This is a genomic window from Bacillus sp. EB106-04-04-XG123 (assembly GCF_058791855.1).
The window spans coordinates 1-56,388 of the sequence record NZ_JBYTDZ010000006.1; the positions used below are offsets into that span (position 1 = coordinate 1).

At 41.5% G+C, this 56,388-nt stretch carries 60 protein-coding genes and 1 pseudogene (1 of these 61 only partly in view); 19 read left to right on the forward strand and 42 right to left on the reverse strand.

The window, feature by feature from the left end:
- Positions 1 to 221: 221 nt before the first annotated feature.
- On the reverse strand, positions 222 to 1,100 hold the full coding sequence (locus AC3WTB_RS17000; protein WP_024425790.1) for a nucleotidyltransferase-like protein: 879 nt from the start codon (positions 1,098 to 1,100) through the stop codon (positions 222 to 224).
- 189 nt (positions 1,101 to 1,289) lie between these two features.
- On the opposite strand from AC3WTB_RS17000, the gene AC3WTB_RS17005 reads away from it, so the two are divergent.
- Positions 1,290 to 1,637 (forward strand): YgzB family protein, encoded by a 348-nt coding sequence (locus AC3WTB_RS17005; protein WP_024425201.1) that lies wholly within the window; start codon positions 1,290 to 1,292, stop codon positions 1,635 to 1,637.
- 36 nt (positions 1,638 to 1,673) lie between these two features.
- Here the strand turns inward: AC3WTB_RS17005 and perR are convergent, their stop codons facing one another.
- Positions 1,674 to 2,111 (reverse strand): peroxide-responsive transcriptional repressor PerR, encoded by a 438-nt coding sequence (gene perR, locus AC3WTB_RS17010; protein ID WP_003217782.1) that lies wholly within the window; start codon positions 2,109 to 2,111, stop codon positions 1,674 to 1,676.
- 157 nt (positions 2,112 to 2,268) lie between these two features.
- On the reverse strand, positions 2,269 to 2,736 hold the full coding sequence (bcp, locus tag AC3WTB_RS17015) for a thioredoxin-dependent thiol peroxidase (RefSeq protein WP_024425791.1): 468 nt from the start codon (positions 2,734 to 2,736) through the stop codon (positions 2,269 to 2,271).
- 128 nt (positions 2,737 to 2,864) lie between these two features.
- On the opposite strand from bcp, the gene AC3WTB_RS17020 reads away from it, so the two are divergent.
- Complete coding sequence (locus AC3WTB_RS17020; RefSeq protein WP_064497769.1) at positions 2,865 to 4,160, forward strand: glutamate-1-semialdehyde 2,1-aminomutase; 1,296 nt, start codon at positions 2,865 to 2,867, stop codon at positions 4,158 to 4,160.
- Between the two features lie 247 nt (positions 4,161 to 4,407).
- Positions 4,408 to 5,481 (forward strand): FUSC family protein, encoded by a 1,074-nt coding sequence (locus tag AC3WTB_RS17025; RefSeq protein ID WP_039177329.1) that lies wholly within the window; start codon positions 4,408 to 4,410, stop codon positions 5,479 to 5,481.
- Positions 5,482 to 5,709: 228 nt separating this feature from the next.
- Here AC3WTB_RS17025 and AC3WTB_RS17030 read toward each other — a convergent pair whose 3' ends face one another.
- From AC3WTB_RS17030 to fabL, 10 genes and pseudogenes are all read right to left on the reverse strand, one after another.
- A complete protein-coding gene (locus tag AC3WTB_RS17030) occupies positions 5,710 to 6,606 on the reverse strand; it encodes an ABC transporter permease (RefSeq protein ID WP_048240058.1) in 897 nt (298 codons plus the stop codon).
- Between the two features lie 22 nt (positions 6,607 to 6,628).
- Positions 6,629 to 7,630, reverse strand: a complete 1,002-nt coding sequence (locus AC3WTB_RS17035; RefSeq protein WP_492334080.1) for an ABC transporter permease — start codon at positions 7,628 to 7,630, stop codon at positions 6,629 to 6,631.
- Between the two features lie 61 nt (positions 7,631 to 7,691).
- Positions 7,692 to 9,278, reverse strand: a complete 1,587-nt coding sequence (locus AC3WTB_RS17040; protein ID WP_492334001.1) for an ABC transporter substrate-binding protein — start codon at positions 9,276 to 9,278, stop codon at positions 7,692 to 7,694.
- Positions 9,253 to 10,245 (reverse strand): ABC transporter ATP-binding protein, encoded by a 993-nt coding sequence (locus AC3WTB_RS17045; protein WP_492334081.1) that lies wholly within the window; start codon positions 10,243 to 10,245, stop codon positions 9,253 to 9,255. Before AC3WTB_RS17045 ends, AC3WTB_RS17040 begins: the two co-directional genes overlap by 26 nt.
- Positions 10,199 to 11,221 carry an ABC transporter ATP-binding protein gene (locus tag AC3WTB_RS17050; RefSeq protein ID WP_492334002.1) on the reverse strand — a complete coding sequence of 341 codons (1,023 nt, stop codon included), beginning with the start codon at positions 11,219 to 11,221 and terminating at the stop codon, positions 10,199 to 10,201. Before AC3WTB_RS17050 ends, AC3WTB_RS17045 begins: the two co-directional genes overlap by 47 nt.
- Positions 11,222 to 11,332: 111 nt before the next feature.
- The gene (locus AC3WTB_RS17055) at positions 11,333 to 13,075 is read right to left on the reverse strand and encodes an ABC transporter ATP-binding protein (protein WP_099663068.1); all 1,743 of its coding nucleotides are present in this window, start codon (positions 13,073 to 13,075) and stop codon (positions 11,333 to 11,335) included.
- Between the two features lie 95 nt (positions 13,076 to 13,170).
- Positions 13,171 to 13,701 (reverse strand): nucleoside tri-diphosphate phosphatase, encoded by a 531-nt coding sequence (gene ntdP, locus AC3WTB_RS17060; protein WP_024425209.1) that lies wholly within the window; start codon positions 13,699 to 13,701, stop codon positions 13,171 to 13,173.
- 147 nt (positions 13,702 to 13,848) lie between these two features.
- Positions 13,849 to 14,109, reverse strand: coding sequence for a YgaB family protein (locus tag AC3WTB_RS17065; RefSeq protein ID WP_268475053.1), 261 nt, complete (start codon positions 14,107 to 14,109; stop codon positions 13,849 to 13,851).
- Positions 14,110 to 14,283: 174 nt separating this feature from the next.
- A pseudogene (locus AC3WTB_RS17070) lies at positions 14,284 to 14,433 on the reverse strand (gamma-type small acid-soluble spore protein); the annotation flags it as partial.
- 75 nt (positions 14,434 to 14,508) lie between these two features.
- Entirely contained in the window at positions 14,509 to 15,261 is a 753-nt protein-coding gene (gene fabL, locus AC3WTB_RS17075; protein WP_024425211.1) for an enoyl-[acyl-carrier-protein] reductase FabL, read from the reverse strand.
- An 81-nt stretch (positions 15,262 to 15,342) separates the two neighbouring features.
- Between fabL and yfhS the strand changes: the two genes are divergently transcribed.
- Positions 15,343 to 15,567, forward strand: coding sequence for a mother cell protein YfhS (gene yfhS / locus AC3WTB_RS17080; RefSeq protein ID WP_044139672.1), 225 nt, complete (start codon positions 15,343 to 15,345; stop codon positions 15,565 to 15,567).
- Here yfhS and mutY read toward each other — a convergent pair.
- Positions 15,554 to 16,654 carry an A/G-specific adenine glycosylase gene (gene mutY, locus AC3WTB_RS17085; RefSeq protein ID WP_492334003.1) on the reverse strand — a complete coding sequence of 367 codons (1,101 nt, stop codon included), beginning with the start codon at positions 16,652 to 16,654 and terminating at the stop codon, positions 15,554 to 15,556. The two genes, yfhS and mutY, sit on opposite strands and share 14 nt — an antisense overlap.
- 191 nt (positions 16,655 to 16,845) lie before the next feature.
- On the opposite strand from mutY, the gene AC3WTB_RS17090 reads away from it, so the two are divergent.
- Positions 16,846 to 17,826 (forward strand): metal-dependent hydrolase, encoded by a 981-nt coding sequence (locus AC3WTB_RS17090; RefSeq protein ID WP_034623275.1) that lies wholly within the window; start codon positions 16,846 to 16,848, stop codon positions 17,824 to 17,826.
- 25 nt (positions 17,827 to 17,851) lie between these two features.
- Here the strand turns inward: AC3WTB_RS17090 and rsoA are convergent, their stop codons facing one another.
- Positions 17,852 to 18,073, reverse strand: a complete 222-nt coding sequence (gene rsoA, locus AC3WTB_RS17095) for a sigma-O factor regulator RsoA (RefSeq protein ID WP_029707333.1) — start codon at positions 18,071 to 18,073, stop codon at positions 17,852 to 17,854.
- On the reverse strand, positions 18,021 to 18,623 hold the full coding sequence (locus tag AC3WTB_RS17100; protein WP_107164048.1) for a sigma-70 family RNA polymerase sigma factor: 603 nt from the start codon (positions 18,621 to 18,623) through the stop codon (positions 18,021 to 18,023). Before AC3WTB_RS17100 ends, rsoA begins: the two co-directional genes overlap by 53 nt.
- A 166-nt stretch (positions 18,624 to 18,789) precedes the next feature.
- Here AC3WTB_RS17100 and AC3WTB_RS17105 point away from each other — a divergent pair, with 166 nt between their 5' ends.
- The 3 genes from AC3WTB_RS17105 to AC3WTB_RS17115 all read left to right on the forward strand — a co-directional run bounded on the left by AC3WTB_RS17105 (position 18,790) and on the right by AC3WTB_RS17115 (position 20,702).
- A complete protein-coding gene (locus AC3WTB_RS17105; protein WP_073204399.1) occupies positions 18,790 to 18,954 on the forward strand; it encodes a YvrJ family protein in 165 nt (54 codons plus the stop codon).
- Positions 18,955 to 19,049: 95 nt separating this feature from the next.
- Complete coding sequence (locus tag AC3WTB_RS17110; RefSeq protein WP_061110592.1) at positions 19,050 to 20,213, forward strand: oxalate decarboxylase family bicupin; 1,164 nt, start codon at positions 19,050 to 19,052, stop codon at positions 20,211 to 20,213.
- 69 nt (positions 20,214 to 20,282) lie between these two features.
- Positions 20,283 to 20,702, forward strand: a complete 420-nt coding sequence (locus AC3WTB_RS17115; RefSeq protein WP_151284158.1) for a regulatory YrvL family protein — start codon at positions 20,283 to 20,285, stop codon at positions 20,700 to 20,702.
- A gap of 50 nt (positions 20,703 to 20,752) precedes the next feature.
- On the opposite strand, the gene AC3WTB_RS17120 is transcribed toward AC3WTB_RS17115, so the two are convergent.
- The 3 genes from AC3WTB_RS17120 to AC3WTB_RS17130 form a co-directional block, all read right to left on the reverse strand.
- A complete protein-coding gene (locus AC3WTB_RS17120; RefSeq protein WP_492334004.1) occupies positions 20,753 to 23,347 on the reverse strand; it encodes a YfhO family protein in 2,595 nt (864 codons plus the stop codon).
- 87 nt (positions 23,348 to 23,434) lie between these two features.
- Complete coding sequence (locus AC3WTB_RS17125; RefSeq protein WP_492334005.1) at positions 23,435 to 24,418, reverse strand: glycosyltransferase family 2 protein; 984 nt, start codon at positions 24,416 to 24,418, stop codon at positions 23,435 to 23,437.
- Positions 24,419 to 24,718: 300 nt separating this feature from the next.
- On the reverse strand, positions 24,719 to 24,991 hold the full coding sequence (locus tag AC3WTB_RS17130) for a YfhJ family protein (protein WP_024425219.1): 273 nt from the start codon (positions 24,989 to 24,991) through the stop codon (positions 24,719 to 24,721).
- Between the two features lie 116 nt (positions 24,992 to 25,107).
- Here AC3WTB_RS17130 and AC3WTB_RS17135 point away from each other — a divergent pair, with 116 nt between their 5' ends.
- Positions 25,108 to 25,257: a small, acid-soluble spore protein K gene (locus tag AC3WTB_RS17135; protein WP_003217849.1), complete on the forward strand. Its 150-nt coding sequence runs from the start codon at positions 25,108 to 25,110 to the stop codon at positions 25,255 to 25,257.
- A gap of 25 nt (positions 25,258 to 25,282) precedes the next feature.
- Entirely contained in the window at positions 25,283 to 25,456 is a 174-nt protein-coding gene (locus tag AC3WTB_RS17140; protein WP_008360604.1) for a YpzG family protein, read from the forward strand.
- A 227-nt stretch (positions 25,457 to 25,683) separates the two neighbouring features.
- Here the strand turns inward: AC3WTB_RS17140 and AC3WTB_RS17145 are convergent, their stop codons facing one another.
- Positions 25,684 to 25,998, reverse strand: a complete 315-nt coding sequence (locus AC3WTB_RS17145; protein WP_041087336.1) for a YfhH family protein — start codon at positions 25,996 to 25,998, stop codon at positions 25,684 to 25,686.
- A 3-nt stretch (positions 25,999 to 26,001) separates the two neighbouring features.
- On the reverse strand, positions 26,002 to 26,793 hold the full coding sequence (gene recX, locus AC3WTB_RS17150) for a recombination regulator RecX (RefSeq protein ID WP_492334006.1): 792 nt from the start codon (positions 26,791 to 26,793) through the stop codon (positions 26,002 to 26,004).
- Positions 26,794 to 26,887: 94 nt separating this feature from the next.
- Here recX and AC3WTB_RS17155 point away from each other — a divergent pair, with 94 nt between their 5' ends.
- From AC3WTB_RS17155 to AC3WTB_RS17165, 3 genes are all read left to right on the forward strand, one after another.
- The gene (locus AC3WTB_RS17155; RefSeq protein ID WP_073978525.1) at positions 26,888 to 27,784 is read left to right on the forward strand and encodes a TIGR01777 family oxidoreductase; all 897 of its coding nucleotides are present in this window, start codon (positions 26,888 to 26,890) and stop codon (positions 27,782 to 27,784) included.
- Between the two features lie 52 nt (positions 27,785 to 27,836).
- Positions 27,837 to 27,947 carry a YfhE family protein gene (locus AC3WTB_RS17160; protein WP_017358836.1) on the forward strand — a complete coding sequence of 37 codons (111 nt, stop codon included), beginning with the start codon at positions 27,837 to 27,839 and terminating at the stop codon, positions 27,945 to 27,947.
- Between the two features lie 61 nt (positions 27,948 to 28,008).
- A complete protein-coding gene (locus AC3WTB_RS17165) occupies positions 28,009 to 28,164 on the forward strand; it encodes a YfhD family protein (RefSeq protein ID WP_041087330.1) in 156 nt (51 codons plus the stop codon).
- Positions 28,165 to 28,202: 38 nt separating this feature from the next.
- Here AC3WTB_RS17165 and AC3WTB_RS17170 read toward each other — a convergent pair whose 3' ends face one another.
- Positions 28,203 to 28,790, reverse strand: a complete 588-nt coding sequence (locus AC3WTB_RS17170) for a nitroreductase family protein (RefSeq protein WP_039177261.1) — start codon at positions 28,788 to 28,790, stop codon at positions 28,203 to 28,205.
- Positions 28,791 to 29,065: 275 nt separating this feature from the next.
- On the opposite strand from AC3WTB_RS17170, the gene AC3WTB_RS17175 reads away from it, so the two are divergent.
- The gene (locus tag AC3WTB_RS17175) at positions 29,066 to 30,322 is read left to right on the forward strand and encodes a transcriptional regulator (protein WP_039177258.1); all 1,257 of its coding nucleotides are present in this window, start codon (positions 29,066 to 29,068) and stop codon (positions 30,320 to 30,322) included.
- 36 nt (positions 30,323 to 30,358) lie between these two features.
- Here the strand turns inward: AC3WTB_RS17175 and AC3WTB_RS17180 are convergent, their stop codons facing one another.
- The 3 genes from AC3WTB_RS17180 to mprF all read right to left on the reverse strand — a co-directional run bounded on the left by AC3WTB_RS17180 (position 30,359) and on the right by mprF (position 34,371).
- Positions 30,359 to 30,826 (reverse strand): thiol-disulfide oxidoreductase DCC family protein, encoded by a 468-nt coding sequence (locus AC3WTB_RS17180; RefSeq protein WP_039177256.1) that lies wholly within the window; start codon positions 30,824 to 30,826, stop codon positions 30,359 to 30,361.
- Positions 30,827 to 31,159: 333 nt separating this feature from the next.
- Positions 31,160 to 31,708 (reverse strand): thioredoxin family protein, encoded by a 549-nt coding sequence (locus tag AC3WTB_RS17185; RefSeq protein ID WP_039177253.1) that lies wholly within the window; start codon positions 31,706 to 31,708, stop codon positions 31,160 to 31,162.
- A 92-nt stretch (positions 31,709 to 31,800) separates the two neighbouring features.
- On the reverse strand, positions 31,801 to 34,371 hold the full coding sequence (mprF, locus tag AC3WTB_RS17190; RefSeq protein ID WP_039177250.1) for a bifunctional lysylphosphatidylglycerol flippase/synthetase MprF: 2,571 nt from the start codon (positions 34,369 to 34,371) through the stop codon (positions 31,801 to 31,803).
- A 169-nt stretch (positions 34,372 to 34,540) separates the two neighbouring features.
- Between mprF and AC3WTB_RS17195 the strand changes: the two genes are divergently transcribed.
- Positions 34,541 to 35,020, forward strand: coding sequence for a MarR family transcriptional regulator (locus AC3WTB_RS17195; protein ID WP_024425228.1), 480 nt, complete (start codon positions 34,541 to 34,543; stop codon positions 35,018 to 35,020).
- A gap of 24 nt (positions 35,021 to 35,044) precedes the next feature.
- On the opposite strand, the gene AC3WTB_RS17200 is transcribed toward AC3WTB_RS17195, so the two are convergent.
- The 6 genes from AC3WTB_RS17200 to AC3WTB_RS17225 form a co-directional block, all read right to left on the reverse strand.
- Positions 35,045 to 35,323 carry a hypothetical protein gene (locus AC3WTB_RS17200; protein WP_369879356.1) on the reverse strand — a complete coding sequence of 93 codons (279 nt, stop codon included), beginning with the start codon at positions 35,321 to 35,323 and terminating at the stop codon, positions 35,045 to 35,047.
- 12 nt (positions 35,324 to 35,335) lie between these two features.
- Positions 35,336 to 35,863, reverse strand: coding sequence for a YfiT family bacillithiol transferase (locus AC3WTB_RS17205; RefSeq protein ID WP_369879355.1), 528 nt, complete (start codon positions 35,861 to 35,863; stop codon positions 35,336 to 35,338).
- Positions 35,860 to 36,885: a zinc-binding alcohol dehydrogenase family protein gene (locus tag AC3WTB_RS17210; protein WP_369879353.1), complete on the reverse strand. Its 1,026-nt coding sequence runs from the start codon at positions 36,883 to 36,885 to the stop codon at positions 35,860 to 35,862. Before AC3WTB_RS17210 ends, AC3WTB_RS17205 begins: the two co-directional genes overlap by 4 nt.
- A gap of 90 nt (positions 36,886 to 36,975) precedes the next feature.
- Positions 36,976 to 37,479: a hypothetical protein gene (locus tag AC3WTB_RS17215; protein WP_342503132.1), complete on the reverse strand. Its 504-nt coding sequence runs from the start codon at positions 37,477 to 37,479 to the stop codon at positions 36,976 to 36,978.
- Between the two features lie 100 nt (positions 37,480 to 37,579).
- On the reverse strand, positions 37,580 to 38,326 hold the full coding sequence (locus AC3WTB_RS17220) for an anti-sigma factor (RefSeq protein ID WP_492334007.1): 747 nt from the start codon (positions 38,324 to 38,326) through the stop codon (positions 37,580 to 37,582).
- Complete coding sequence (locus AC3WTB_RS17225) at positions 38,323 to 38,889, reverse strand: RNA polymerase sigma factor (RefSeq protein ID WP_492334008.1); 567 nt, start codon at positions 38,887 to 38,889, stop codon at positions 38,323 to 38,325. Before AC3WTB_RS17225 ends, AC3WTB_RS17220 begins: the two co-directional genes overlap by 4 nt.
- Positions 38,890 to 39,224: 335 nt before the next feature.
- Between AC3WTB_RS17225 and AC3WTB_RS17230 the strand changes: the two genes are divergently transcribed.
- The gene (locus AC3WTB_RS17230) at positions 39,225 to 39,551 is read left to right on the forward strand and encodes a YnfA family protein (protein WP_024425817.1); all 327 of its coding nucleotides are present in this window, start codon (positions 39,225 to 39,227) and stop codon (positions 39,549 to 39,551) included.
- A gap of 62 nt (positions 39,552 to 39,613) precedes the next feature.
- Here AC3WTB_RS17230 and AC3WTB_RS17235 read toward each other — a convergent pair whose 3' ends face one another.
- From AC3WTB_RS17235 to AC3WTB_RS17265, 7 genes are all read right to left on the reverse strand, one after another.
- Positions 39,614 to 41,329 (reverse strand): ABC transporter ATP-binding protein, encoded by a 1,716-nt coding sequence (locus AC3WTB_RS17235; RefSeq protein WP_492334009.1) that lies wholly within the window; start codon positions 41,327 to 41,329, stop codon positions 39,614 to 39,616.
- Positions 41,330 to 41,341: 12 nt separating this feature from the next.
- Positions 41,342 to 42,268, reverse strand: coding sequence for an ABC transporter substrate-binding protein (locus AC3WTB_RS17240; protein WP_492334010.1), 927 nt, complete (start codon positions 42,266 to 42,268; stop codon positions 41,342 to 41,344).
- A 110-nt stretch (positions 42,269 to 42,378) separates the two neighbouring features.
- Positions 42,379 to 43,983, reverse strand: coding sequence for a helix-turn-helix domain-containing protein (locus AC3WTB_RS17245; RefSeq protein ID WP_064497751.1), 1,605 nt, complete (start codon positions 43,981 to 43,983; stop codon positions 42,379 to 42,381).
- 69 nt (positions 43,984 to 44,052) lie between these two features.
- Entirely contained in the window at positions 44,053 to 45,093 is a 1,041-nt protein-coding gene (locus tag AC3WTB_RS17250) for an NAD(P)/FAD-dependent oxidoreductase (protein WP_039177215.1), read from the reverse strand.
- Positions 45,094 to 45,247: 154 nt separating this feature from the next.
- The gene (locus AC3WTB_RS17255; RefSeq protein ID WP_059377652.1) at positions 45,248 to 45,877 is read right to left on the reverse strand and encodes a rhamnogalacturonan acetylesterase; all 630 of its coding nucleotides are present in this window, start codon (positions 45,875 to 45,877) and stop codon (positions 45,248 to 45,250) included.
- A 152-nt stretch (positions 45,878 to 46,029) separates the two neighbouring features.
- Positions 46,030 to 46,494 carry a DUF6884 domain-containing protein gene (locus AC3WTB_RS17260; protein ID WP_041087307.1) on the reverse strand — a complete coding sequence of 155 codons (465 nt, stop codon included), beginning with the start codon at positions 46,492 to 46,494 and terminating at the stop codon, positions 46,030 to 46,032.
- Positions 46,495 to 47,040 carry a VanZ family protein gene (locus AC3WTB_RS17265; RefSeq protein ID WP_059377654.1) on the reverse strand — a complete coding sequence of 182 codons (546 nt, stop codon included), beginning with the start codon at positions 47,038 to 47,040 and terminating at the stop codon, positions 46,495 to 46,497. It abuts the gene before it with no gap.
- A 176-nt stretch (positions 47,041 to 47,216) separates the two neighbouring features.
- On the opposite strand from AC3WTB_RS17265, the gene AC3WTB_RS17270 reads away from it, so the two are divergent.
- From AC3WTB_RS17270 to AC3WTB_RS17280, 3 genes are all read left to right on the forward strand, one after another.
- Positions 47,217 to 47,795, forward strand: a complete 579-nt coding sequence (locus AC3WTB_RS17270) for a TetR/AcrR family transcriptional regulator (protein ID WP_039183028.1) — start codon at positions 47,217 to 47,219, stop codon at positions 47,793 to 47,795.
- 275 nt (positions 47,796 to 48,070) lie between these two features.
- Positions 48,071 to 48,415 (forward strand): DMT family transporter, encoded by a 345-nt coding sequence (locus tag AC3WTB_RS17275; protein ID WP_024425239.1) that lies wholly within the window; start codon positions 48,071 to 48,073, stop codon positions 48,413 to 48,415.
- 1 nt (position 48,416) lies between these two features.
- Positions 48,417 to 48,731 (forward strand): DMT family transporter, encoded by a 315-nt coding sequence (locus tag AC3WTB_RS17280; RefSeq protein WP_003217878.1) that lies wholly within the window; start codon positions 48,417 to 48,419, stop codon positions 48,729 to 48,731.
- A 40-nt stretch (positions 48,732 to 48,771) separates the two neighbouring features.
- Here the strand turns inward: AC3WTB_RS17280 and AC3WTB_RS17285 are convergent, their stop codons facing one another.
- From AC3WTB_RS17285 to AC3WTB_RS17300, 4 genes are all read right to left on the reverse strand, one after another.
- The gene (locus AC3WTB_RS17285) at positions 48,772 to 49,584 is read right to left on the reverse strand and encodes a leucine-rich repeat domain-containing protein (RefSeq protein WP_342503130.1); all 813 of its coding nucleotides are present in this window, start codon (positions 49,582 to 49,584) and stop codon (positions 48,772 to 48,774) included.
- 286 nt (positions 49,585 to 49,870) lie between these two features.
- On the reverse strand, positions 49,871 to 50,197 hold the full coding sequence (locus AC3WTB_RS17290; RefSeq protein WP_342503129.1) for a hypothetical protein: 327 nt from the start codon (positions 50,195 to 50,197) through the stop codon (positions 49,871 to 49,873).
- Positions 50,190 to 50,792 (reverse strand): class D sortase, encoded by a 603-nt coding sequence (locus tag AC3WTB_RS17295; protein ID WP_058837499.1) that lies wholly within the window; start codon positions 50,790 to 50,792, stop codon positions 50,190 to 50,192. Before AC3WTB_RS17295 ends, AC3WTB_RS17290 begins: the two co-directional genes overlap by 8 nt.
- Before the next feature lie 21 nt (positions 50,793 to 50,813).
- On the reverse strand, positions 50,814 to 56,388 hold the 3' portion of the coding sequence (locus tag AC3WTB_RS17300; protein ID WP_492334011.1) for a SpaA isopeptide-forming pilin-related protein. It continues 569 nt past the right edge of the window; only the last 5,575 of its 6,144 coding nucleotides appear in the window; its start codon lies off the right edge, out of view — the gene reads right to left on this strand; its stop codon occupies positions 50,814 to 50,816.

Sequence of the window (56,388 nt, forward strand, 5' to 3'; positions counted from 1 at the left end):
AGTATCATAGGATTTTTTTATAAAAACTCGAATTAACAGGTACGTTTTGTCTTGTTTAGTTTTCAAAGATCATGTTCGTTATCGCTCAGAGGCGACTTTCTTAATATAACATTTGAGCACCGTGTGCGTCAAGCGTTTTTTAGAATTTCTTTTTGTCAGCTTTTCTTTCAAAGCAACTCAGTTGCTCGTTAGCGACGTTTAATAATATACCATCATAATATTCATGCGTCAATATCTTTTTTCACAAAATATCCTCGATGATAGATTTTTTGTCCCTTTGTCTCAATCGGCTCCACTTGAACAATTCCTTTTTCCACAAAGAAATCAATCATCACGCTGAGGTCAGGCGTGAAATACTTTAGATCAGGGTGTGCAAGAAGCTCACCAAAAAGCCATATATCCTTCTGTTCCATGACATGACGCAAATGAGCGGCACCAATTTCTGCTTTTGAATGGATCAAAAAATCATTTGCTAAAAATAAAAGTTCCAAACGCTTATGCAGACTCTCATGGCTTTCAATCAGTTCTGAATAAAGTTTGTATACTTCCGGCTCCATATGACGCACTTGGTTCCAAACGGTCACTTCTGGGTGGAAGCCTTTATCAATTACTTCAATACGTGCTAAGTGATGCAGGGCATGCACAATGGAATTATATGCATCAAGGAATTGATTTGACTCAAAAAATGCTTTTCCTTCTATATATCTGCGAATGAGCTTGCCATATTCTAAACCGATTTTGAGCTTGCGGTTTGAAAACGGGAATGTACTTAGTTCATCAATTAAGTTGAAGATATATTCATTTCGATCAAACAGAACTTTTCCATTCAAAATCCAATCGATGATTCGGCGGTTAGTACCAAGGGTAATCCATTCCTTCAGTTGATCATCTGTGACAACGTTTAAAGAAGCTGTTTGGTGATCGGATTCATAGTGCTTGATAAATAACGGCTCTTCCGCTTCTTTTACGATGACTAAAAGTGCTGCATCAAAGTTATCCGTCTCAGAAGATACTTTATGTCTTCTTTCTACTATAATCACAGCTAATGTATCTGGATGGCTTGCTCTCTCTTGATAAATAGGACGGAGAAGATTTTCCATAGTGATTCCTCCAATACTCGGGTGTAAAGTTCTTCTCTAATGCTATGTATTTCTCCTCATAGAATCAAAATTCCTTCAATACATGAAAAAAGATCATTGAATCATTATAAGCAATTTATTCACAAAACTCTATAACTAATTCAAACGGAAAGGTAAAATGTGCTATATTGGAGATAAGGGGGACTAGGGATGGCGAAATACTCCAGTAAGATTAATAAAATCAGAACATTTGCACTTAGTTTGGTTTTTGTTGGCTTTCTGATCATGTATATCGGTGTGTTCTTCAAGGAATCGATCTGGCTGTCGACTTTCTTTATGCTGCTCGGCGTCTTATCGATTGGATTAAGTACAGCCGTTTACTTTTGGATTGGTATGCTTTCTACGAAGGCAGTACGTGTCGTTTGTCCAGGCTGTGAGAAGGAAACAAAAGTGCTTGGGCGTGTGGACATGTGCATGCATTGCAGGGAGCCGCTTACACTTGATCCAGCATTAGAAGGTAAAGAGTTTGATGAATCCTACAATCGAAAAAAGTCATAAAAATAAGCTGACCATTTAACCGGTCAGCTTTTTTCATTAATGATTTTCTTTTTTCGCACATTCTTGACAAGTTCCATAGATCTCCAAGCGATGATGACTAACTGTAAAGCCCGTCACATGGGATGCAAGCTGTTCAACTTCATCAAGGCCAGGATAGTGAAAGTCCACGATTTTTCCGCAGTTTTCACAAATCGCATGGTAGTGGTCAGATGTCGCAAAATCAAATCGGCTTGAGGAATCACCATACGTTAATTCCTTTACTAATCCAGATTCCCGGAAGACTCGTAAATTGTTGTAAACCGTTGCGACACTCATATTTGGAAATTTTCCTTCAAGTGCTTTATATATATCGTCTGCGGTTGGGTGAGTCATAGAATTTACGAGAAACTCCAAGATGGCATGGCGCTGCGGAGTAATTCGAACACCGGTTTCTTTTAGAGCATCTAAAGCGTCTTTTAGTTCGTGAGCAGCCATTTCATCATGCACCTCTCTTCAAAAATATTCTTATATTGTAATCTTTATAAATAGTGTACCCCCAGAGCCGAAACTTTGTCAATTACAATCCTCTTTTTTACCTATTCTTCTTTACAAAAAAGACCGGCATGACTGCCGATCTCATCCTGTTAGGATATTAAGCGTGAGCTTTCAATTCCTCAAGCGCTTCCTCTACGTGGTCTTTCACCTTTACTTTTCGCCATTCTTTCACAAGCGTGCCTTCTTTATTAATAAGAAACGTTGAACGCTCGATTCCCATATATTCTTTGCCAAAGTTCTTTTTCAGCTTCCATACGCCAAAGGCTTCAGACAATTTCTGTTCATCGTCTACAAGAAGCAGGAACGGCAAATCATGTTTTTCTTTAAACTTTTGGTGCTTGTCCTGACTGTCTGGGCTTACGCCGATAATGACAGCATCTAGTTCTGCAAAGCTTTGATGGCGGTCGCGGAAATCACATGCTTCTGTTGTACAGCCTGGTGTCATATCTTTTGGATAGAAATAAAGAACAATATGTTTTCCTTTAAAATCAGAAAGCTTTACTTTCTCCCCATTGTCACCGGTTAATTCAATGTCAGGTACTTGCTGCCCTACTTCGATTGTCATGACACAATCCCTCCAACCTATTTTTTAATTAGCCTATCCAATTTTGAAAGGATATTCAACTAAGGACGCTTGCATCGGCATGTTAAAATAATGATAGCGACGTGATACGTTGAGATAGGAGGCTATTTATGAAATTCACAGAATCAGAAAAATTACATCAAGAGGCGCTGGAGCACATTGTTGGAGGTGTCAACAGCCCGTCTCGTTCATATAAGGCAGTAGGCGGCGGTTCACCCGTTGCGATGGAAAGAGGAGAAGGCGCTTATTTTTGGGATGTTGACGGAAACCGCTATATCGACTATCTAGCAGCATACGGTCCAATTATTACAGGACACGCCCACCCGCATATTACAAAAGCCATCACGAAAGCGGCTGAAACAGGTGTCCTTTACGGAACACCAACGAAGCATGAAGTCACTTTTGCTAAAATGCTGAAGGAAGCCATGCCTGCTTTGGACAAAGTTCGTTTTGTCAACTCAGGTACAGAAGCGGTGATGACAACGATTCGAGTAGCTCGCGCATATACAGGCAGAACAAAAATTATTAAGTTTGCCGGATGCTATCACGGCCACTCTGATCTTGTACTAGTGGCAGCAGGCTCTGGTCCTTCCACTTTAGGAACACCTGATTCCGCGGGTGTACCAAAGAGTATCGCCAATGAAGTCATTACCGTTCCATTTAATGATATTGACAGCTATAAAGAAGCATTGGATCGCTGGGGCGATGAAGTAGCTGCTGTCCTTGTCGAGCCAATTGTCGGGAACTTCGGCATCGTGGAACCTAAGGACGGTTTCCTGCAGCAGGTCAATGACCTCACACATGAAAAAGGCGCACTGGTGATTTATGATGAAGTCATTACCGCTTTCCGCTTTATGTATGGCGGTGCACAGGACTTGCTTCAAGTAAAACCTGACCTTACTGCATTAGGAAAAATTATTGGCGGCGGACTTCCTATCGGTGCTTACGGCGGTAAAAAAGAAATTATGGAGCAAGTGGCTCCGCTTGGACCAGCCTATCAAGCTGGCACAATGGCAGGAAATCCTGCATCCATTCTTTCAGGTATTGCCTGCTTGGAAGTGTTAAAAGAAGACGGCGTTTACGAACGTCTTGATCAGCTTGGCGCTATGTTAGAAGAAGGCATTTTAACCCATGCCAAAAAGCATCAAGTAGATATTACAGTGAATCGCTTAAAAGGTGCTCTCACAATTTATTTCACAACAGAAACGATTGTGAACTACGAGCAGGCTGAAAATACGGATGGCGAAATGTTTGCCCGCTTCTTCAAATTAATGCTCGCGCAAGGCATTAACCTCGCTCCTTCTAAATATGAAGCTTGGTTCTTAACAATTGCACATACTGAAAAAGATATTTCCGAGACGCTGCAAGCAGTAGATCATGCGTTTGCACAGCTGAAACAATCATAATGAAGTCCAAAACAGGCGTAAAAACATGCGCCTGTTTTTTTATTGACCGGCTCTTGTTTGTCAAAAGCGTGCGAATCTGTTACATTTCTTCTCAATACCTTCTTTTGATGTTTTCATGAACTTTCAAAAATCACTTGAATATTTCGGAAGACCGCTGTATATTACTTAGTTGTTTCATCAAAATATGAATGATAAATGACGAGTGATCATCTATTATCGAAAAGAAAGGAATGCAGGGACAAAACCAATGAAACTTGGAGCCCGTATTTTAAAAACTGGTATTGCCATTGTACTCGCGCTTTACCTGGCAACATGGCTTGGGTTGCCAACGCCCGTCTTCGCGGGAATTGCAGCTGTATTTGCTATCCAGCCATCTATTTATCGATCTTTTTTAACCATTGTTGATCAAGTGCAAGCCAATATTATTGGAGCAGCGCTTGCCATTACGTTCGGTCTGCTTTTTGGCACAGGACCAGTCATTATCGGTTTAACCGCCGTCATGGTTATCGCCATTAATTTAAAGCTGAAGATTGAACACACAATTCCAATTGCACTTGTAACCGTCATCGCGATTTTAGAAAGTGCAGGGGATCATTTCCTTTCCTTTGCCTTAATTAGAACAGCTACTGTGGTGTTAGGAGTTCTTTCTTCATTTTTAGTGAATTTAATCTTCCTGCCGCCAAAGTATGAAACAAAGCTTGTTCATCACATTATGGAAAATACGGAGGAGATTTTAAAATGGATCCGTCTGACCTCCAGACAGTCTACTGATCATTCCACTTTAAAGGATGACATCGATCAAATAAAAGAACGCATGATCAAATTAGATCACATTTACTTGTTATACAAAGAAGAACGAAGCTATTTAAAGAAAACCACCTATGTCAAATCAAGAAAGCTTGTTTTGTTCAGGCAGGCCATTATGGCATCAAATCGCGCGCTATATTTGCTGAAAAAGCTTCATAAATTAGAAAATGAGATTCATTTGATGCCAGAGCATTTCAGGGAAAGCCTAACGGATGAAATTGATTATTTACTGTATTGGCATGAGCGCACCTTGATGAAATTCGTCGGAAAAATGAAGCCGCAGGACGATGAATTTCAAAATGAATGCTCTCTTCGCCTTGAGACGTTAACGAAATCATTTATTCAGCATCAGCAAAACCAAGAAAATGACTTACTCGATTACAACATGCTGAATGTCATGTCCAGCATCATCGAATACCGTGATGAATTAGAGCATTTAGATACATTAATTACAAGCTTCCAGACGTATCACCCAAAAGATAGTGAAATCGAGACAGAAGAAAAAGAAGCATAAACAGAAAAGACCGATTCCTAGAATCGGTCTTAAATTGTTGACAAAGAGCTAAAATGATCTTGATTTTATCTCTTTGTCTTCTTTTCAGCGTGCTCTGAAAACCTTTGCAGTCTAGGAAGAACGAGTACTGGAGCGGAGCGAATTGAGTATTCGTGAGCACCGGCACGCAGGACTGACACCGAATGCGAGGGTTTGTCAGTGCGCTGAGACCGATTCTGAGAATCGGTCTTATTTTATTTTCTTCATTTTAGGATCTAGTGTATCTCTTAATCCATCCCCCATCAGGTTAAAGCCTAGAACCGTCAGCATGATTGCTATCCCTGGGAAGAATAATGTCCAAGGGGCTTGAACGAGATAAGGTCTCGCGTCGGCGAGCATTTTTCCCCATTCTGGACTTGGCGCCTGTGCACCCAATCCTAAAAAGCCTAAAGCCGCTGCCTCAATAATTGCCGTTCCGATCGCTAGCGTCGCCTGTACGATGACCGGCACCATACTATTTGGCAGAATGTGGCGCAGCACGATGCGGCGGTGTGACATCCCAACCGCCTTTGCTGCCAGCACGTATTCTTCTTGTTTAATACTCAGTACTTTTGAACGAACGAGCCGTCCAAAAGTTGGGACATTAATAATCGCAATGGCAATAAGGGCATTTTGTAAGGAGGGGCCTAGGATGGAGACAATAGCAATCGCTAAGAGAATGCTAGGAAAAGCAAGTAAAATATCAAACAATCTTGAGATCACAGCATCTAGCACTCTTCCGCCATAGCCAGCTATCAATCCAAGCAGTGTGCCTAAAATGACAGACCCGAGAACCGAGAAGAAACCGACCCATAAGGAAATCCGTGCTCCATGCACAACTCTTGAAAAGATATCTCTACCGAAATCATCTGTACCAAACCAGTGTGCAGCTGAGGGGGCACTAAATCGCTCACCAAGTGATTGTTCATTGATTCCATAAGGAGCAATGAGCGGTGCAAAGATCGCTAGGATGAGAAATAAAAAGACAATCACACTGCCAATGACCGCCAGCTTGTGCTGAAAGAACTGTTTCATTGATTCAAGAATCAATGATTGAGGGCGTTCATCTTTTGGCTGAGGTGGGTCAAGCTCTTTTTGTGCTTCCATATTGTCACTCTCCTTCCCTAACCTAATATTTAATCCTTGGATCAATAACCGCATACAAGATGTCCACAATGAAATTGATCAGGACAAATATGAGCGCAACGACGAGAATGCCTGTTTGAATGACTGGGTAATCACGATAACTGATGGCGTCATATATATACCGGCCAATTCCCGGCCAAGCAAAAATGGTTTCTGTTAAAATCGCTCCACCAAGTAAGAGGCCTGTCTGAAGACCAATAATCGTCAAGATCGGAATGAGCGCATTTATCAGACCATGCTGATAAATGATGAACAATGAACGTACCCCTTTTGCTTTTGCTGTTCGAATAAAATCTGAATGAAGCACTTCCAGCATACTTGCCCTTGTAATTCTCGCAATAATTGCAGCAGGGATTGTGGCGAGTGCTGTACTTGGTAAGATCAAATGCTTGATACTGTCAGCGAATTGATCAAACCGGCCTTGGAAAAGCGTGTCCAGTGTGTGAATATACGTAATCGACTCGACTGGATTCCTTACGTCTTCTCGACCCGTTGTCGGCAAAATACCTAATTCGATCGAGAACAGCCACTGCCCCATTAAGCCTAACCAGAAAATCGGCATGGACACTCCGATGAGTGCAATAAACATCGCGGCATAATCAAAGAAAGAATGCTTAAACCAGGCACTGATGATTCCGGCATTCACTCCCACAACAATCGCCAGCACCATGGCAAAAAAGGTCAATTCTAACGTCGCAAATAAGTAGGGCTTCATTTCCTGGGCAATAGCCGCTCCTGTTCGAATGGAAGTCCCTAAATCCCCTTTTAAAAGGCCAAGCATATAATGACCATATTGAACGTACCATGGCTGGTCTAAACCGAGCTGGATCGTTAATTGTTCTACTGCCTCTTTCGTTGCCCGCTGTCCTAAGATGACCTGCGCTGGATTTCCAGGTATAAAACGAATAATTGAAAACACGACCAATGTCATTCCGATCAGTACTGGGATGAGCATTCCTGCCCGCTTCATACAATAAGCAAACAAACAGCTTTCACCGCCTTCATCTTTGTTTGAATAAGGGAGATACATGATCTCCCTTATTTGCTTATTCGAAATACACGTCAGTTAAAGCCTCTGAACCAGTTGGATGCGGCTGGTAGCCTTTTAAATCATTAGATGCGGCAAGCATTGGAATTGAATGCACCAATGGAATCCAAGGCGCTTCGTCATGAATGATTTCCTGTGCTTTTTTATACAGCTCATTTCGTTTCTTTTGATCTGTGTCTGTTTGCGCTTCAATGAGGATGTCATGCATTTTATCGTTTTCGAAGAATGTATAGTTGTTACCGCCAATGCTGTCTTTGTCCAGCAGTGTGTAAATAAAATTATCAGGATCACCATTGTCTCCTGTCCAGCCTAATAAGAACACATCTGCTTCCCCTTTACTTGCTTTATCTAAATAGGTCGCCCAGTCATATGTCACAATTTCTGCTTTGACACCGACTTTTTCAAAATTTGACTGAATAACTTCTGCTACCTTCATCCCATCTGGCATGTATGGACGTGGTACAGGCATCGCCCAAAGTTTGATGCGAAAGCCATCAGGGAAGCCCGCTTCTTTTAATAGTTCTTTCGCTTTTTCTGGATCATACGGATATGGCTCAATGTCGTCATTGTAGCCTTCTAAAGCTGGCGGCAATGGATTTTTTGCTGGCTCAGCAAGTCCGCCATAGAATGACTCAATAATCGATTCTTTATCGACCGCATAATTGAGTGCCTGACGAACCAGCTTGTTATCAAGCGGCTTTCTTGTGACGGTCAGACCGATATAGCCTACGTTCATCGATGGTCTTTCAATGAGCTGGAGTGCTTTGTCGGTTTTAATGCCATCTAAATCTGACGGATTCACGCCATCCATTAAGTCGATCTCGCCTGTTTTCAAGGCATTTAAACGAGCAGAGTTTTCTGGAATGGAGCGGAAGATGATTTGATTCAGCTTTGGTTTATCCTTCTCCCAATAATCGTCATTCTTTTCTAACACGATACGGTCGTTTTGCTTCCACTCTTTAAACTTGAATGGTCCTGTCCCCACCGGATTTTCTCTAAATGAATCACCGCTTTTTTCAACGGCCGCTGGACTGGCAATGCCAAATGGTGACATGGCAATGTTTTTGAGGAATGTCGCCTGCGGGCGCTTTAGCTGAAATTCAATTTCATGCTCGCCTTTGACGATGATGTCTTTAATGACATGCCCTTTATCTTTTTTATAGCCACCAAACATGCCATAGTAAGGGAACTTTTCTGCGTCTCCATTCATCCAGCGGTCAAAGTTGAATTTCACTGCTTCTGCGTTAAAGTCTGAGCCATCATGAAATTTCACACCTTCTCTTAAGTAGAACGTGTATGATTTTCCGTCCTTTGCAACATCCCATTCTGTTGCGAGGCCAGGATGGATGGTCGTGTCTTTCTCACCGTAATTCAAAAGCTTTTCAAATATATTCTCTGTGACCTTGAAGGTTTCGCCTTCTGTCGTTGTGATTGGATCTAGTGAAGTGGAATCTCCCCCTCTGCCAAATACGAGGGTATCTTTTGTTGCCTTTTCTTCCGATGTCGGTGAAGACGAGCATCCCCCTAAAAAGAGCGCCAGTGCCAGCACAAAAATGAAACTACTGAATAACCATGTCTTCTTCATTGTATTCCTCCTTTTGATATAAATAACACGCGGCCGCGTGCCCCGGTTCCTCCTCATACAAAGCAGGAACTGCTTTCAAGCATTTCTCCCATCTTTTTGGACACCTTTTGTAGAAAGGACAGCCGCCGCGTTCCGTCATTGTGGTCTCTTCAGCTGCCACGTCTTGCGCCTCTAGTACGTAATCCATATGTGGAATGGATTTCAGAAGCAGCGACGTATAAGGATGGAGCGGGCTGTGAAACACATCTTCGGCAGGCCCCATCTCCACAATGCGCCCAGCATACATGACGGCGATCCGGTCGCTCATATATCTGACAACACCAAGGTCGTGAGAAATAAATAGATACGTCAGAGAAAGCGTCTTTTGTAATTCAAGCATCAAATTCAAAATTTGCGCTTGAACGGATACATCTAAAGCCGAAACTGGTTCATCGGCAATGACAAGACTTGGGTGCGTGATGAGCGCTCTAGCAATGCCAATACGCTGCCTTTGTCCGCCGCTGAATTGGTGCGCATAACGTTCCCCGTAGGAAGGATCAAATCCAACAATGTGCAGCATCTCTTTAACCCGTTTCCGTCTTTCTGCTTTCGTCCCATGATGATGAACAATCAGCGGTTCCTCTAAAATATCTTTGATTTTCATTCTCGGATTTAAAGAAGCATAAGGATCTTGAAAGATCATTTGAATATCTTTTCTTAAGGAACGCATGTCTCGTTCTTTCAGAAGGGTGATCTCCTGCCCTTTTAATTGAATAGAGCCTGACGTCGGTTCAGTCAATCTCATCAAGCTTTTGCCAAGTGTTGATTTCCCGCAGCCTGATTCACCAACAATGCCAAGCGTTTCTCCTTCCTTCACGTGAAAGGAGACTTGATTTAAAGCCAAAGTCGATTGTTTATGTTTAGAAAAAAAAGCAGCTGTGTCATACCGTTTTGTCAGCTGATTCACTTGTAAGAGTGGGTGACTCAGTGTCTTCTCCTCCTTCCATTAGAAAACATGCCACGCGGTGATTCTGTTCAATGGATTGTAAGGCTGGATCTTTTTCAAGACATTGCGCCATTTGATATGGGCAGCGTGGTGCAAATTGACAGCCGGACCGGATGGCCCCTGGCTTAGGCACATGACCTGCAATAGAGATGAGTTTTTCTTTTTTCTCTTTAAACGATGGAACTGAGGCGAAAAGGCCTTTCGTGTAGGGATGCAGAGGTTTTTGAAAAATACGGTCAACGGTTCCTTCTTCTACAATTCGACCGGCATACATAATCATGACTCGCTGGCATATTTGCCGCACGACGCCTAGATCGTGGGTAATAAATAAAATAGCAGTGTCCATCTCTTCGTTCAGCTTTTTGAGCAGACGAAGGATTTGCGCTTGAATGGTCACATCAAGTGCAGTTGTCGGTTCGTCAGCGATCATGAGCTTTGGATGACAAAGCATTGCCATCGCAATCATCACACGCTGGCGCATGCCGCCTGATAATTCGTGTGGATATTTTTTAAGCAGAGATTCCGCTTGCTTCAACCCAACTGTTTGAAGAAGATCAATCGCCTTCGCTTTTGCTTCTTTTTGACCGATTGATTGATGTGTGAAAAGGGCTTCCGTCATTTGTTTGCCGATGGTCATTAATGGATTCAGAGAGGTCATAGGCTCTTGGAAAATCATTGAAATGTCATTTCCTCTTATCTCTCGCCACTGTTTCTCTGAAAGTGACAGCAGATTTTGCCCTTCGAAATGAACCTCGCCCGTTGTATCGGTTTGCTGATTCAGACCCATTAATGACATGCTTGTGATACTTTTCCCGCAGCCAGATTCGCCCACAATCCCTAATGTTTCCCCTTTTTGAATCGAGAACGATATGTGATGGACGATGGGCACTTTTTGCTTTTTTTGCTGAAACGCAATGGACAGCTGTTTGACATCTAGCAGCACGTCTTGTTCTTTCACATATTCACCACCCCGTCATACTTTTTAAAATTGTATTGAGACAAGCTGGGAAATATGTCATGTTTTTGACAACATAAAAAAGCCTATCCGCTAGAATCGGATAGGCTTCTACTAATTTAATGTTTGAATGGTAAATAAATGACGATAGTGGCTGTCTTGGTTCATTAGTTCTTCGTGTGTTCCTTTTTCCACAATTTCGCCTTGTTCCATGACCACAATTTGGTCAGCGTGTGTAATAGTTGATAATCGGTGTGCGACAATAAAGGTTGTGCGATCCTTCGCCAGCTTTTGCATCGCTTCTTGAATGTAATGCTCACTTTCTAAATCAAGTGCAGACGTCGCTTCGTCTAAAATCAACAGCGGTGGATTTTTAAGAAATACCCTTGCAATAGAAATCCGCTGTTTTTGCCCGCCTGACAGCTTCACGCCCCGTTCTCCTACTTTCGTGTCATATCCTTCAGGAAGAGACATAATAAAATCATGCGCATTTGCCGCTTTTGCAGCCGACACGATTTTTTCAAAAGGTGCTTCAGGGTCACCAACCGCAATATTTTCTTTAATCGTGTCACTGAATAGGAATGTATCCTGCAGCACCATTCCGACTTGATTTCGAAGACTTCTTGCTTTGTACTCTTTGATATCAATGCCGTCAATTTCAAGTGACCCGTTTGTGACATCATAAAACCTTGGAATTAAGCTGACGAGTGTCGATTTTCCTCCGCCACTCATTCCTACAAGCGCAACTGTTTGTCCTTTTTCTACTTTTAAGGAGATGTTGTGCAGAATCTCTTCCTGCGTGTGTTCATAACGAAACGACACATTTTTAAACTCGACCTCTCCTTTTAAATGATTGGCTTCTTTTGCATTCGGCCGGTCTGTGACCTCATATGGCTCATCAATAAACTCAAAAATCCGATCCATTGACGCAACGGACTGGGTTAACGTCGTGGATGAGTTAATGAGACGGCGAATCGGATTGTACATCCGGTCAATATAGCCGACAAAGGCGATCATCGTCCCAATCGAAAGCGACCCGTTAATCACAGTGTAGCCAGCAAATGCAATGATTAACAGCGGTGCAATGTCAGTGATGGTATTGACGACGGCAAAGGTTTTGGCGTTCCAATTCGTATGGTTGATTGCTTTGTTTAAGAAATTTTTGTTTTCATCATGAAAATTCTCTTGTTCATATTCTTCAATCGCAAAGCTTCGAATGACCGGCATTCCTTGAACACGCTCGTGCAAATGCCCTTGCACTTCTGCCAGCGCCTGTGACCGCTCTTTTGTCAGCTTGCGCAGCCGTCCGTAAAAATACTTTACTGCAAACGCGTATAGCGGGAAAATAATGACAGACACGATGGTGAGCTTCAGATCCAGTGTACACATAATAGCAATCACAATCAGTACAGTCATCATATCCAGCCAAATGTTCATAAGACCTGTGATGACAAATTCCTTTGTCTGCTCCACATCGTTGATCACTCTTGAAATAATTTCTCCTGTTCTCGTGTTGGCATAATAACGAAGACTTAGCTTTTGAATATGCGAGAACAGCTTCTCCCGAATATCAAACAATACTTTACTGCCTGTCCACTGTGCGTAGTATTGTCTATAGTATTCAACAGGCGGCCTCATCACTAAAAATAATACGAGCATGATTCCCATTATGATCAGTAGAGTTGATGTCTTTTCTTCAGGCGACCCCGAGCCTTGAATGACATCATCAATGACATACTTTAAAAGCAGAGGCAATGTTAACGGAATCGAGAATTTAATCATCCCGATGACCATTGTCAATGCAATCTGTTTTTTATACGGTGTTACAAAAGCCATGTAGCGTTTAATGACCCCCATGTAAATCTCCTTCCCAATCTATCAGTGCCTCTTATCCGTACGCAGTCAAAAACCTGTTAGCCTAAAAAGCCAAACAGGTTTTTTGATGCTCTTGCTTATTTTGTATAATGTAAAAAACGTTCATACCACATATCCACAAATTCAGGAGCAAACGGACCTTTCCGCTGGTGAATCCAATGCAGTAATGTATTCAGATGCTCTCTTAAGATACTATCGATTTCTTTTGGATAATTCATCTGCCTCTTATGATCTGCATATTCGTCCTCATCCAAAATATTGTACGTCATGTCTGGAAAGACTTTGACGTCTAAATCGTAATCAATATACTTAATTGCCTCATCATCTGTCGCAAAAGGAGAGCTGATGTTGCAGTAGTAATATACCCCATCATCTCTAAGCATCCCAATTACATTAAACCATTGTTTTGCATGGAAATAGCAAATAGCCGGTTCTCTCGTCATCCAAGTACGGCCGTCGGATTCAGTCACCATTGTACGGTCGTTTGCACCAATGATACACAATTCCGTTGCTTTCAGAATGGTGGTTTCATTCCAAATCCTGTGGATCAAGCCATTGTGTTTATAGCTTTGAATTTGGATGGTTTCTCCTTCCTTGGGATAGCCCATATTTTCTCCCCTACTTTCTATAACAAACAAACCTAACAGTCCAAAGACCTAATTTCCCAACTAAACATGTCTCTATTATATTATACCGTTACATCATTAAAAAATGAAATGAAAAAGCCATTCAACCCAATTGAACGGCACACTGATTTACATCACGCTAGAACTCTTTTCCATCTGTTTATATGAATTGATGACCTCTTCTGTCTGTTTTGTAAATAAGGTTTGCACTTTTTGCAGTTCCTCACGTTTCTGTTTGATCTGAACACAAAGCCTGTGCCACTCTTCTTTTTTTTCATCCTGCAGCAATTGTTTTTCTGTTTCTAAGCATAGATCGAGTTCTCCCTGCACGTCGAGCAGCTCATCCATGAGCTGCATTTGTTCTTTTACAAGCTGATCAAAATCAGACATCTAACTCCTCCCTTTTCATCGAATCCACTTTTTGTCTGTATACCATTTCTTGAAAGAAGGAGGAAATCCTTTGACTGTTTATGTAGAGGTTTTACAGTTTTTGTCGGATGGTGATGAGAGGCAAAAAGAAAAGCACTTCATTCGTATATGAAGTGCTTTCCTTTGTTTCAGTGATTAGCTGTTTTGTTGTTTGTTTTGCTCAGCTTTTTGGTTGTATTTTTTTACTTGCTGTACGTCAGTCTCACTAGCAAATTCAGTACCAAATTGACCGCCTTGTGCAGAAGCTTGGTTTTGTTTCTTCACTTGTTGTGCGTTTGTTTTGTTTTGTTGTTGATCCATCATTATCACCTCCACGCACATTAATTTGTGCAGAAGGTGTACATCCTATTCATGATTTTTTTAAACAAGCAAAGAACGTCCGCCATCTACAATAATTGTCTGGCCTCTAATCATGTCTGCTTTGCCTGATACAAGGAATTCCACGCTGTCGACCATGTCTTTAATTTCAACCATTCGGCCGGCAGGTGTGTTTTTCTTCGCATCTTCTAAAAGCTCTTCACGGTTTGGGAAGTGCTTAAGTGCATCGGTATCGATCGCGCCGCCTGATACAGCGTTGACGACGATATTTTTTTGTGAAAGCTCAACTGAAAGGTAACGTGTCAAAGCTTCTAGTGCTGCTTTTGATACGCCGACTACTGTGTAATTTTCAAGGTAGCGAATGGAGCCAAGAGAGCTAATGCTGACGATATGTCCGCCGCCGTTTTTCTCCATTAGTTTCGCCGCTTCTTGTCCGCAGAATAACAAGGCTTTCGCATTGATATTCATCGTCCAGTCCCAATGATTTTCTTCAAGGTCCATAATTGGACGCTGAACACCTGATGCCGCATTGTTGACAAATACATCTAAACGGCCAAAGGTTTCATCAATTTGCTGAAACATGTCTTTGATTTTCTCAGGCTGGCCTACATTGGCTTTAACAACCAATGTTTTAACACCCATCGCTTCAATTTCTTCCGCTGTTTCAAGTGCGGCTTTTTTGCTTCTCGCATAGTTAATCACAATGTCATATCCTTTTTCCGCGAGGCGAAGGGCCACTTCTTTCCCTACTCCTCTGCTGCTTCCTGTAATTAATGCACATTTACGTTGACTCATTATGGTTCATCTCCTGATTTGAATAGTTTTCGTTCATTCGCTTCACACTAATAGGAAAGTTCCTATTAGGAGGTTACATTCATGTATGTCGGACGCGATTTAAGCCAGCTTGGCATGATGTCCAAAGATCAATGGAAAGATACTGAGCTTGCTTACTTTCATCATGCTTTCCAACAAATTTTACCTTATTTGAATGAAGAAGGGCAATCTAAGTATCGAGAAATCATTTCTGAAATCGAAAACCGCGGGGGTCTGCACCGAAATGAAGCTGATTATACCCACGGTACAACGGTTAAATACGACTAGGCTGCTCAAGTGCCAGCTTCCAAATTTTTTGGTGTGAGACTGGCAAAGCATATGCCTCAAATTCATCTGTTGTGACTTTTTTCAGCTTCGTGTCATCAGATACAGAGGTAACTCGTCCAAAGAAAACAGAAATATTCCAGATGAGGTGGGTAAATACATGCTGAATGGTGCCTTCTAAATCACCAAGCTCCGCTTGTACACCTGCCTCCTCTTTTAAGAAATCAATCAGCTGCTCTTTTTCCGTTTTTCTTCCCTTTGTTGTTTCCATGTTAGGGAATTCCCATAAATTCGCAAGAAGGCCTGTACTTGGCCGCTTATGAATATATAGGTTGCCTGCGTCATCAAATAACACCGCTGCTGCCATTGATTTTGCAGTCGGTTTTTTCTTTTTGCTTTTCACTGGGAGCTCATGCTGAACGCCTTCCTCAAGTGCCGAGCAATGCATGTTCACAGGGCAAATGAGGCAGGCAGGGGATGTTGGGGTGCAAATGAGCGCACCTAGCTCCATCAGCCCTTGATTAAATTCTGACGGCTTTTCCCGGGAAATGAGCTGATCGACCGCAAATTCGAAAATGTTTCTCGTTTTTGGTTTTGCAATATCATCCCATATGGACAAAATACGAGAAATGACCCTCATGACGTTGCCGTCTACCGCAGGATACGGCTTGTTATAAGCAATACTTAGAACTGCGCCGCTCGTATATGGGCCTACACCTTTGAGCTTTGAAAATTGCTCTTTCGTATCAGGGACAATGCCATCGTAGGATTCATATACTTCTTTCACAGCTGCCTGTAAATTACGCACTCTTGAGTAGTAGCCAAGACCTTCCCATGCTTTCATGACCTTTTCTTCATCAGCTAAAGCGAGATCCTTCACCGTCGGGAATTGCTCCATAAACCGGTTGAAATACGGAATGACTGTATCCACTCTCGTTTGCTGAAGCATCACTTCTGATACCCAGACGCGGTATGGATCTTGATTTTCACGCCATGGCAATGTTCGTTGTTCTTTTTCATACCAATCAATTAAATCATGCTGAAAGCCCGCAATATCTTTGCGGTCCAGCTTTTCTTGAATGTCTTTCATATCTATACTCCTTCTCATTGGACCGAGGGCTAACGTTCTGAATAGAACCTTATTTGTTGTATACTGTTTGTAGATACGTTAACATGTTACATTAAATCGGGATAAAGCAAAAGTGATTTTGCACATAGTCTTGATTGGAGACGTATACTTTGTATGATTGTTCCTAAGCATGACAACTAGGAGGTAATCAATTGGACACTGGTACTCATGTAGTAATGGGCATTTCTCTTGGGGGACTTGCACTTTTAGATCCAGCCGTCAGCGCAGATCCACATATGGCACACGCCGTGATGATCGCGACCATCGCCGGCTCCCAAGCACCAGACATTGATACTGTGTTAAAACTAAAAAATAATGCGGTTTATATAAGAAATCACCGAGGATTTACACATTCCATTCCGGCTGTACTGTTTTGGTCATTGCTGATTCCGGCTGTGATTTTCCCATTTGTGCCGGGGGCGAATTTACTTCACCTTTGGTTATGGACACTATTAGCCGTTGTGCTTCATGTGTTTGTCGATATTTTCAATGCATACGGTACGCAGGCCATTCGTCCATTTTCGAAGAAGTGGGTAGCGCTAGGGATCATTAATACGTTTGATCCGTTTATCTTTTTTACACACCTTGTCGCCATTGTCGTTTGGGCGATTGGCGGCCATCCCGGCTATACGTTTATTACGCTGTATGCCGTGATTTTCTGTTACTATATCGTGAGAGTCATCATGCAGCTTCAGATTAAACGTCAGCTGCGCGCACGATTCGATGAAATTGAAGAGATTATCATTTCGCCTACAATGAAGTTCAGACAATGGCGCATTGCCGTGAAATGTAAATCCTCTTTCCATGTTGGGCGCAGTATGAATGGAGAGGTTGTCATTTTAGACACCTTTAACCGTGTGCCGGTCCCTGACACAGAGATTATGAAAATTGCCAAACAAGATGAAAACATTTCAGCCTTTCTCTCCTTCTCCCCTGTCTATCGGTGGGAAGTGGATAAATACAAGGATCATTACGAGGTGCGGTTCATTGATTTGCGCTACCGAAGCAAAGGTCATTATCCTTTTGTCGCGATCTGCCATATCGACATGGACCACCAAATCAAAAATTCCTATACCGGCTGGATTTTCAGTGAAGAAAAACTGCAAAAAAAATTAAGACTCGGCTCTGTGTGAGCGAGTCTTTTTTTGTGCTTCACTCTTACAACTTCGTCATATATTCCACAATAAACTCCCAAAATCCAGGTCCTTCTTGGTAAATCAGCCGGTCTATTTTTTCGATGAGTTTGATATAGAGTTCTTGTTCGAGGTCTTCTCTTTCTTGATATGCCGTGTTTTGTAGTTTCTTTTTGATCATGGGTGTGAAGGTTTCAATGAGTTCTTCCATTTCTCCATTGGTCATTTTGTCTTCGTGCACGGACATCTCCCCCTGTTTCTTCTTTTAGTTTGTTGAGCGCTTTTTTGTGAATGTTTGAGATGTTTTGTCTTGTTTCGCCTAACTGATCGGCTATTTCTTTCATCGTTTGGCCTTCGACATAGATTTGGGTTAGGACCATTTTTTGTTTGTCTGTCAGCTGCTGGTAGGCCTTGTACAATGTTTGGTCTTGCAGATGCTCTCCTAGGTCTTGCTGGTTGAAGAGCACGGCTTCATACGTCTCTGTTTGAACAGGGTCTTTCACTTCTTGCGTATCAGGATGATCGAGTATGAGCGGAAAACGCTGCTGTTTCTTTTTTACTCGTTTGTCAAAGTCGACTGAAAAGATGCGTATCATTGTGGAGATATACTTGATGATGCGGATTTTCTGATAGAACTGTTTGAACTCGGAATCTAGTTTTTTGGCATTTTCCTCGTTTGGCTCTTCCATAACTTGCCGGAGCAGCTGCTCGTTTTTCGGGTTGCTTAAAAACTGCTGAATGAGCGGGTGATCAATGATTTCCTTCCACTTTGCTTTCAATAACAGCCGATAATCCATGTGCATCCTCCCCTTTGTTCCCTCTACTAGCATTAAGTGGACAAAAGTTAAAAAAAGTAAACTTCGTGAAACGGGTCTAATGGTTCATTTTATCCCCCTCTGCTTTCCTTTTTCTTCTTTCATACCACTTATATAGAAGACGAGCATCCGCTGGGAGGTGAGACAAATGGAGACCTTTTTTTCAGAGGAATGGCTGAAGCAGCTCGGTCAGGCTGGCTTCCCTGCCATTTTGACGGTTTACTTGCTGACACGCTTTGAACGAAAGTTTGATGAATTAAGCAAGCTCATCCAACGATTAGTCGCTGCTCAAAAAAATGATGAATCAGATTGACATCTGCCTGATTCGTTTCACCTTATGAAAACGAGGGCGAAATGAAAGGCCTTTTAGTCACCTCACACAATACGATGTTGAAAGGGGATTTTATCATGAGTGAAAAGCCAAATGGAATACCACAGCCGATTCGAGGAGAAAAAGGAGCAACGGTCAAAATTCCACGTAATCTCGAGCGGGACAGACAAAATCCAGATATGCTCACGCCGCCAGAAACCGATCATGGAACGGTCTCCAACCTGAAATATTCTTTTTCTGATACACACAATCGTTTAGAAAAAGGCGGCTACGCCCGTGAAGTTACGGTCCGTGAACTGCCGATCTCTAAAAGTCTTGCATCTGTTAATATGCGGCTAAAGCCTGGTGCGATTCGTGAGCTTCACTGGCATAAGGAAGCGGAATGGGCGTACATGATTTATGGGGAAGCCCGAATTACATCGGTTGATGCAGAGGGGCGCAATTTTACAGAGGATGTGACAGAGGGTGATTTGTGGTACTTCCCTTCTGGCCTGCCGCACTCTATCCAAGCACTTGAACCGGGAGCTGAATTCTTGCTTGTGTTTGATGATGGGTCATTCTCAGAAAATAGTACGTTCCAAGTAACCGATTGGCTTGCCCATACGCCAGAGGAAGTCGTGCTTAAAAACTTCGGTATGACAAAAGAGCAGTTTGACAAGCTGCCGGAGAAAGAGAAGTATATTTTCCAAAAAGGAATTCCTGGTTCCCTTGAATGTGACAAGGTGAAAACAGAGCAAGGAGAGGTCCCGAATTCCTTTAAATATGAGCTGTTAAAACAAGAGCCGATTACGTCAAGCGGCGGACAAGTGTGGATTGCGGACTCTACCAATTTCAAAGCGTCTAAAACGATTGCATCCGCTCTTGTGAAAGTTGATCCAGGTGCCATTCGCGAGCTGCACTGGCATCCAAATACGGATGAATGGCAATATTTCATTTCTGGAAAAGCACGAATGACGGTATTTGCTTCTGATGGACATGCGAGAACCTTCAACTATCAGGCGGGAGACGTTGGATATGTCCCATTTGCGATGGGGCATTATGTAGAAAATACAGGCGACGAACCGCTTTATTTCTTAGAAATCTTTAAGAGCGATCATTATGCAGATATCTCACTTAATCAGTGGCTTGCGGTCACACCGAAACAGCTTGTTCTTGATCATTTAGATCAAGGCGAAGATTTCTTAAAACTGCTTGATACTGAAAAACATCCTGTGATCGCTGCACCTAAAAAAGAGGATTAACGTTTAACTTCCTGCAAAAAGGCTGTCCTTTTTGCAGGTATCTTCATGTAAGGGAGTGTTTGTTCAACTATGCAGCAATCTGTTCACGCTTTATGGCAAGGGCTGAAATGGTTCATGGCGGCATCGGCTGTCTGTTACATATTTTTGTTGTTTTGTGTACTGTTCTTTCATTTAACGGGTGCTTTTTATCAATCGATTTTATCGATGCTTTTATTTATGGGCATCTATGTGATACTTGGGATATCCTTTGAGCATGTGGAGCATATGCTCATGAGGGTTGTTAGAAAGTGCCGTTCCAAAAAACGCGCCATCGTTTTCTATGCCATTTCCATTCATCTTTTGTTTATTTGGGGTGCTGTCTATTTATCAGATGAATTGGTGGGCGGTATTTTACTGTCTACTTCTGAGGAAATTCTCTTTGCCCTGAGTCTTTGGTTGTTTCATTTTTTGTTTGATTATGCGACGTTTTCGTTTGAGAAAGAAGCTTAGTGATTTGCTTCATATAATCGATCAGCCCTTGGAAGATAAAAAAACACCACTTATGATAAAAAGTGGTGTTTCTTGTGTTGTCTCCGTGCATATAGGATTGCACCAATCAAACTGACGAGTGAAATCAACGCGAGAATTCTGATATAAGGCGGATAGTAGGTTAGCACAATCTCGTTTTTGCCTTTTTCTATTGGAAAACCGATAAAGGCGTAATTGGCTTGTTCAATATCTGTCTGCTGTCCGTTTACTGTGAGCTCCCAGCCTTTTTCATATGGTACTGGCAAGATCATATAATCATCGCCGCGCTTGTTATCATATGAAATCGTAAAGCGGTTGTTTTCAAGCTTTACTTGCTGGCTGCCATTATCCTGTTTTTCTTTTTCATATGCCTTTTCTAGGATGCGGTAAGGCTCTTGATACAGCTTTAGTTGATCGAGTTCATACGTCCCTTTTGGTACTCGAATGGAAAGGATTTTTTCCGCAGGGACTCGAATCGTCACTTCATTGACGCCTGTTTTGTAGATGGATGTATTGCTTTTTCGTGAGGTGACGTAGTTGTCAACGGATAACTGAAATCCTTCGTTCCGGTCTGTCCGCTTCACATAAAAGCTCACATACACATCTCCAGCGCGGGCCATATCATCTGGCAGCGTGATATTCAGGCCGCCTGTTTCTCCGTATACATCAAGCACGCCATGTTCGTATACGGCTTGTTCCGTATGAATCTTTGTATCCTTGACTCGATTTGGCGTAATCTCAATTTCAGCGTTTCCTTTTTTGTCTAAAATCACACCTTGCAGCATTGCATGCTCTCTATCAAGTGCTGAGGCATCCTTTAAGGATTCTTCTGAATAAATCGTGCTTGTTGTTCTTGCAAATGGCAGCGGCCGTGTATTTTCATACACTTTATAATGCTCGCTTTCCAATATTGGCTTAAAATAAGCTGGTGGTGAGTAAGGTATCGTATTGTCTCTCATATAATACTTTCCGTAGGTCAGGCTGTATAAATTCACCCTGTCCCCCATTGTTGCATAACGGCTGACACTTTCACGTCCCATATCGATTTGCAGGTCATTCCAGTAGAAATTGAGCAAATGCTGATTCAATATACTTGAATACGCACTCATGCCTTGAAAGCCTTCAAATAACGGGGTATTGTTGCGCACGCCATTCATCCAATCAATCCGGGCAAGCGGATCTTTTGAGGAGCGGCTTTGAATCTGCTGAATGAGCTTCATTTGCTCATGTCCAGCATATGCCTCACTATTCAGATACGTATCTGATACGCTCTTAATATTGCTTCTTTCAGATAAGTAGCCCTGCTGATACACGCCTGCTGTCAGTAAGCTGACAACGATGAGCACAGCTGAAAAGAGACGAAGGTGCTGGCGTTTTTCCGCATGAATCACAAGGAAAAGCAAGCTGATCACAAGCAGTCCTATGGCTGTAAATACAACAACATCCATATTTCCCTTTGCTCGTTCTGATAAGATGACTGCGAGAAGAAACACGATCCAAGCGCCTAAGACCGCACGCTTTTTCCACTTCCACTCGATTTGCGAGAAATGCTTGATGGTGATGGCTACGACCGCTCCAACTGTAAAGGCAAGAATGTATTCAAACCTGTATTGCGGTGCTGAAAAACCATTAAACACGCTCGCCATCTTTGGACTGTAGTGAAAAACAATGAGCAGAAGGCTGATTGATGTAAACATGAAAAACCACCTGTTCCGGTAAAGCGGAACGAGGAACATACAAATGAGAAAGATCACAGGTAATAAATACACCCTGCTTGTAAACAGCAGATGATCATGTAGCTCGAACCAAGGAATGGCCTGTTCATACGGCGGTCTTATATTATTGAGAAAGCCATAGACAGACGGGACAAAAAAGGCAGCACTGATTCCAAAGGATAACAGTGTAGAGACCGCCAGCATCCAGAATACCTTCCACCCATGCTCCTCACTTCGAAGCTTGATGATATACCTGAAGACAAGATAGATCGCTAAAAAGATAAAATGAATATAAGCAAAGTAAAAATTGTTGATGAGCATCAGGCTGCACGCCGCAATAAACCAAGCCGGCTTACCTGTTTTGAAAATCCGTTCAATCCCAAGTACAAGCAGCGGGAGCCACATCATACTGTCAGTGAAAAACTCCCAAAATGTTTGATGCCGAAAATACACAATAGACAGTCCGTAGATTGCGGCTCCTGTTAATGCACTCAGCCTATGCTGAACCATTGAAAGAAGCACACGGTAAGCGATGAAAAGAATAAGCGTCAACTTCATCACACTCAGCCAAATGACGGCATTTGCCCAGAAATGAATATCCGTTGACTGAATAAGATGAAGCGCATTCATCAACCAGACGACAGCAACTGTGACCATAAAAACAGTCGACGTTGTGAAATAATAACCTAATTGCGTATATGTACCGCCGCCTAGACCGAATTGATAGGAATAAAAGAAGTTCCCTTTGACGTATTCATCGTAAAGCAGCTTTTTAAATGGGAGCATTTGTGAGATGCCGTCTCCATCTCCTGTCATATACCGGCCTTGCGTATATTCATATAAGAAAAAGGAGTGTCCTAATAAAGCGAGAATGAGACACATCCCTATGATTATCCATCTACGTTTCATCATCTAAATCCTTTCCACAAAAGATCCACTGTTCTTTGAAACAAAACAACCCAGCAAGCGATTCGTGCTTGCCGGTTATTTGACTCCACGTTATTTAAATAACTGCGTTAACACTCGGTCTTGTTCCTTTGAGCTTGTCTCTTGTTCCATCACATTTGATTCCTGGATTAAATAATGCGGCCTCTTTTTCGTTTCATAATAGATACGGCCAATATATTCTCCAATCACGCCTAGACTCAAAAGCTGGACACCTCCGAGGAACAGCACAGCCGATATTAAAGTAAAATAACCCGGCACCATAATGCCCGTTCTGACGATTTGAATAAAGGTGGCCACGATGTAAATCAATGAGAGTAATAAGATCAGTATGCCAGTATAAAAACAAATGCGCAGCGGGCGGTTGTTAAAAGAAATGACGCCATCTATGCCATAGTTAAATAATTTCTTCAGTGACCATTTTGTATCACCATGCTGTCTTTCTACATTTTCATAATAGATGACCTTTTCTTCAAACCCAATCCAGCAAAAAAGCCCTTTCGAAAAACGATTTCCCTCTTTCAGCTGAAGCAGTGCATCGATGGCTTGGCGTGAAATTAAACGGAAATCCCCGACGCCATCACGCAAGTCCACTTCTACTACCTTGTTCATCACCTTATAGTACATGGATGACAGGTAAGAGCGCAACTTGCTGTCACCTTTACGATTCCGTTTGGCAATGACTTGATGGTAGCCTTCTTCATACCCTCTGACAAAGTCCTGAATTAAATACGTCGGGTGCTGCAGATCGGCGTCCATAATAATCGCAGCTGCTCCTTTTGCATGTTCAAGACCTGCCAAAATAGCGGCTTCCTTTCCAAAGTTACGCGAAAAGGATATATATTTGACCTTTGCACTTTTGCGAGAGAGCTCTCTCATGTATTGAAGCGTGTTGTCTTTGCTTCCATCATTCACAAAGATGATTTCAAAGTCATAATGAAAATCGCGAAACTCTTCCTCGAGTGCCTCAAAGATTCGTCTGATGTTTTCACCTTCATTGTAAGAAGGAATTATCACAGAGAGCAATTCCCGTTCCATATCGCACCTTCTCTTCACTTTTTTCAAATAGTCTGATATGTTCATTATTCCTTTTTTGTCAGAAAACGAAACCCTTTTTTATTATCCATAAATTACATGTCTCTTCAATCGTTTCATTATATCAGAGTTTTATTTCCAGTGATTTTCAACAGGATGAATTTAATGTAATTTTAAGTTTAATCATTGTAAAAAGCCTGTAATTTCGATCACAGACTGGGTATTGTTTCATAAAGTTGTTTGTTCATTTGTATATTTTCCTAATAATTGAAAAAGATGAATGGAAGTGAAAGGGCAACCTTTTTAGTGAAGCAGCCCTCGATTGTTTTGTTGCAGATGCTCGTTTGCCTTTGATTGTTTATTTTGAAATAAATGAAGCTGCGCGCCGTAGCTCTCGATCCACTCTTGGACAATTCGTTCTGTTGTTTCCTGTCCCTTATACTTGCGGCCAGCCTTTGCATAAGTCGTTTCAAAATCACTCCAAAGCAGCTCTACCCATGTACGTGCTTCGTCATATGTCAGCATATTGTTTTTTTCCATGAGTTGTTCTGTTAGTCGCTCAAAGTATTGTTCCATGCTTGTTCCTCCTTCATCTAGCAGAAAGTGCCTTTTTAAAAAAACTTCTTTTTTCATATACTACCCTTACGTCTTCAAAAGACGCAAATGATTTGTATTGTTTGGAGGGATTTGATATGCGTAATAAAGCAAAAGGCTTTCCAAATCAGGTAAATCACAAGTTTGAAGGCGAACCAGGCGCTACAGATGCTTATGCGTCTAAACGGCCGAATGGTGAAACGAATACACGTCCACAGGAACGGATGAGGGCATCAGGGAAACGCTAATTTTTCCAAAGGGAGTGCTTGAGATATGAGTTCAAATGGGAAATCGTATATGGCAGACTTTGTTCAATTAAGGACAACCGCTTACCCTCAACCATGGGCAAATGCAAAGCATTCTGCCTCTCAGGTCAACGGAGAAACGCAGCAAACGCAGCACGACATCGTACTTCAGAACAACGTCCGTAAACAACGTTCGAAGTAAAGAAAAGGACTGATCTTTTAGGATCAGTCCTTCAAATTGTTGACAAAGGGCTAAAATGACTTTTATTTTAGCCCTTTGTCTTCTTTTCAGCGTGATAGAAAACCTTTGCAGCCCTAGGAAGGGTGAGCACCGGAACGGAGCGAATTTGACATTCGTGAGTACCGGCGCGCAGACCTGACAAAGAATGCGAGGGTTTGTCTACACGCTGAAGGACTGATCTCTTTGGATCAGTCCTTTTGCGTCAGCATTGAAATCGGCAGGGCATCTTCCTTATTTGGAGCCGATACTCTGTATCCCCACGCAAACACGCCATTTAAATATTCCACATAAAACTCTTCTTCTGTGTCTTTGATTTGATAAGTCGTTTTCGTTTGAATCGAGGCTGGATCTAATAAATAGGCTTTTGCCATATCGATTTTTCGTTCTAAAACTGCGTATTCATTTACAATGCCAAGCTGCTCAGCCTTTCGTGCTTTTTCAGAAAGGGCGGCAATCTCCTGCTTCAATTCGTATTCTGTCATCTCACTATAGCGTTTTTCCATCTGTCATTCCCCTTTGTCTAAAACGTGATCAATTGTATCGAGATCAAAGCCTTTTCTGAATAAAAATTGCTTCACTTTCATCTTCTTTTCAAATGATCCGTCATACCCTACCTTGCGTTTTGCCTTCTCCAGCATATAAAGGAGGGCTTCTTCTTCCTTTTCCTCTTCTTGTCCATCATAGGCTTCTTGAAGGGCTTTATCAATGATCTCAAACGAAAATCCCTTTCGCTGCAGCTGCAGCTTGATGCGCTGCTCGATCTCTTTTGCAGAACGATTTTTTTCTTTTTTGACAAGCTTGAGAACCTGCTTTACAGCTTCCTCGAGCTGTAAGTCATCAGGGTATTGCGATAGCGCCTGCTCAATCGTGTCATCGTCTATCCCCTTGAGCTTCAATTCTTTTTTTAGGACGGACGGTCCTTTGCTGTTCGTTTTGCGATGGGTGCTGACATAGGCTTCTGCAAATTCAAGATCATTTACATACTTATAATGCTTTAATTTGTGTATAATTTCACTAATAGCAGGTGCCGGGATTTCTTTTTTCGTTAAATAACCGGTGACTTCTTTCACTGATCTCATACGGTAGGATAAATAATCAACGGCCTGCTGAAATCCTTTTTTCACCGAATCACCGAATTGAATCTCAATGATATCTGCTTCGTCCAGCTCTTTGCCTTTTTTCAAATCGTGCTGGACGAGCACATCTAAATCAACGCTAAAGGCGTACTTTTCATCAAGAAAGATGTTGACCCGCTCTGTATTGTTTTTCTGAGCAGAAATTTTTGTAATATAGGGCATCCTGTGATCACTCCTTTTCCAAAACAGTCAGGATGTTTCTTCTGATTCAAAATCGTGAAAGATATAGGTATGTATATGAGAGGAGAGATGTCAATTGAATATCGCCATTACCGGAGGAACCGGTTTTATCGGCCAGCATGTTACAAAAGTGCTCGCTGCTGAGGGACATCATCTATATATTTTAACAAGAAATCCAAAGGAATCCGAACAAAATCATTTACATTATGTGCAGTGGCTTACCGAAGGTGCTGCGCCTGAGCATGAATTGCCTGCCATCGATGTATGGATTAACCTTGCTGGAAAATCCATTTTCACACGCTGGACAGATAAAGCAAAAGAAGGCATCCTCTCCAGCCGTCTCAAATCAACACAAGAGGTAAGACGCATTATAGAAGCGCAGGAATCGAAACCATCTGTGCTGATTCAAGCAAGTGCTGTCGGGATTTATGGCACATCTCAAACAGGAGATTTTACGGAGGAGTCACCTCCTGCAGATACTGATTTCTTAAGTCATACATCAAAACTTTGGGAGGCTGAGGGGCAAAAGATTGAAGCCCTCGGCATTCGTACGGTCTACACACGCTTTGGCGTCGTGTTAGGAGAAAAAGGCACACTGCCGCTGATGACACTTCCTTACAAGCTGTTTGCCGGCGGGACAATTGGCGCTGGCTCGCAATGGGTTTCATGGGTGCATGTTGAGGATGTAGCACATCTCATTGCCTATGCGATTCATAATGACGACCTGTCAGGCCCGCTCAATGTGACATCACCGAATCCTGTTCAAATGAAACAGCTTGGACAAACCATTGCTTCTGCCCTTCACCGTCCCCATTGGCTGAAGGTGCCATCGTTTGTGATCAAAACGGCACTCGGTGAAATGTCATTGCTTGTTTTAGAAGGCCAGCGTGCTCTGCCAAAAAAAGCACTGCTCTCTTCTTATGACTTTTTGCACCCTGAACTAAAAGAAGCGATTTTGCATTCTGAGGAATAAATGTTGTCAAAAACACCCATCCTATTAGAAATGATATGAGGGGGCGATTTTGATGAAGAAAAAAGAACACCAGCCAACTTCAAAGCTGAAGAAAACTCAGGAAGTCCTGTATCAGCAGGAATTCAAAAAAGCGGAAAGAGCAGCAGAAAAAAGAAACAAATAAAACGGATATTCCCCTCCAACAAGCACATAACTAAAGTGATCTTGTAAAGGAGGGAAAGGCTTTGAAAAAAGACCAACACAAAAAATCCAACCACGAGCTCGCAGCACAAGAGACGGATGGCGAATATGTTGAATTTTCCAAAGAACTTGCAGATCCGAATGACTTAAAAGCAATGGCACGTATGAAAGCAGCCGATCAGCGCGCCAAAAAACAATAAGTAAAAAAGCAGACCTTATTCAGCGGTCTGCTTTTCTTTTATTTGATTTCAGTAAGAAGACTTGATGCTTTCTGGCGTGATTTTTCCTCTGGCACCTCTTCTGGATAACCTATATGAAGGATCGCAGCAAACCGTTCGTTTTCCTTTAATCCCATGTCTTGTTGAAAGCCTTTATCGTATAAAATACGTCCGCTCTTCCATACCATACCGATTCCTTGATCCCATGCAAGCAGCTGGAGATTTTGAATGAGCGCGCTCACGGCGGCAAAATCATCATTTCTCACCACAGGGTTCTCGTCTTCTTTTAGTACGACAAGTAAAAGCGCTGGGACCTTAGAAAAGTAATCTCTGTATTGATTGATCTTTTCTTCTTTTGCATCTGGGTTATTGCGCTGAAAGAACGCAATGAAGCGCTCTACAAAAGTGGCTTTGGCTTCATCCGTCACCGCATATAAAAAGCGCCACGGCTCCGTGATTTTATGGTTTGGTGCATAGACTGCATCCTCTAATAGCGGCTGAAGCTGTTCAATCGTCACCGGTGTGTCTTTGAATTTGCGAATCGATCGTCTATATCTGACAGCGTCTCGAACCGTTAACGCGTCTTTTTGTTGTTTCGTTTCTGGCATATATGTCATCCTCTCAATCAACCTTAATTGAAATTGATTCTCATTCACATTATAAACATCATCGCGTGCAGTTGCAAATCAAGTATCTCTCCTCCCCGTCTGCTAAATAGTTGTTTGACTTTTTCAAGTAATGTTACAATCATATTACGTTTTAAACAAATTTTGAGAAAAAAGCCAAGATGATGAAATGATTTTCAAGTATTCCCATTTTGTCTGATTCAGTTTTTTTGTCAAAAGGCTTTCAACCATGATTGGAAGGGAGGCTTCTGGATGGAATGAAAATTAATATTGGACAAATCATTAAACTCTACCGTTATAAACAAAATATGACCCAATCTGAATTGGCAGAAGGAATTTGTTCTGTCTCTCATTTAAGTAAAATTGAAAATGGCTCAAAGGAGGCCAATCAAGATACGATCAATCTGCTGCTTGAACGGCTTGGTATCAGCCAAGAAAAGCTGTCACAAAAGGCACGTCATCTGCTATCACTTTTGGATGAGTTTCAAATGAATATGTACTTCTATGCTCTCGATCAGGCTGAACAAAATGCAGAAATGATCATTCAGCACGAGGAGCAGTTCTTTTCACTGGATTTAGGCATTCAGTATCATTTGTCTTTATTTCAATTTTATTTATTAACGGAAAAACAGCCGCTTGCCTTAAAAACACACCGCGTGCTCAAAAAATTCGAAAAAACGTTTATTGAAACGGAAAAAGAAATTTTTGAATATCTAGACGGTATTCATCAAATTAAAATTGGTCAGCTTGAGGATGGGCTGAAAAAGCTTGAAAGCTGCTTTTCCTACGCCTCAGTTGAACAAAGTGATTTGTATTATCACTATGCAAAAGCACTCGGAAACATGGGACAGCTCGGTGACGCGCTTGAAGCGACACATCAAGCGATGGATTTATATAGACAAAAGAACAATTTCAAGCGGATTATTCACTGTACACTTATTCACGGCGTGATCTCACTTGAACTAAAAGCCTATCAAACTGCGAAGAAATATATAAAGGAAGTGATTTTGCACACTTCCCTTTACCCTGATGCCTATATTAAAATGTCCGCATATTTTTATTACGGGGTGCTTTTAAAACGTGAAGGTGATTTCTCTTCAGCTGTGCCTTATTTACTAGATTCACTCAATTACTTTAATCAAGAACAGATAGAAGATCGCTACTGTGAAACGCTATATGAAATTGCGACACTATATGCTGAATATGACCGCAAAAAGGCACTTCCCTACATACATGAGCTGTTAAAACAGCCTCGTATTCAGCCAAACTGTTTATATATGATCAAAATCTATAAATTGATGATTGAGGAAAATCCTCTTGATTTGAAAACCTATTTGATCGAAGCAGCCCTTCCTTACTTTGAACACAATGAGCTGCACAGTGAATATTTGTTTGCGCTTAGAACCTTGCTTACCTATGCAGGTGCTGAGCTTGATGATCAGGCCTATAAGTTCTACACAAAGAAGCTGCTAGATCATTTAACAGTATATCTTCCCTATTACAAAAAAGCATGACCTTCTGCCGATCGAAGGTCATGCTTTTTCTATTTATTAAATAGTCTTTTGTTGATCTGTGTCATGATGGTTCATCCGTTTGACAGAATGAATATACCGTCTTTTTGCAAAAAAATCGTACGCATGCTGTCCAAAGCCAAGCCATATACTGAGCATGATGAATGGGACCGTTCCCCATAATGCAGGGATATGGCAAGCCATACGCAGCCAAGTATAGATCCCTGAATTCTTTTGATTTTTGGCTAGGGAAATAGACACGATTCGTTTTTCCGCCTTCTCTTCACTGATTTTATTCAGCCTGAGCAGCTGCGAGTGTCTAAAGGATTCAAAGTGAATCCGATTTTTCCAATCGAGTGATTTTAACAAATCAATCATTTTTGCACATGAAGGACTTTGTCCATCATAAAACACAAGCAGTCTCAGTGATTTGATGGAACGCTGTTCTCTTTTTTTCGATTCAGCGAGCTTCTTTTTTTCTTGATCGAGATAAATGATTTTTTTCATAAATTGATCGCCTGTCCTTTTCTGTCATTTTTTTAGTTCGTTCAAAGGAGATTACAACTAGATTACTATAGTTGCTGGGCCTCTTGTATTGGGAAAAAGCCAACCCTTGTGCGTTATATGAGCCTTTGGATAAGGGCAAAATCATTGATTTCATGGCATATATGAGGTTTTTCAACTAAAAGTGGTTGGGAAAATCGTGGTGCTTTGCGGTTTTCTGCGGTTTTTGATAGAATTCTGCGGTTTTCTACACCTTTATGCGGTGGTTTTGTAGGTAAAACGCAAAAACAAGATAAAAAAAGACTACTTCCCATTGCGGCGAAGTAGTCTTTTGGTTTATATTTTTGCCAAAACTTCTACTATTTCTTTCTCAATATCTTTCCATAAGTAACGGTCTGTCGTATAGTGATGTGCGGCTTCTTTCGCAAATACTTGAAAAGCTTCTTCATAATCAGGTGCATCTTTGTCCGGTTTTTTCTCGTCCACAAAGCGCTGTGCTTCTGCTGAGCGAGGTCCCCATTTCCCCACTTCATTTCCGTCCTGATCAATGATGACGATAATCGGAATCGATCTTGCGGTCCCGTTCGTTAAATACTGATCCATCAGGTCTAGATTCTCATCCCGAATGAAATAGCGCGCATCAATGAGTGCTTCATTTGCAATACGCATGAAAATCGGGACATTGACCATTGCATCCCCGCACCAATCCGCTGTGATGACAAGTGCTCTGAGCTTTTTCTTTTGCAGCTTTTGAAGCAGCTCTTTTTCTTTTTGATGAATTGCGTACTGGTTGTACACCGTGAGTAGATTTTCCCGGTTTTTCTCCATGTTGTGTACATATGTACGTTCAGCTAATCCCTTTGTAAACCATTCATTTAATGTCATATGAACATCCCCCTTACCCTTCAACTTTACCACTTTTGCTATTCTTTTGTCTAAAAAAACCTTCACCTAGTGAAAGGTAAAGGTCTTTTGGTTTATCGACGCCGATTTCGATTTGGGTCCGTCCCAATCAGCTTGGTGACAAGCACCATTGTGACAGGCAGTGACGTATTTTTTTTATACGCTAAATATTTCCCGCGCCATTCAGGCTTATACTTCTGTTTAAACGACCGTAAACCGCTGAAGCTGTACATATATCTGACATTGTTGAAAATAACACTCGCCAAACGCTCCGTAAGAAAGGACTGATGGAACGTCCCCACATTCGATAAAGGTGCCATTCCCATGTTAAACGATTTATAGCCTTTTTCTTTCGCCCATTGAAACAGGTGGATAAACAGCGCATCCATCATCCCGTTCGGTGCATCATGCATATGACGCATTAAATCGATGGAAATCTCCCCTTCTTGATACATCGGCATTAATGATACAAAGGAAATGATTTGCCCTTGTTCATCCTTTAAAATCGCAATCGGTGCTTTTTGAAGATAGTCTTCTTGAAAATAACCGAGCGAAAACCCTTTTTCTTTTTTCTTTCCGAGCCAGCTGTCAGAGATTTGTTTTAAAGTTGAGATCAACTCATTTGAAAAGGGAGGTTCCAGCATTTCAAAGGTGTAGCCTTCTCGTTCAAATTTATTCGCCACAGCTCGTAAATTTGATTTTTTCTTACCTGACAGAGTAAACGTTTCTAAATCGACCATGGCTTCTTCCCCAAGCTTAAAGAAGTGAAAGCCTAAGTCATGATAAAGAGCCATCCCTTCTCGTTCTACTTGATAAAAAGCGACGCGGTAGCCGGCTTTTTCTGTCTCCTGTAAAAACTCTTCAAGTACAAGCGGATAAGACGCCTCACGTCCAGATGGATCTCCGAGCACAATGACGCAGCGGCCAATTCGTCCAAACTGAAGCATCGCTTCTCCATCACTTGAGAAAAATAGTTTTTTGTCGCCTAAAAAGCCAAGATGACTGAGGGCATTTCCGCCTTTTTCTTCTAAAAACGTTTTTAATTTCTCCTCATCTGCTTTTTCTCCAATCGGAAATGCTTTCTTATTAAAAATCAATTTACTAATGAAGAAGAAAAGCGGGACACCGATGAGAGCAATCATGCTTGTCATCGTGATATGCCGTTCATTGTGAACGAGATAATCCTTACTCAAGAAATGCCCTATTTTTGTCCAAATATAGTTGCCAATGACATTATAGTTAAAGAGCACGAATAAATATCCAGCGGCAGCCGCCACAAACTGATTCAAAGAATAAGGTGCCTGCTGCTTCACAAATTGATTTCGAAGAGAGAAAAACACAGCCATGATGACTGGCAAAATAAAGATCAGACTGAGGTTAAACCCCTTTAACAAAGTAAACACAAAACCGCCTGCTAAAGAGATCATTGTCAGCACGTACGATCTTTTCGTTCTTTTATACACTTCAATGGACAAAATCATGAGAATGATTCCGAACATTAAAGAAAGACCATTAAATCCTGATAAAAGAAAGCGCGGAATGCTGGTAATCACACCTAATCGATCGACTGGAAGCACAACAGATGCCATGATGAGCAAGCCGCTTCCAAAGGTTAAAATCGATAAAGATCCGTACAATAACCGGATTAATAAAGCACGGTGCAAAACAATTAAGACGTTCGTTGTTTCAATGGCAGGTGCCATTTTCGGATTGCCTTCAAGACGTCTAAGCGTCGTGCCCGTTAAATCGTAAGCAGCTAGACAAAGCCCTAGGATAAACGGGAAGATTGAGTACACGAAGCGATACAAGACGAGCGCCGTCAGAACCATCTCTTTATCAAAACCAATGTACTGCATGCTCAGTAAAAAGATGAGGTCAAACGAGCCAAATCCGCCCGGAACCATACTGATTAAACCGCCAATTGATGCAATCGCAAATACACCTAATACAATTCGGACATCGACATTCATTCCCATAGAGACGACAGCCATGTACATAACAAGTCCAGCTGCCAGCCATTCTAAAAATGATGCACCGATATAAGCGTAAATTGGATGCTTTAGTCCATTTTCACCGCTCTCAATCGAGCTTTTTCGAATGGATGCCATGACGATATATATTGGTACAATACAGGCAAAGATAATGACAAATGCCCATAGCCACGGCTCCTGGCTGATAATACTTTCAACAGGAAGCACCCTGACCAAGATCAGATCACTGAAAATAGATAAGCCCAAAAGGACAGAGGAAGTCAATAGGGCAATGCCTTTCAGCAGTTTTTTCGTATCTGTTATGTACTCCTTATAGAGAAGCGTTCTAAGCCCTGCTCCTGATAGACCTCCGAATCCAAGAACACTGTTAAAGGAGTTTGCAATCCAGGAAATACGAATCGTTTTCCAACCGCTGATCGGCATATTTAGGCTTTTCCGTAAAATAAAATCATATAAGGACATCGATAAAACCGCAACAAGTCCAAGAAAGACAAGAATAAACAAATCCATTCGGTTCAAGCTGTCAATAATATAAAACGTCTTTTTAATGGAAAGTCCGCTTAGCTCCTGCTTCGCGACAAAGATCAAGACAAGGATAATCACGATCGGAAAAAGCATTTTTAAGATCGTCATACCCGTTTTTTTGTTCCACATGTTTTTCCCAACTTTCTAGGTTGCTTCAATTATTTCAACTGAACATTATTATACAACAAATACCACTTGATTCATGCAGTTTAACATTCAAAAGCTTGACGAACCTTTCAATTAGAAGTAAAAATCAGTAATATAAAGAAAAAGAGCCGCTTAAAGGAAGTGAACAAGCGTGGAATATAATATTCATGACACCACCGTATTAAAAGAAGAGATTCTATCTCCAGAGGAAAAAAAGACATGGGTTCTTTATATGAAAGTGCTCACAGCTGCAGGTCTTGGAGATGTTTCTGAATGGATGAAGCTTGATATGAGTATGCCTCAAATGAAGGTGCTCATGCTGCTCAATAACCATGGCTCTCTCAAAGTATCCGAAATCGCTGAAAAAATGGGTGCTTCTTTGTCCAATATGACAGGTCTGCTTGACCGGTTAGAACAGTCTAACTTTGTCGTGCGAAAGCACTCTGAGCGTGACCGGAGAATCATTGTCGTAGAGCTGACAGAGGAAGCGAAAAATATTTTCAGAAGTATTTATCAAAAAGGACACGAAAAAATCAAAAATTCCCTGCAACGGCTCAATGACGAGGAAAAAGAAAAAGTCAATGAAGGCCTTGCTATCTTAGAAAAAGCACTGCGTCCTGAACGCGGCTAATCAAAAGAAAAGGAAAAAAGACGGTCACTTGGGGTCCGTCTTTTTTGTTTCTTCTTGTCGATCTGGGGTGAAAAGATTTTTACGAATGACTTCCCTATCATCCCATAAAAGATAGGCTAAGCCGATGATGAGAAAAAGGATACTGATCCACGTACCGCCAGGAATCAGCTGTTCAAGTTCCTCAATCGTTCTTTCTGAGCCTAAGCTGTTACTATAGCGTATCTCAAAAAGAACATATTTCGCTACATAAAACAATGCCGCCATACAGATAAACATGGCGCCGACAATTCTTCTTCCAGACATGCGTTTACTCCTTTACTTCCACTGATTTCTTTTGATTAATTCCGTAATATGGGCAAGGTGATGCTTTGAATGCCAGACGTACATTCCCGTTGCATCATATAAGGACACTGTTTGTTGATCGGCAGGGTGATAATAAGAAGCGTTGAAGTCTTCCTCTGACATTCCCCGCAGTAAAGTGACCCACCTGCGATGCAGACTGCTGATCAAAGGCAGGGATAAACTGATGGGCGCCTTGCTGTCAGGAAGTGAGGCAAATCCCTCCTGATCATATGGACGTATGTCCGGTGTATCTTCTGTGAGAGCAAGCTTGAATCGTAAGTATGCATTTAGATGGCTGTCTGCTACGTGGTGAATGAGCTGACGAACAGTCCATCCTCCCGGCCGATAAGGAGTATCAAGCTGTGCATCTGTCAACCGTACGGTCACCGCTTCATACTCTTCAGGGATTGCAGCCAGCTCATTAATCCATGCTTCCAGCTGTGCTTTCGTTTTTGTTTCTACCGGTTCATATAAGCCAATCGGATATTGTAATGATGTCATACGTTCTCTCCTCTCTCAAATCCTTCAAGCACAAATTTTCCAATCATCTTTCCTTGTTCAAGTGTTTGATGTGCCTGCTTCAAGTTAGCAGCATTGATCGGGCTGAGAACCTTTGTTAAGGTATGCGTTATTTTCCCCTGCTCAAATAACCGACTCGCTTCTGTCAAAAGCTCATGCTGTTTGATCATGTCCGCTGTTTCATACATAGGACGTGTGAACATGAATTCCCATACAAATGCCGCACTTTTATTTTTGAGTAACTGAATGTCTAGGTTGTGCTTGTTCTCGACAATGGTACAGATCGTGCCTTGCGGTTTGATGGCTTCTGCCATGCCTTTGAAATGTCCATCTGTATCATTTAAGCATAAAATAAAATCCACTTCACCGATTCCTTTTTCCTTGAGCTGCTCGAGAAGCGGCTGATGATGATCAATGATATGATCGGCACCTAAGGACAGACACCACTCTTTTGTTTCTGGTCTTGATGCGGTTGCGATCACAGTTGCCTTCGCTAATTTGGCTAGTTGAATGGCAATTGAACCAACCCCGCCTGCACCACCAATGATCAGCAAGGTTGAGCCTTCTGCATTCCGCTTCATATGCATCCGGTCAAATAAAGCCTCATAAGCCGTGATTGTTGTAAGGGGCATCGCGGCTGCTTCTGCAAAGGATAGATTAGCTGGCTTTTTCGCCACAATACGCTCATCCACAAGCTGGTATTCACTATTCGAGCCTTGACGCGTAATATCTCCCGCATAGTAAACGTGATCGCCTGGCTGAAATAATGTACACGCTTCGCCCACTTCAACAACTGTACCGCTTGCATCATAGCCAAGAATTTTCAGTTTTTCTTCCTTCTGATCCTTCGGTGATCTCACCTTTGTATCAACTGGATTTACGGACACAGCCTCTATCTTCACCAGTACATCCCTGCCAGACGCTTTAGGCTTTTCAACCTCTTGATCCATCAGGCTTTGCTCATGCTCAATCGGTAAATACTCCAATAGTCCAACTGCTTTCACTCGCTCGCACTCCCTTTCTCCATTCTTTCTTTCCACATTTTATCATAATTTTCTGATGTTTATGGCTGGGTCAAACGAGTGATGGCACATTTATGACCTCTTCAGGGCCTTTCGCTCTCTCGCCATGTATGAAAGACGTGCCTTTTGCAAAGAAGGAACATAAGTGAACCAGCTGTTGGATTTAAAAAATAGCTGAACGTAGTAAAACTGAATGTGCTGAAGGAAAATGATGATCAATAGAAATAGAGTGAATGAGAGAGTAGTTAGATCTACTCTTCCCTGTATCCATTCATTGATCAAAAGAATCACAAAACCGACGATGAGGAGCTGTTCAACTCTTTGCACGAGCTGGCTAAAGACATGCCCGCGTTTTGATAGATCACCAGACTGGTGCTTTCTGATCCTTCTCGATTTGTAGAACCAAATAATACTTTCTGTTAGGTTATGAATCATAAAAAGAGCGATGAGGACGAGCAATAAAGGTGATGGGGTATAAAGGACTTGTGCAACGAACGGAAGCACTAAAAAATAACAGGCAATCAATGCGTGTCTGATTGATAAGAGAAATAGGTCTTTTTCTATGGATGTTTTCATCTGTTTCACCTCCATATGTACTACGTTTCATTTGCCGAAATGTTCCCCTTCGCTATCAAAAAAGGATGCCTCAAGAAGGCATCCTTTTCATGAATCAAACTTAAAAAGTAGCGCTTAGTACAACTGGACCTTGCGGAAGCTTGTTATCCTTTTTTGGTTCAAGGGTAACAGCCACGGTATCCCATGATTCGTTTGCTTCTTTTTCAGATAACGCATAGGTGACGGTTCCTTCCCCTTTGTTATCTGTTTTAAAAGCACCGGCTGGCACCGGCTGATCTCCTTTAATGAGCCACACTTGATAAACAGCAGATGAATCAAGTTGACCCTTTAAGCCGTCTGCACTCACAACAAGTTCTTTTTTGCCGTTATGCTCTATCACTGAGAAAGCACCTGTCGTTTTTGGTGATGTGGCAGAAGCCAGTGATTTTGTGGCAACAACCCTGACAGGTTCTTCCGCTTGTTCTTTTCCATTCGATAATAAATACACATTTCCAGCTGCTGAAATAAGAAGCAGTGCGGCAACGAGCGGTAAGAGCCATTGGTTTCGTTTCTTTTGCAGCGGTTTGATTTCGTTTGGCTCAGGTGCAGCCTTGAGCTCTTTTCTATCGCTATTGTTTTCTTCGACTGTCTCTTCTTCAAACACCTGAGATAAAATACGATCTTTCATCCCTGCCGGAGGTGTTTGGTCTTCGGCTAGAAGTGGAATGTCAGACATGAGCGCTGTCAATTCTTCAAGCTCTTCTTTGCAAGCTGGGCAGTGCTTGATGTGCTCTTCAAATTGCGTTTTTTCTTCTCCTTGTAAATGCCCGTTGAAATAATCAATCACTTGATGTTTACACTGAGTCATGCCTCTTCCTCCTTTCCTCCGCGAGACAGTTTCGATCGCAAATGCTTCAAAGACAATCGAACCCTTCCCTTTACCGTACCAATAGGGATGCCCAGCTTTTCCGCGATGCTCTTTTGTGTCATCCCTTTGAAATAGACATCTTCTATGATGGTTTGCTGTTCTTTTGACAATGTAGATACTGCTTCACGTATGATTTGTTTTTCCTCGTTCCATTCCACTTCTTTTGATACATCTTCTTGATGATCGGCTAAATATTCAATATGCTCATCTTCCAAAGCCGTTTCATTCCGGTGCTTTCTTAAAAGATCAATGGCCGTGTTGCGTGACATCATGAATAACCACGAAGAGAATTTCCCTTTATCCGTATGATATTCTCCTATGCCGCGCCAGAGCTTGATGAAGACCTCTTGAAGTACTTCCTCCGCGAGCTCACGGTTGCCAGTCATTTTATAAATAAACGAATATAATACACGTTCATAGCGATCGTACAGCACTTCAAGCGAGGGCTTGTGACGATCATATTTGATCTTGTGATACAGCTCAAAATCTTGCAATGTGTCCATGGTCATCTCCTTCCTTTTTCATGAGAAAGAGCATGCGCATTCATCATGAAATCCTTCACGTATTGCTTATCACTCGATTTGCTGAAATAAGCCTACCTTGTACTTTACTCTTTTTTCAAGGAGAAAAAAAGAGCGCTGAAAAAGGAAGTGTGCTCCTCATGAGAATGTACTTACTTTACGACATAACAGACCATTTGGATCACTCATGATACAAAAGTCAAGAATCCATGTGTGACACTCTCTAATCAGTTGATCTCTCCATTCAATTGAGGTAGAACGCATTCTTTCCGCATGTCATAATAGGGTGTAAATTGGAGAAATTGGAGTGTCCATATATGATGGTGACGATAGTTCTTTTTTTATTAGCAGGTTTAGCAGAAATTGGCGGCGGCTATTTGGTGTGGCTTTGGCTCCGTGAAGCAAAGCCTGTCAGCTTCGGAATCGCCGGCAGCCTTATCCTAGTCGCATATGGCGTCATTCCGACCTTTCAGCAGTTTCCGACTTTCGGACGGGTTTATGCTGCCTATGGCGGTGTTTTTGTCATTCTTGCTGTATTCTGGGGCTGGTGGGTCGATCGAAAAACACCTGATCTATATGACTGGATGGGTGCTTTGATCTGTTTGGCTGGAGTCAGTGTGATGTTATTTGCGCCGCGCAGTTAATTTCTAACATCAAAAAGGGCTAAAATGATGTTTATTTTAGCCCTTTTTCTTCTTTTCGAACCTTACATTCTAAATTGTGTTTCGTATAAACGACGATACAGACCATCTATTTTGAGTAACTCTTCATGTTTTCCTTGCTCTTTTACGCCTTCTTTTGTGAGAACAATAATGCGGTCGGCATGCTGAATTGTCGCTAAACGATGGGCAATGATAAAGGTCGTTCGTCCTTCAGCCAGCTCTTCTAATGATGCTTGGATAAAAGACTCTGTCTCAGTATCAAGCGAAGAGGTCGCCTCATCTAAAATGAAAATAGGCGGATTTTTCAAGAAAATACGTGCTATGGAGATACGTTGTTTTTGTCCTCCAGATAACATCATCCCACGCTCACCGATCATCGTATCAAGTCCTTTTGGCAAACTATTGACTAATTCCGTCAGCTGAGCCTTCTCTACTGCCTGCCAAATCTCTTCTTCAGATGCATTCAGTTTTCCGTATTGGATGTTTTCGCGTATCGTCCCATGAAATAAATAAATGTCCTGCTGTACGACACCAATTTGTGCGCGCAGCGATGCAAGTGTCATCTTTCGCGTTTCTATGCCATCAATTGTAATGCTCCCCTCCTGCCATTCATAAAAACGGGGGAGCAGATTGCAAAGGGTCGATTTCCCGGCACCAGATGGACCGACAATGGCAATTTTCTCTCCTTGTTTGACCTCAAGATTGATGTCATGCAGCACAGGTTTATTTGGTTCATATTGAAATGATACATGCTCAAAAGTGATATTCCCTTTTAACTGATGGACTTCGATTGCATCCTCATCATCCTTTTCATCTGGTGTTTGATCGATCAGTGATGCGAATCGTTTAAAGCCAGCTGCACCTTTTGGATACATTTCAATGACTGCATTGATTTGTTGAATGGGTCCTAAGAAAATACCTGTTAATAGGACGAATGAAACAAATTCACCATATGTCATATTTTTTTGCAGCACAAACCATGCACCGCACACGAGGCCAAATACGGTGACACTTTTAATGAGTAAATGACTCACTGCTGTATGCAGTGCCATCATTTGATATGTTGTCAGTTTTGTTTTTCTAAACTGCTCGTTATGCTCGATAAACCGATCCATTTCATGGGACTCATTCCCGAATGCTTTCACCACACGAATGCCGCTAATATTGTTTTCCACACGTGAATGGAATTGTCCAATGCTTGAAAACATTTTATCAAAAGCAGCAGACATTTTTTTCGTAAAGTAGACAGATAATCCGATCAGGAATGGAACGACAATAAATGTGAGAACCGCAAGCTGCCAGTTAATCGATAGCATGAGGCCAAACGCACCCGTTAATGTCATGATGGCGATAAATAAATCCTCTGGGCCGTGATGTGCCATCTCTCCAATATCCATTAAATCATTGGTCATGCGGGAAACGAGCTTTCCTGTTTTCTTTTGGTCAAAGAAACGGAAGGACATTCTCTGTACATGAGAGAATAGTTGATTCCTCATATCGGTCTCAATATTGATCCCCAGCTTATGGCCAAAATAAGTCACAACGTAATGCATGGTGGAACTGATGACATATAAAATGAGCAGCAAACTGCCCCAGAACCAAATGGCTTCCCAATCACCATTTGGCAGTAAATCGTCCATCACTTTACTGATGGCTAGCGGAAAGGATAGTTCGAGTAAGGCCGCTAGTACCGCACAGGAAAAATCTAATATAAACAGCCCCATATAGGGTTTGTAGTATGAAAAAAAACGTTTGAACAATTGACAGACCTCCTAATGATGAGATAAATCTGACAATAAATCAGCAAACTTTTCAGCTTGATTCATGACTGCAATGGGATCATAAGGCCAAAAGAATTCTGCATCCAGTTGATAGGTCTGTTCCTTTTTGACAGCTTTTAAACTCTTCCAGATAGAATTATTTTTATCAAATGTCCCGCCATTGGATTCATCAATGAATATATAATCCCCTGCATATTTCGGAAGGGTTTCATAGGAGAGTACCTCATAGCCTGTTTTACTATTTAAAATTGTATCTTTGACCTCTTTTGGCGGATTCACTTTCAATTGTTGATATAGTGCTTGTCCACCTCGGTAAATTCCGTTCCCATACACAAACACATCATTTTTAAATGCGCCCATGATGGAAACTGTTTCATTCTCTTTTAATACAGATTTTACTTTTTTTCGAGCTGCTTCGATTCGTTGGTCAAAGGAGGCGAGAAACGCCTTTCCTTCCTCTTCTTTGTTTAACACCTTGGCCAAGGTTGTGATTTCTTCATGTGCGTCTTTGAATGAATTGTAAGGATATACGAGTGTTGGTGCTATTTTTTTATACACATCATAGACTTTTTCATCCTGTACTGCGGTGATAATTAGATCAGGCTTTAAGCTGAGTGCTTTTTCAGCTGAACGCTCGTCACTAATGTCCTCTATACCTTTGATCTTGTCCTTCAAGTGTACATTCTTTAAATCTTGAGTCGTTGCACCTACAGGGTGAACATCCAATGCAATTGCACTGCCTAAATATCCATCTATGAGAACGCGTTTTGGGTTTGCTGGAATGTCGATTTTTCCTTTAACAGTCTCAATGGTTTTCGTTTGCTGCTCTGTTTCTGCCGTTTTGGCTTCTTCTTTTTTTCCACAGGCTGACAATACCAGCATGAAGATGACAGCACATATCCAATATGTCTTTTTCATATGAGTATTCCTCCTTCATTTCCTAGATACAAATGAGAATAGTTATCAATTACTAGTCTCATGTATTCTACCAACCTCATACGAAGTGGTCTATGGAGGATTCTCGCAACTTACATATGGATAATTGTTGGATTGGCTGCCGCAGTCAATCGGGAGACAAAACGGTCAATCAAATGAAGAGCCCGCTCCCCTTCATCAAATCGAAAATCCTCTAGCTTTAATGGGTAGAAGGTTCCATTTTTCACAGCGGACAATTGACGAAGAACATCGCTTTCCTCCATCCGCTGATCCATTTGTTCATACCACCCATGTTCAACACCTACAATAAAAAACATGTGATCCGCCTCGTATTCTCTTAACCTTTCTAAAGGAATGACTGTATGTTGATTGGGGAGAAGAACTTCTTCTAGAATCGTCTTCGGAGGCTTTAAGTCAAGCGTTTCGTAAAGGTAGAAGGCACCTCTAGCATCATAGGACCACATGTACACTTTGTCATGTCCTCTCATTTCATAAATCGCCACTGTCTCTCCTTTTTCCCTAAAGGAAGATAGATCATTTCTTGCCTTTTGACTCAGATGTTCAAAGCGTTTCACCCAATCAACTGCCTCTTTCTCTCTTCCTAACAGGCGCCCTGTAGATAAGACCTCTTGTACAACATGACCACCGGCATATGGCAGAACAAGGACAGGGGCAATTCGCTCAAACCGCTTGATCAACGCAGGCTTCGAATAAAAATAGTTAGGAATAATGATTAAATCTAGTTGAAGTGATTTGAATACGTCATCAGGCGTGTGTTCATCTATGACCAGCGTACCGGCCAGCTGATCTTTGAGTATATCTGAATGGTGAAAGGTATCTTGGTCAATGCAGACAGGGCGAATGCCTAGCGCGCCCAATAACCCGACAAATTGAAAAGCAGCAATTCGCTCTGGTCTTCGATTGTTTCGGAACTGACTAGGGGACCTTCCTGTCTTCTGCCTGAATTTCCTGCTGAAATATAAACTGTCTGTATAGCCCACTTGCCGCGCAATCATTTGAATTTGATCATCTGTTTGCAGAAGCCGTTTTTTTGCTTCATCTATTCGAATTTGTGCAATATAGTCACTCACACTCAGTCCCATACTTTGTTTGAAAAAGGTCGAAAAATAACTCTCATGAAAACCCATCTTATGGGCTAAGTCTTTTCTCGTAAGCTTTTTTTCATAATGCTGCGCCATATACTGCAAAATCATTTCAATTGAATAATGCACCTTCTCAGCGTATGGCTTGGATTGACGGTGAAAAATGTGCATGATGTCCTCCAGCCTTTTCTCCTGTTCTCGGATGCACTGACTCACCTTCATTTGTTTGATGTAAGAAAACAGCACGGCAGAGCCTTTGACCATTGCTCCATTATCCGGCAGATCATCATAACTCATCTTAAAAACCAATTCATTTTGCGCATCATTTGTCAGGATAAACTGATCAAATGTGATCGTATAAATCGCCACCTGTTCGTTGGATAAAGATTGGAGCATTACGTTGATACCTGAGCGGATCAACATACTGTCTTTTGCGTTTAGCTGATATTGCAATCCTTCCATTTCAATTCTCACAGATCCGTCGCATGTCAAGAACATAGGGAAAGATGTATGCCAGGAGACTGTTTGTTTGACAGAAAGAGATCGCTCTTTACTTTCTTTCATGCGCAGAATGGTATGAGTACGGGTTGTCATTTTCTCTTTCTCCTTCCATATAAAAAAAGTGCTAAAATTTTAGCACTTCAATGTTTGACTGGATATTCATCAGCGAGCTCCAGCTGTTTGTAATTCTTTGTTTTTCTCCTTAAAGCGTTCATTATGAGAGGAAACGTATGCCACTTTTTCGGCTTCTGGTTCGATGTAAAGCTTTGCGCTATTCAGCGCATTGACTCCATCAACAAACGTACCAGCAATTAAGCGGACCTTGCTTTTATGTGTACACAAGTCGCCTACTGCGTAGACGCCCGGTAAATTGGTTTCCATTTTTTCATTGACCTCGATCAGTCCCCATTCACCTTGCTTGAGACCCCATTCTGATAGCACGCTTAAATCGCCTTTCATCCCGTGATTAACGATCACAGCATCTGTTTCGATTCGTTCTTTTTCACCTGTCTCTATGTTTTGAATGGTGACAGCATCAATTTTGTCACCTTGACCATGCAGTTCTGTCAGTTCATGCGGGGTTAAAATTCGTTTGCAAGTCGCCTTCATATTGGCGACGTTTTTCTCATGTCCGCCAAACATGTCACGGCGATGCACAACGGTGACACTTTCAGCAATTGGAGCAAGGGCATTGGCCCAGTCAACCGCTGAGTCGCCGCCTCCAGAAATCACAACCCGCTTCCCTGCAAATGTCTTGAGCTCCTGGACAGTGTAATAAAGGTTTGTCACTTCATAGCGGTCTGCATGCTCGATTTCAAGTTTCCGCTGAACTGGAATGCCGTGACCCATCGCTAATATGAGGGTCTTTGTCAAATGACGATCACCATTTTCAGCCGTCAGTAGGATATGATTATGTTCATCTCGCTCGAATGACGTGATTTTTTGATTCAGTGCAATCTCTGGTTCAAATGTTTTCGCCTGAGTTTCCAGCTGCTGTATCAGCTGTTCTCCTCTTGTTGGCGGCAAACCGCCGACATCCCAAATGACCTTTTCAGGATACAGAAGGATTTTCCCGCCAAGGCTTTCGTTGTACTCAAGTACCTTCGTCTTTAAGTCCCGCATCCCACTATAAAAGGCGGTGTACATGCCTGCTGGCCCGCCGCCAATAATGGTGACGTCAAACAATTCAAGCTGATCTGACATTTGAGTCCCTCCAGTTTTCCATCGAATGATCTATTTATCAGTGATATTGATTCTCATTATCATATGTATCTATTGTAGTCTACTCTAGTGAAGGGAATCAATAGCTTTCTGCAAAAAAAAGAACAGGACGAGCGCTCACTCGTCCTGTCATTCATCACACGATCGTTAAACCAAGGTCTTTTAATTCAAGAGAAACAAGTCTTGCAATCGCATCTGCGCCTTCTTTTGTAAAGTGCGTGCGATCCTCAATTCCTGTTGACAGCATAAAGTAAGAGGTCGTTTTCTCTATGCCGGAAATTTGATAAAACTGAAGACTTGCGGTATTTAAATCGACGAGAAGAACTTCTTCTTCATCGGCTAATTCTTTCATAGCGGCACAGTAATCAGGAAAATCGTTGATATATTCTCCGTCTTTTTCATGAAAACGGCCGACTGGAGTGAGTAAAAGTGGTGTTGCCCCTTTTGCCCTTGCTCCGTGAATATATTGAGACAGGTAGCTTTTATACGTCGTGAAAGGATCTGTATGGCGCTCGGGCTTCTCCTTGGAAGCATCATTGTGCCCCATTTGTGTGAAAAGCCAGTCTCCAGGCTGAATGTCAGCCAATATGTCATCAAGGCGTCCTTCTTCAATGAATGTTTTTGAGCTTCTTCCACCAATGGCACGATTGTCGACGTGAACGCCGTGCGCTGTATAGCGGTGTAAAAACTCTCCCCATCCTCCTTGAACAGGACGATCTGGATAAGATGAAACGGTCGAATCACCAGCTAAATAGATGGTTGTCATGTTCATACGCCTCCCTTTTTCATTGAGCCACTTCACCCGAGCGATACGGGCATCCTAGTGCCTGCTGAAAAGATATGAAACAATCAGCATCGCTATTTCAATTATTCTCTTTTTAATGATCAAAACCCTGCTTACCGATAGATGTGAATGTGTTAAATATGCGGCGGAAGTTCTATTTTTGATTCCACTGCTTGATGTAACGCCTGAAGCATATAGCCAATTCCTTTATATGGAGCCAGCGGGTAATTCGCTTTTTGATGAGGATGTAATAAAGGGTCGATCACTTTTCGATATTTCTTCCCACCTAGTACTACCAGTTCATCATATGCGAAAAGATTTTTTTGATGAAATTGCTGGCTCAGTTCTTCTCGTGTGATCTGCTTAGCATGCGGTATACCAAAAGCCACATCATAATTTTCATGTATGATATCATCTGCCTTTAAGAATCCGTGCTTCGCTGATAAGATCATCCAGTCTGAAAAGAACGTTTGAGCATAGCTTTTCGTACGCTGATGCAGGGGACTTAAATAAACAAGGTTCGCTGGCTGGCTCCCCGCCTCTGGATCGACGTCCCAAATTTTCTTCGCGCCACATGGAATGATACAAACTCGCTTCACTCAGGTTTTCTCCTTCCTTTTTCGATAGATCTGAAACACGATACAGCCTAGCGCTGTGCCAAGTGTATTTAAAAGAATATCATCAATATCGCTGCTTCTTGTAATGATACCAGATTGCGAGAACATCCATTGGAGCATTTCGATCATGGTTGACAGGAGAAAGCCGCCAAGAACCGCCTTTTGCCAGCGCATCGTTCGAAAGGCTTGATAAAGAAAAAAACCGAGTGGAACAAATAACAATATGTTCCCTGCTAAATTTAAAAAGACGAGATTTGGATAGCCGTGATGGTAGGCGTGAAGATTTTGATAAATGGACTGCAAAGGCATGAGATTCACACTCACCTGATCCCTTGGGGCGGAAAAACGATTTGGAAAGACCGTCAAATATAATAAAACATTCGTATAAATAAACAGGCAGGCAAGGACCAACTCTGTTCGTAAATAGATAAAACGATGTTGCTTTTTTGCCTGTCTGTATCTCATATGTAAATAGAGCGGGACGAGCAGGAGAAAATAAGCAATGGAAAACATAGCACTGGATGTCATACAGAAAGCTGCCCCTTTCTCACATGATGATGCTTGACCATATTTACAGCTTATTCAGGCTTGCCCGCATCTATTCATCACTTATTCTCACATTCAATGTAGAGAAAACCATATTGACAAATCGTCATTTTCTCGCTAGACTGAATGACATTCAGTCATTTAAGGTCGGTGATGATATGTCGAAACGAGAAAAGATTATGCTTGCTGCGATTGATGCGTTTAAAGAAAAAGGCATTGAAAAGACGACCATTTCGGATATTGTGAAAGCAGCAGGAGTAGCACAAGGAACGTTTTATTTATATTTTCCTTCAAAGCTTTCCGTCATGCCTGCGATCGCTGAACATCTGATCGCTCAGATGGTGCCTGCGATCGAAAAGGAATTCACTCAGCATGCAGATGTCCTCGATCAAGCAGATGCGCTTGTTGAATTCATTTTTGCTTTTACAAGGCAATACCGTGATGTCCTTGCCCTCACCTACTCAGGCTTAGCCGCCACCGAGCATTTAAAGGAATGGGAAGATATTTATGAGCCGATTTACAAATGGGTCGCTGCTTTTCTAGAAAAAGCAAAGCAGGACAAACGAGTCCGTGCGAATTTGAACTGTCATTACGCGGCGAAATTCATTATCGGTTTACTCGAATCGTCTGCTGAGCAAATGTACTTATTTACGGAAACAGATACAGAAGAGGTTCTGATTCAAAAGCGAGAGGTGAAGCAATTTCTTCTTTACGCACTTGGCATAGAGACACCTTAACTTAGTACAGCACTTGCTGTACGCAGCGTGTAGACAAACCCTCGCATTCGTTGTCAGTCCTGCGCGCTGGTGCTCACGAATGTCAAATTCGCTCCGCTCCTGTGCTCGTCCTTCCTAGACTGCAAAGGTTTTCTATCACGCAGAAAAGAAAACAAAGGGCTAAAATAAAGTTCATTTTAGCCCTTTGTCGACATTCTTAGTACAGCACTTGCTGTACGCTCTTTTTTGGCTTTAAAATGACGAATCGTCAGTTTTGAGTTTTAGGAGGAAATACAATGAAAAAAAGCTGGATGTATGTTGCACTCACTTGTTTATTCGAATTACTTTGGGTGTTTGGTTTAAATAGAGCAGATGCGTTGTGGGAGTGGGCCATCATTATCTGCCTGATCCCGGTTGATTTTTATTTTTTAATGAAGGCCTGCGAAAAGCTGCCGACAGGGACCGTGTACGCCGTGTTTGCCGGAGTTGGAACGATTGGGACATCTTTGATGGATTATGCGCTGTTTGGCGGTTCATTTTCATTAGAAAAGCTCTTATTTATGGGCATTTTAATTCTCGGAATTATTGGACTGAAAGTGTCTGATGGAGATGCACATGAGCAGAAAGGAGAAGCGGTATAACATGGGCTGGTTTTTTGTACTGTTAGCCTCTGCCTGCGAAATCGGCGGGACCATTGGCCTCAATATGTTTAGTAAGAAAAAGCAAATCACGACAGGCATTTTATTTGTCGGCGGGTTTGCGTTATCCTTTTTGTTTTTATACGCCTCGTTCTCGTCCGTTCAAGTATCCGTCGCTTATACGGTCTGGATCGGGCTTGGAACGGCGGGCTCTGTCTTGTTTAATATGATTCTATTTAAAGAGCCGAAAAACATGATTCGTATACTCAGCCTGCTGCTGATTGTGATTGGTGTGGTTGGGCTGAAGTTGTTTGCGTAATAGAAAAAGTAATGGAATTGATTTTCCATTGCTTTTTAAGTTAATTTATATACTTTTGTTGGTACGCTTTAAATTGTTTTTCGTATTTTTGCAACTTTGCCCCATCCACTTTTGAATTTAATTTCGGTTTTCGCTTTCCAATCACCATCACATCTTTATCTACAATAGGACTTGATAAAAAGATGTATGGTGCAAAACGATCACACTTCGTATTTGGGAGGGTTACGGATAATCTGGCATATTCTTCTGTCGGGAATTGGTTCGAGATTTCAAGTTCCTTGAGTCCCTCTAATTCCGATATTGGCTCTAAAGACTCGTCCTTCACTTTTATATTTGATAAGCACAGATATTTTAAATTCTTGAGGTATCTTAAAGGTTGAAGCGTATTTAAATTTAATGAATTCCAAACCCCGCCTGACAATTGCAGCAATTCTAAACCAGTGTTTTTTTGCAAAGGGGCTATGTCATTCAACTTTGAAAAGTCTGTTATGGATAAAGATTTTAAAAACGTGTTTTTTGATAAATCCCATAAACTTTGTGCCTTTGTATTCCATTCAAGTGCCAATACCTCAACATCTTTAAGAGAACTTATGATTGATAAATCTTCTACTCTCAGTTCATGCACAAAGAGCATTTTGGGATTAACTAAACTCAAGATCGTATTGAATTCCTTTTGGTCCACTTTGTAAATCCACAATTTCGTTAGGTTAGAAAAAGATTTCAATTTTTCAATGTTTATTGTTTTCCCTGTAATTAACAACTCAGTGGAATTTTCATCTACATCGGCTAAATCATGAACAACTTCTGGTCGTTTATCATGATGAAAAATATATTGGGGGTCTTCTTTTCGCATGCTTTTACCTCCACACCTATAATTAAGGAATATCCAAATAAATTTTATCAGTATTTTGGAGTCAACACATTATGATCTTTAGCATTTTCTAATATTTCTTATGAAACAGTCATTGGAGACTATCTGCTAGGCAGCGGACTTCTACCAATTGATATGCTAATTTTAGTAGATAATAAAGTTAGTAAAACGCCTATATATAAACAAATAAAAGAACTCTAATTCGTATACGAATTAGAGTCCTCATGATATGACTGATTTTATTTTTAAACCTTAAATTCTTTCTCGTTTAATGGGTGTTTTGCTGCTCAAGCAATAGATCCATTGCGTAAATCGATTCGCCTTTCTCATCCAACAGAAAGTACACAATCAAAGGCTCTCCAAAAGCTGCTGTCCGCTGCGTGAACAAAACACATGTGAATTTTTCAATACCAACTGGCAGCTTTCTTTTTAATAAAGGGTGAAGAATAGGTGAAGCCCGAATTGTATCTACATCAACATCCCAACGTTCGTTTTTTAAAGTTGGATATTGCTCTGATAACAATTGGTGTAACATATCGGTCGTGAGCGCTGCTTTTCCATCGCATCCATCATTTATTATGTTGGTGTTATACATCCGACAGCTGTTCACCCTTTGAAGCGTTGATTCGTATTCCTTTTAAGACAAAGCGTTTCTGACCATCAAGTGTACAAGTGATCAATGTCAGTTCATTTTTCCCGCGATCCTTTAATACATCCACATCCGTCGGTTCTATCGTAGCAGAGCTGACAATTTTATATTCGTATGTTTCAGCTTGATGATGTAAGACGACTTTTTCTCCTTTAGGTACCTCTGGCAGCTGCCGGAAAAGCCGGTCGCCTCTATACCCTCTATGGCCTGCAATCGTGAAATTTCCTTCACCTGGCATTTGATGAGATTTGATTTGAGTCAATGCAATGCCTAAATTTTCTTTTGTTGTAACAGGAAGCACTTTTTCGTTTAAATCAATTGACGGGATCTCTAACTCCATCACATCTCGCAGGTCTTCTTCTGACACAGTTAAATGTGGAATAGAAGAAAGGGCATCACTTTCATTTTCTTCAATCATCTTTAATGCCTGTTCCATTGCTGCTGTCTCTTGAGAAGTTCGCCACTCATATAGAAAAGGAACGGAGATGAGCATCAGCCCCGTGACCACCAAAAAGCTTCCTAATAAGGTTCTTTTTTTCATCAATACACTCGTTCCTTCCTCTTACTGAATGGTTCTTCTTCTAAGAACAAGAAGAACAGTTCCAGAAGCTACTAGTAAAATCCCTGCATACATCAAGTAACGCAGCCATTCTTCTCCAGTCTTTGGCAGCTCTCCGTTTGAGTCATGAGGCGGATGTTGATCCCCTTTATCTGAAGCTGGAGGATTCGTGTGGTCCTCTTCATTCTTCACTGGTGCATTTTTCACAATCATTGTCTTGATCTCCACTTCGCCCATTTGAATTGTAAAAGCGAGCGGTTTCTTTAAAGCTACATAACCATCTGGTGCTTTTGTCTCTGTGAGTAGATACTCTCCAGGTTTAAGCCCTTTGACAATGGCTTCTCCGTCTTTTCCTGTTGTCACAGATTTTATGGTTTTCCCAGCTTTTGTACGAATGTCAAAGGCTGCCCCTTTTAAGGTTCTATCTGTCTGCTGGTCTACCTTTATGATACGCAGACTTCCTAAGATCAAGTGATTCTTCGCTGTTAATTGAAGCGGCTTCTGCTGATTTTTCTCAATTGTGAACAGGATCGGCTTATTATCCAATTCATAACCATGAGGTGCTTTCGTTTCAACGAATTGATATTCTCCCGGTTTTAGATCGTTGATGTGAAGCTTTCCTTTTTGGTCCGTTACAAGTGATTTCTTCAACGTTTTTCCTTCTTTACTCAGAAGAGCAAACTCTGCATTTTCCAGCGGATGTCCCTCATCATCGATTTTGGTCAGTTCCACTGCTCCCGGCGTCAGTTTGTTGATCATTTCTACTTTTGCTGGTTTGTCTTGACCTAAACGAATCGTAAATGAGACAGGTGTCTGATCCAATTCATAGCCGGCAATGCTTGCTGTTTCGACAAATCGATAGGTTCCTGGCTTCAGTTGATCGACTGTCAGTTGACCGTTTTTGTCTGTCTTTAAGTCTTTCTGAATACGCTGATCATGCTCATCCATCAGATCGAAGGTCACCCCAGCGAGCAACTGACCATCCTCTCCTTTTTTCTGAAGCTTCACAGCACTTGTCGTCCGAATATTTTCTTTTGTCACTTTCACCAGTTGATTTGGGTTGAAATCAATTTTAAATTCTACTGGTTCTGCATCTAGTTTATGTCCAAACGGAGCCTTCGTTTCAACCAATTGGTAAGCGCCTGGTTTCAAATCGTTGACAGTGATGATGCCTTTCTCGTTTGTTGTTAAACCTGACATCATTTCTTTGCCATCGTCATTGAAAAGTGTAAATTCTGCGCCTTTCAATCTTTCTTTTTCTTCCCCTATTTTTGTGAGTTCTACAGAACCTTTCTTGAGCTGATTGATTGCCTCCACTTGAATCAATTCTTTTTGACCTAATTCAACTTCAAAGACAAGTGGTTTCGTACTCAATTCATAGCCTTCAAGACTCTTTCTTTCAACAAATTGATAGGTTCCAGGTTTTAGCCCTGTGAAGGTGATCTTTCCATCCTGATTGGTTGTAATTCCTTCTCCTCCTGCCACTATCTTTCCTTTATCATCAGATAGATCAAAGACAACCCCTTCTAATGATTTCCCATCTTCGCCTTTTTTGTGGAGCAGCACTCCGCCTGTTTTGCGGCTATTTTCTTTTGTCACACTGACCAGCTTCTCAGGGTTAAATGGAATAGCAAAAGTGACAGGTGTTTCGTCAAGCTCGTGACCGAATGGCGCCTTCGTTTCAACAAACTGATAGGTTCCAGGCTTCAGATCGTTGACGATGATCTTCCCGTTCTGATCAGTGACAAGACCTGTTTTCATCTCTTTTCCATTTGCATCTATAAGCTTGAATTCTGCTCCTTCAAGCACATCATCCTTTTCACCGAGCTTCGTGAGCTGGACAGATCCAGTTTTGAGATCATTGATCACTTTGATTTCTGCCGGTGTTTTTTGTGCGATTTCGATGGTAAAAGGATAAGATTTATTTTTCTTTTGGTAACCATCAATACTCTCTGTCTCCACGAGCTGATATTTGCCCGGTTTGAGATTGTCGACCAAAATCTTCCCATCTTCATCTGTTGTCAAATCTTTACGTACGACTTTGTCATTTTGATCCAAGACTTCAAATTGAACACCTTGAAGCTTCTTGCCATCTTCCCCTTCTTTTTTCACTTCTAATGCACTTGTTTCATAGAAGTTCTTTTGCGAAATGACGACTGGTTCCTTTGGATCAAGTGGTACTTCAAATTTGATTGGCGTTTCATCTAATACATAACCATCGGGTGCTTTTGTTTCAATGAGCTGATACGTGCCCGGCCTTAGTTCGTTTATCGTGATCTTGCCATTTTCTCCTGTGACAAGCGAACCTTTTAGCTCATGCCCATCTTGATCTAAAAGCTTGAACTGTGCACCTTCTAGTCGCTCTCCGCCTTCACCTATTTTGCTCAATTCTGCTGAGCCTTTGATGATGTCATTTACTGCAGTTACAATTGTTGTTTCTGTTTGATTTTCTTTAATGGTGAACGGCCATTTTTGCTGATTTAATTGATAGCCTTTCGGTGCATTTGTCTCAACAAAATAATAGGAACCTGGCTCAAGATGTTTGAAAAGGATTTCTCCTTTTTCATCCGTTTTCAAATCGGTTTGGACGGTATCTCCAGATTCATTTTTCAGTTCAAATTCTGCATTCTCTAATGCTGCACCCGTCTCTTTGTCTTTTTTCGTTAACTTGACATGCTGGCGGATTTCTTGGTTTTGCACCGTCATGCTATTTCCTGTTTTCGCTTGATCTCCAGATTCGTAAGGCTGATCAATCGTTATATGGATCGGATCCTTGGTTTTAATATAACCATCAGGTGCTTTCTCTTCTGTCACGATATAATCACCATACAGAAGACGATCAAATCGAAGAGATCCTTCTTCATCTGTTGTCTTTGTACCAATGACGATGCCGCTCGCAGCATCTGTCAGAGAGAAGCTTGCTCCTTTTAGTGCTTTTCCAGTACTCGCATCTACCTTTTTAACGGTTAAAGCACCAATCGCTCCTGTGCCGTCCCCCATGCCAGCGGTGCGTTTGACCACAATTGAGGCTTCGGATTCCTTTTTAATTTCTTTTACATTTTCACCTCTAAACGTTACTTCGTTTTGAAGTGTACTTCCCACCTTATCTAAAATGAGAGATTGGTATTCTAAAATATATGGTCTCGTGATTTCTTCTTTAAATTTGATTTGAAAAGAATCTGGGTCGAATTCAAGGTCTAGTTCGTAATCCTTCCCTTTTTCCAGCTCTTCTGCTTTTGTCACTTGCCCCTTTTCATCTATTGTCGTCGAATAGAGATGAAATGAGTTTTCAATTATGGCTTGGTTACTGCTTGGATGGTCTATAATCGTCGCATCTTGGACTGTTGATTGACCAAAATTGATATTCACTTTCCAATCAATAACTTTCCCTTGTTGATTTCCTGATTTGCTCGTGTATTTCCCTCCATTTGGAATGGACACCACAGCATTCACATCTGATTCTTTTGTCTGTCCATCATAAAGGGTCGCTTTATTTTCGTAGGTTTTCTGTACTAAATCCATTCCTTCAACACTTGTTTGATACGTGATTTTGTATGGGGAATCAATGGCTTTTTTGAAAATGACTTCGAAGCCTGTTTCTCCCTTTTCATTTTCAAGGAATTTGATGTCATAATGTTCTTTCGCTAATACCTCTTTTTCTTCTGCTCCATTTTCCCCGCCTTGTAAATCAAGCGAATAGACGGTGATTGAATCTTTAAGCAAACGCTGATTTCCTTGAATGAAATCCTCGATTCTCGCCTCTTCTAGATGTTTCAAATTATAGTTCACACCGATATTCCATGTGATCTCTTTTTTCTTTGCATCATAAGTTCCGTTCTTAAAACCATTAGACTGCGTGTATGTGTCAGGCGTGAAGACAGATTGATTTTCCTTCGTCAAATCCTTGCCATCTTCATTTACCCATTCAAGCTTTACATGATTACGCAGATTCTTTTGGTCTTTATCTGCTCTTTTTTCATAATCAAAAGACGTTGTATATGTGACGATATGTTCTGTCTTAATCTCTTTCGTAAATTGAATATCAAATCCATTTTCATGTTCAATTATTAGGTAATCTGTGCCTTCTTCAAGCACTGAATTGCCTGTCGTCACTTTTAAACTATCTTTTTGCAACGTCAATCCTTCGTTTGTAAACGTATCTTTTAATATTAGATTGTTCATCGTTTGTTGATCTTTGTTGAAGGTGATACGCCATGGAATAGTCTTGGTCTTGTAATTTGGTGTTCCATGATTTTTCGTTAGGATTTGCTGGTCAATTCTTTGCTTCCCTTGTTTGCTCTCTTTGCCAGCTGTTACCGTATTGATGATCTCTTCAGCTTCAAAAACCCGCTCGGTTGCTTTTGTTTGATAGGTGATGAGATAAGCTGATTGAATATCTTGATTGAATTGCAAGGTAAACCCGTTTTGTTCATCCTTTTTTTGAGGTTGAACTACATAATTTTCAAACGCTTTTGTCCCTGCTTCGTTGCCATTTTGATCAATTGTGACTTCTTTGACTTGAAATGAATCAGAAATCAGCGCCTGTGTGCCATTAAAGTAGTCTTCTAACAAAGCATCCTTTTGAGCCAGCTTTTTTTCGTTATAGTTATATCGAATTTCCCAAGTAATCGTTTGTGTGACTGGATCGTAGTGAGCGGCTTTTTTATTTAAAGGACTGCCTCTTGTCACATTCACTGTGCCTTCTGCTGAACTGATCACTTTATCACCGGAAACTAGGGACGCTTTATTACGAAATGCAGACTGATCTTGATTTGTAATGTCCGTTTCATACATTAAACGGTAAGCTAGATGCACGTCATCTTTAAATTCAATCGTGAAATCTTGACCATCTGCTGTTTGGCCGATTGTGTAGTGGTTTTCGTCAAGCAGCTGACCAATCGATGTTTCCCCATTTAGCTTTGTATCGATACGATAAAGCTTGATTGAATCTTTTTTCAATGCCTGACCTTCTTGAATCGGATCTAATAGCTTCGCTTGTTTCACATCGTCTAAGTCCATATTAAAATCTACTGTCCATTGAATGGTTTCAGCATTGTAAGATCGATTTGGTTTTCCCTTTTTAGAGACGTTTGGACCATTTGGAATGTATTGAATCGGAATGGATACCGTATCCTTGCCTTCAATCGGGGTAATGATGACTTCTTTTTCTTCCGTGATGACTGTTTGTTGATCTAATTGCGTCCAAACTTGAAGTGTTCCATGGATATTTGAATATTGTTTAATAAAATCGGTGAACTCGATGGAGGCATTTCCGCTCTCATCTACAGAGAAATAACCAACGGTTGCCTGATTAAATTTCATCTCGAGACGATCGATTTTTTCGTAAATCACTAATTCCTCTGGAACCTTGAAATGGAATTCATCCCCGCCATTATAGCTATGCCCATTCGGGATGGCCCACTCATAGTTAATGGAAATCAGCGAGTTGATATCAGGTTTCTCAACTGAATTTCCTTCCGGATCTTCATATATTAATTTCGCATCAGTGAGGAGATTTTCTTGTATCAGCGTTTGTTTTGTAACACTTTGCAGCCCTGCACGCTTAGACACGCTCACT

What these genes read in the sequence shown, in the direction of transcription:
- AC3WTB_RS17000 (WP_024425790.1), bottom strand. Translation starts at nt 1,100, where the DNA reads ATGGAAAATCTTCTCCGTCCTATTTATCAAGAGAGAGCAAGCCATCCA.
- AC3WTB_RS17005 (WP_024425201.1), top strand. Translation starts at nt 1,290, where the DNA reads ATGGCGAAATACTCCAGTAAGATTAATAAAATCAGAACATTTGCACTT.
- perR (WP_003217782.1), bottom strand. Translation starts at nt 2,111, where the DNA reads ATGGCTGCTCACGAACTAAAAGACGCTTTAGATGCTCTAAAAGAAACC.
- bcp (WP_024425791.1), bottom strand. Translation starts at nt 2,736, where the DNA reads ATGACAATCGAAGTAGGGCAGCAAGTACCTGACATTGAATTAACCGGT.
- AC3WTB_RS17020 (WP_064497769.1), top strand. Translation starts at nt 2,865, where the DNA reads ATGAAATTCACAGAATCAGAAAAATTACATCAAGAGGCGCTGGAGCAC.
- AC3WTB_RS17025 (WP_039177329.1), top strand. Translation starts at nt 4,408, where the DNA reads ATGAAACTTGGAGCCCGTATTTTAAAAACTGGTATTGCCATTGTACTC.
- AC3WTB_RS17030 (WP_048240058.1), bottom strand. Translation starts at nt 6,606, where the DNA reads ATGGAAGCACAAAAAGAGCTTGACCCACCTCAGCCAAAAGATGAACGC.
- AC3WTB_RS17040 (WP_492334001.1), bottom strand. Translation starts at nt 9,278, where the DNA reads ATGAAGAAGACATGGTTATTCAGTAGTTTCATTTTTGTGCTGGCACTG.
- AC3WTB_RS17055 (WP_099663068.1), bottom strand. Translation starts at nt 13,075, where the DNA reads ATGGGGGTCATTAAACGCTACATGGCTTTTGTAACACCGTATAAAAAA.
- ntdP (WP_024425209.1), bottom strand. Translation starts at nt 13,701, where the DNA reads ATGGGCTATCCCAAGGAAGGAGAAACCATCCAAATTCAAAGCTATAAA.
- AC3WTB_RS17065 (WP_268475053.1), bottom strand. Translation starts at nt 14,109, where the DNA reads ATGTCTGATTTTGATCAGCTTGTAAAAGAACAAATGCAGCTCATGGAT.
- fabL (WP_024425211.1), bottom strand. Translation starts at nt 15,261, where the DNA reads ATGAGTCAACGTAAATGTGCATTAATTACAGGAAGCAGCAGAGGAGTA.
- yfhS (WP_044139672.1), top strand. Translation starts at nt 15,343, where the DNA reads ATGTATGTCGGACGCGATTTAAGCCAGCTTGGCATGATGTCCAAAGAT.
- mutY (WP_492334003.1), bottom strand. Translation starts at nt 16,654, where the DNA reads ATGAAAGACATTCAAGAAAAGCTGGACCGCAAAGATATTGCGGGCTTT.
- rsoA (WP_029707333.1), bottom strand. Translation starts at nt 18,073, where the DNA reads ATGTCCGTGCACGAAGACAAAATGACCAATGGAGAAATGGAAGAACTC.
- AC3WTB_RS17100 (WP_107164048.1), bottom strand. Translation starts at nt 18,623, where the DNA reads ATGGATTATCGGCTGTTATTGAAAGCAAAGTGGAAGGAAATCATTGAT.
- AC3WTB_RS17105 (WP_073204399.1), top strand. Translation starts at nt 18,790, where the DNA reads ATGGAGACCTTTTTTTCAGAGGAATGGCTGAAGCAGCTCGGTCAGGCT.
- AC3WTB_RS17110 (WP_061110592.1), top strand. Translation starts at nt 19,050, where the DNA reads ATGAGTGAAAAGCCAAATGGAATACCACAGCCGATTCGAGGAGAAAAA.
- AC3WTB_RS17115 (WP_151284158.1), top strand. Translation starts at nt 20,283, where the DNA reads ATGCAGCAATCTGTTCACGCTTTATGGCAAGGGCTGAAATGGTTCATG.
- AC3WTB_RS17120 (WP_492334004.1), bottom strand. Translation starts at nt 23,347, where the DNA reads ATGATGAAACGTAGATGGATAATCATAGGGATGTGTCTCATTCTCGCT.
- AC3WTB_RS17125 (WP_492334005.1), bottom strand. Translation starts at nt 24,418, where the DNA reads ATGGAACGGGAATTGCTCTCTGTGATAATTCCTTCTTACAATGAAGGT.
- AC3WTB_RS17130 (WP_024425219.1), bottom strand. Translation starts at nt 24,991, where the DNA reads ATGGAACAATACTTTGAGCGACTAACAGAACAACTCATGGAAAAAAAC.
- AC3WTB_RS17135 (WP_003217849.1), top strand. Translation starts at nt 25,108, where the DNA reads ATGCGTAATAAAGCAAAAGGCTTTCCAAATCAGGTAAATCACAAGTTT.
- AC3WTB_RS17140 (WP_008360604.1), top strand. Translation starts at nt 25,283, where the DNA reads ATGAGTTCAAATGGGAAATCGTATATGGCAGACTTTGTTCAATTAAGG.
- AC3WTB_RS17145 (WP_041087336.1), bottom strand. Translation starts at nt 25,998, where the DNA reads ATGGAAAAACGCTATAGTGAGATGACAGAATACGAATTGAAGCAGGAG.
- recX (WP_492334006.1), bottom strand. Translation starts at nt 26,793, where the DNA reads ATGCCCTATATTACAAAAATTTCTGCTCAGAAAAACAATACAGAGCGG.
- AC3WTB_RS17160 (WP_017358836.1), top strand. Translation starts at nt 27,837, where the DNA reads ATGAAGAAAAAAGAACACCAGCCAACTTCAAAGCTGAAGAAAACTCAG.
- AC3WTB_RS17170 (WP_039177261.1), bottom strand. Translation starts at nt 28,790, where the DNA reads ATGCCAGAAACGAAACAACAAAAAGACGCGTTAACGGTTCGAGACGCT.
- AC3WTB_RS17175 (WP_039177258.1), top strand. Translation starts at nt 29,066, where the DNA reads ATGAAAATTAATATTGGACAAATCATTAAACTCTACCGTTATAAACAA.
- AC3WTB_RS17180 (WP_039177256.1), bottom strand. Translation starts at nt 30,826, where the DNA reads ATGAAAAAAATCATTTATCTCGATCAAGAAAAAAAGAAGCTCGCTGAA.
- AC3WTB_RS17185 (WP_039177253.1), bottom strand. Translation starts at nt 31,708, where the DNA reads ATGACATTAAATGAATGGTTTACAAAGGGATTAGCTGAACGTACATAT.
- mprF (WP_039177250.1), bottom strand. Translation starts at nt 34,371, where the DNA reads ATGTGGAACAAAAAAACGGGTATGACGATCTTAAAAATGCTTTTTCCG.
- AC3WTB_RS17200 (WP_369879356.1), bottom strand. Translation starts at nt 35,323, where the DNA reads ATGTCTGGAAGAAGAATTGTCGGCGCCATGTTTATCTGTATGGCGGCA.
- AC3WTB_RS17205 (WP_369879355.1), bottom strand. Translation starts at nt 35,863, where the DNA reads ATGACATCATTACAATATCCGATTGGCTTATATGAACCGGTAGAAACA.
- AC3WTB_RS17215 (WP_342503132.1), bottom strand. Translation starts at nt 37,479, where the DNA reads ATGAAAACATCCATAGAAAAAGACCTATTTCTCTTATCAATCAGACAC.
- AC3WTB_RS17220 (WP_492334007.1), bottom strand. Translation starts at nt 38,326, where the DNA reads ATGACTCAGTGTAAACATCAAGTGATTGATTATTTCAACGGGCATTTA.
- AC3WTB_RS17225 (WP_492334008.1), bottom strand. Translation starts at nt 38,889, where the DNA reads ATGGACACATTGCAAGATTTTGAGCTGTATCACAAGATCAAATATGAT.
- AC3WTB_RS17230 (WP_024425817.1), top strand. Translation starts at nt 39,225, where the DNA reads ATGATGGTGACGATAGTTCTTTTTTTATTAGCAGGTTTAGCAGAAATT.
- AC3WTB_RS17240 (WP_492334010.1), bottom strand. Translation starts at nt 42,268, where the DNA reads ATGAAAAAGACATATTGGATATGTGCTGTCATCTTCATGCTGGTATTG.
- AC3WTB_RS17245 (WP_064497751.1), bottom strand. Translation starts at nt 43,983, where the DNA reads ATGACAACCCGTACTCATACCATTCTGCGCATGAAAGAAAGTAAAGAG.
- AC3WTB_RS17250 (WP_039177215.1), bottom strand. Translation starts at nt 45,093, where the DNA reads ATGTCAGATCAGCTTGAATTGTTTGACGTCACCATTATTGGCGGCGGG.
- AC3WTB_RS17255 (WP_059377652.1), bottom strand. Translation starts at nt 45,877, where the DNA reads ATGACAACCATCTATTTAGCTGGTGATTCGACCGTTTCATCTTATCCA.
- AC3WTB_RS17265 (WP_059377654.1), bottom strand. Translation starts at nt 47,040, where the DNA reads ATGACATCCAGTGCTATGTTTTCCATTGCTTATTTTCTCCTGCTCGTC.
- AC3WTB_RS17270 (WP_039183028.1), top strand. Translation starts at nt 47,217, where the DNA reads ATGTCGAAACGAGAAAAGATTATGCTTGCTGCGATTGATGCGTTTAAA.
- AC3WTB_RS17275 (WP_024425239.1), top strand. Translation starts at nt 48,071, where the DNA reads ATGAAAAAAAGCTGGATGTATGTTGCACTCACTTGTTTATTCGAATTA.
- AC3WTB_RS17280 (WP_003217878.1), top strand. Translation starts at nt 48,417, where the DNA reads ATGGGCTGGTTTTTTGTACTGTTAGCCTCTGCCTGCGAAATCGGCGGG.
- AC3WTB_RS17285 (WP_342503130.1), bottom strand. Translation starts at nt 49,584, where the DNA reads ATGCGAAAAGAAGACCCCCAATATATTTTTCATCATGATAAACGACCA.
- AC3WTB_RS17290 (WP_342503129.1), bottom strand. Translation starts at nt 50,197, where the DNA reads ATGTATAACACCAACATAATAAATGATGGATGCGATGGAAAAGCAGCG.
- AC3WTB_RS17295 (WP_058837499.1), bottom strand. Translation starts at nt 50,792, where the DNA reads ATGAAAAAAAGAACCTTATTAGGAAGCTTTTTGGTGGTCACGGGGCTG.